52 protein-coding genes are annotated in these 57,671 nt (G+C 60.2%); 23 read left to right on the forward strand and 29 right to left on the reverse strand.

Annotation, left to right across the window (positions count from 1 at the left end):
• Nucleotides 1-401: 401 nt before the first annotated feature.
• Both VMA09_08150 and VMA09_08155 read right to left on the reverse strand, forming a co-directional pair.
• Entirely contained in the window at nucleotides 402-854 is a 453-nt protein-coding gene (locus VMA09_08150) for a hypothetical protein (GenBank protein ID HUA33563.1), read from the reverse strand.
• 82 nt (nucleotides 855-936) lie between these two features.
• Entirely contained in the window at nucleotides 937-1,329 is a 393-nt protein-coding gene (locus VMA09_08155) for a hypothetical protein (GenBank protein HUA33564.1), read from the reverse strand.
• A 332-nt stretch (nucleotides 1,330-1,661) separates the two neighbouring features.
• Between VMA09_08155 and VMA09_08160 the strand changes: the two genes are divergently transcribed.
• Complete coding sequence (locus tag VMA09_08160; protein ID HUA33565.1) at nucleotides 1,662-3,227, forward strand: hypothetical protein; 1,566 nt, start codon at nucleotides 1,662-1,664, stop codon at nucleotides 3,225-3,227.
• Between the two features lie 8 nt (nucleotides 3,228-3,235).
• On the opposite strand, the gene VMA09_08165 is transcribed toward VMA09_08160, so the two are convergent.
• Nucleotides 3,236-3,895 carry a hypothetical protein gene (locus VMA09_08165; GenBank protein HUA33566.1) on the reverse strand — a complete coding sequence of 220 codons (660 nt, stop codon included), beginning with the start codon at nucleotides 3,893-3,895 and terminating at the stop codon, nucleotides 3,236-3,238.
• 239 nt (nucleotides 3,896-4,134) lie between these two features.
• Nucleotides 4,135-5,145 (reverse strand): LLM class flavin-dependent oxidoreductase, encoded by a 1,011-nt coding sequence (locus tag VMA09_08170; GenBank protein ID HUA33567.1) that lies wholly within the window; start codon nucleotides 5,143-5,145, stop codon nucleotides 4,135-4,137.
• A 541-nt stretch (nucleotides 5,146-5,686) separates the two neighbouring features.
• On the opposite strand from VMA09_08170, the gene VMA09_08175 reads away from it, so the two are divergent.
• Nucleotides 5,687-6,904 (forward strand): cytochrome P450, encoded by a 1,218-nt coding sequence (locus VMA09_08175; GenBank protein HUA33568.1) that lies wholly within the window; start codon nucleotides 5,687-5,689, stop codon nucleotides 6,902-6,904.
• A gap of 343 nt (nucleotides 6,905-7,247) precedes the next feature.
• Complete coding sequence (locus VMA09_08180) at nucleotides 7,248-7,673, forward strand: hypothetical protein (GenBank protein ID HUA33569.1); 426 nt, start codon at nucleotides 7,248-7,250, stop codon at nucleotides 7,671-7,673.
• A gap of 50 nt (nucleotides 7,674-7,723) precedes the next feature.
• Here VMA09_08180 and VMA09_08185 read toward each other — a convergent pair whose 3' ends face one another.
• The 10 genes from VMA09_08185 to VMA09_08230 form a co-directional block, all read right to left on the reverse strand.
• Entirely contained in the window at nucleotides 7,724-9,247 is a 1,524-nt protein-coding gene (locus tag VMA09_08185; protein ID HUA33570.1) for an extracellular solute-binding protein, read from the reverse strand.
• A gap of 59 nt (nucleotides 9,248-9,306) precedes the next feature.
• Entirely contained in the window at nucleotides 9,307-10,200 is an 894-nt protein-coding gene (locus VMA09_08190; GenBank protein HUA33571.1) for a TauD/TfdA family dioxygenase, read from the reverse strand.
• Nucleotides 10,201-10,272: 72 nt separating this feature from the next.
• Complete coding sequence (locus VMA09_08195) at nucleotides 10,273-10,749, reverse strand: hypothetical protein (protein ID HUA33572.1); 477 nt, start codon at nucleotides 10,747-10,749, stop codon at nucleotides 10,273-10,275.
• A gap of 268 nt (nucleotides 10,750-11,017) precedes the next feature.
• Nucleotides 11,018-11,362, reverse strand: coding sequence for a zinc ribbon domain-containing protein (locus VMA09_08200; GenBank protein ID HUA33573.1), 345 nt, complete (start codon nucleotides 11,360-11,362; stop codon nucleotides 11,018-11,020).
• A 5-nt stretch (nucleotides 11,363-11,367) separates the two neighbouring features.
• Nucleotides 11,368-12,144 carry an N-acyl homoserine lactonase family protein gene (locus tag VMA09_08205; protein HUA33574.1) on the reverse strand — a complete coding sequence of 259 codons (777 nt, stop codon included), beginning with the start codon at nucleotides 12,142-12,144 and terminating at the stop codon, nucleotides 11,368-11,370.
• A 312-nt stretch (nucleotides 12,145-12,456) separates the two neighbouring features.
• The gene (locus VMA09_08210; GenBank protein HUA33575.1) at nucleotides 12,457-13,227 is read right to left on the reverse strand and encodes a lysophospholipid acyltransferase family protein; all 771 of its coding nucleotides are present in this window, start codon (nucleotides 13,225-13,227) and stop codon (nucleotides 12,457-12,459) included.
• 80 nt (nucleotides 13,228-13,307) lie between these two features.
• On the reverse strand, nucleotides 13,308-14,168 hold the full coding sequence (gene pssA / locus VMA09_08215) for a CDP-diacylglycerol--serine O-phosphatidyltransferase (GenBank protein HUA33576.1): 861 nt from the start codon (nucleotides 14,166-14,168) through the stop codon (nucleotides 13,308-13,310).
• A 10-nt stretch (nucleotides 14,169-14,178) separates the two neighbouring features.
• A complete protein-coding gene (locus VMA09_08220; protein HUA33577.1) occupies nucleotides 14,179-15,051 on the reverse strand; it encodes a fatty acid desaturase in 873 nt (290 codons plus the stop codon).
• Between the two features lie 227 nt (nucleotides 15,052-15,278).
• Nucleotides 15,279-17,066, reverse strand: coding sequence for a radical SAM protein (locus VMA09_08225; GenBank protein ID HUA33578.1), 1,788 nt, complete (start codon nucleotides 17,064-17,066; stop codon nucleotides 15,279-15,281).
• Between the two features lie 395 nt (nucleotides 17,067-17,461).
• Entirely contained in the window at nucleotides 17,462-19,882 is a 2,421-nt protein-coding gene (locus VMA09_08230) for a hypothetical protein (GenBank protein ID HUA33579.1), read from the reverse strand.
• Nucleotides 19,883-20,277: 395 nt separating this feature from the next.
• Between VMA09_08230 and VMA09_08235 the strand changes: the two genes are divergently transcribed.
• Complete coding sequence (locus VMA09_08235) at nucleotides 20,278-20,781, forward strand: hypothetical protein (GenBank protein ID HUA33580.1); 504 nt, start codon at nucleotides 20,278-20,280, stop codon at nucleotides 20,779-20,781.
• Between the two features lie 81 nt (nucleotides 20,782-20,862).
• Here VMA09_08235 and VMA09_08240 read toward each other — a convergent pair whose 3' ends face one another.
• From VMA09_08240 to VMA09_08255, 4 genes are read right to left on the reverse strand one after another with little or no spacing between them, the layout of a single operon-like run.
• The gene (locus VMA09_08240; protein ID HUA33581.1) at nucleotides 20,863-21,729 is read right to left on the reverse strand and encodes an SDR family NAD(P)-dependent oxidoreductase; all 867 of its coding nucleotides are present in this window, start codon (nucleotides 21,727-21,729) and stop codon (nucleotides 20,863-20,865) included.
• A gap of 14 nt (nucleotides 21,730-21,743) precedes the next feature.
• Nucleotides 21,744-22,748, reverse strand: a complete 1,005-nt coding sequence (locus VMA09_08245) for a nitronate monooxygenase (GenBank protein ID HUA33582.1) — start codon at nucleotides 22,746-22,748, stop codon at nucleotides 21,744-21,746.
• A gap of 6 nt (nucleotides 22,749-22,754) precedes the next feature.
• Nucleotides 22,755-23,906 (reverse strand): thiolase family protein, encoded by a 1,152-nt coding sequence (locus VMA09_08250; GenBank protein HUA33583.1) that lies wholly within the window; start codon nucleotides 23,904-23,906, stop codon nucleotides 22,755-22,757.
• The gene (locus VMA09_08255; protein HUA33584.1) at nucleotides 23,903-24,313 is read right to left on the reverse strand and encodes an OB-fold domain-containing protein; all 411 of its coding nucleotides are present in this window, start codon (nucleotides 24,311-24,313) and stop codon (nucleotides 23,903-23,905) included. Before VMA09_08255 ends, VMA09_08250 begins: the two co-directional genes overlap by 4 nt.
• Between VMA09_08255 and VMA09_08260 the strand changes: the two genes are divergently transcribed.
• The 7 genes from VMA09_08260 to VMA09_08290 all read left to right on the forward strand — a co-directional run bounded on the left by VMA09_08260 (nucleotide 24,292) and on the right by VMA09_08290 (nucleotide 33,510).
• Nucleotides 24,292-25,047: a TetR/AcrR family transcriptional regulator gene (locus VMA09_08260; protein ID HUA33585.1), complete on the forward strand. Its 756-nt coding sequence runs from the start codon at nucleotides 24,292-24,294 to the stop codon at nucleotides 25,045-25,047. The two genes, VMA09_08255 and VMA09_08260, sit on opposite strands and share 22 nt — an antisense overlap.
• Nucleotides 25,041-26,261 carry a CoA transferase gene (locus VMA09_08265; protein ID HUA33586.1) on the forward strand — a complete coding sequence of 407 codons (1,221 nt, stop codon included), beginning with the start codon at nucleotides 25,041-25,043 and terminating at the stop codon, nucleotides 26,259-26,261. The genes VMA09_08260 and VMA09_08265 overlap by 7 nt, the downstream gene beginning before the upstream one ends.
• Nucleotides 26,262-27,473, forward strand: coding sequence for a CoA transferase (locus VMA09_08270; GenBank protein ID HUA33587.1), 1,212 nt, complete (start codon nucleotides 26,262-26,264; stop codon nucleotides 27,471-27,473).
• A gap of 17 nt (nucleotides 27,474-27,490) precedes the next feature.
• Entirely contained in the window at nucleotides 27,491-28,282 is a 792-nt protein-coding gene (locus tag VMA09_08275; protein HUA33588.1) for an SDR family oxidoreductase, read from the forward strand.
• An 11-nt stretch (nucleotides 28,283-28,293) separates the two neighbouring features.
• Nucleotides 28,294-29,124, forward strand: a complete 831-nt coding sequence (locus VMA09_08280; protein ID HUA33589.1) for an enoyl-CoA hydratase/isomerase family protein — start codon at nucleotides 28,294-28,296, stop codon at nucleotides 29,122-29,124.
• 23 nt (nucleotides 29,125-29,147) lie between these two features.
• The gene (locus VMA09_08285; protein ID HUA33590.1) at nucleotides 29,148-30,182 is read left to right on the forward strand and encodes an amidohydrolase family protein; all 1,035 of its coding nucleotides are present in this window, start codon (nucleotides 29,148-29,150) and stop codon (nucleotides 30,180-30,182) included.
• A gap of 205 nt (nucleotides 30,183-30,387) precedes the next feature.
• Nucleotides 30,388-33,510 (forward strand): AAA family ATPase, encoded by a 3,123-nt coding sequence (locus VMA09_08290; GenBank protein ID HUA33591.1) that lies wholly within the window; start codon nucleotides 30,388-30,390, stop codon nucleotides 33,508-33,510.
• A gap of 77 nt (nucleotides 33,511-33,587) precedes the next feature.
• On the opposite strand, the gene VMA09_08295 is transcribed toward VMA09_08290, so the two are convergent.
• Nucleotides 33,588-36,149, reverse strand: a complete 2,562-nt coding sequence (locus VMA09_08295) for an amidase family protein (protein HUA33592.1) — start codon at nucleotides 36,147-36,149, stop codon at nucleotides 33,588-33,590.
• 678 nt (nucleotides 36,150-36,827) lie between these two features.
• Between VMA09_08295 and VMA09_08300 the strand changes: the two genes are divergently transcribed.
• Nucleotides 36,828-37,493 carry a hypothetical protein gene (locus VMA09_08300; protein HUA33593.1) on the forward strand — a complete coding sequence of 222 codons (666 nt, stop codon included), beginning with the start codon at nucleotides 36,828-36,830 and terminating at the stop codon, nucleotides 37,491-37,493.
• A gap of 35 nt (nucleotides 37,494-37,528) precedes the next feature.
• Here the strand turns inward: VMA09_08300 and VMA09_08305 are convergent, their stop codons facing one another.
• Entirely contained in the window at nucleotides 37,529-38,611 is a 1,083-nt protein-coding gene (locus VMA09_08305; GenBank protein ID HUA33594.1) for a zinc-binding dehydrogenase, read from the reverse strand.
• A gap of 20 nt (nucleotides 38,612-38,631) precedes the next feature.
• Complete coding sequence (locus tag VMA09_08310) at nucleotides 38,632-39,789, reverse strand: LLM class flavin-dependent oxidoreductase (protein ID HUA33595.1); 1,158 nt, start codon at nucleotides 39,787-39,789, stop codon at nucleotides 38,632-38,634.
• A gap of 226 nt (nucleotides 39,790-40,015) precedes the next feature.
• Between VMA09_08310 and VMA09_08315 the strand changes: the two genes are divergently transcribed.
• The 4 genes from VMA09_08315 to VMA09_08330 are packed head-to-tail and all read left to right on the forward strand — an operon-like array spanning nucleotide 40,016 to nucleotide 43,023.
• Nucleotides 40,016-40,384, forward strand: coding sequence for a hypothetical protein (locus VMA09_08315; GenBank protein HUA33596.1), 369 nt, complete (start codon nucleotides 40,016-40,018; stop codon nucleotides 40,382-40,384).
• Nucleotide 40,385: 1 nt separating this feature from the next.
• Nucleotides 40,386-41,420 (forward strand): phosphotransferase family protein, encoded by a 1,035-nt coding sequence (locus VMA09_08320; GenBank protein ID HUA33597.1) that lies wholly within the window; start codon nucleotides 40,386-40,388, stop codon nucleotides 41,418-41,420.
• Between the two features lie 24 nt (nucleotides 41,421-41,444).
• Nucleotides 41,445-42,560: a hypothetical protein gene (locus VMA09_08325; GenBank protein HUA33598.1), complete on the forward strand. Its 1,116-nt coding sequence runs from the start codon at nucleotides 41,445-41,447 to the stop codon at nucleotides 42,558-42,560.
• A 1-nt stretch (nucleotide 42,561) separates the two neighbouring features.
• Nucleotides 42,562-43,023, forward strand: coding sequence for a hypothetical protein (locus tag VMA09_08330; protein HUA33599.1), 462 nt, complete (start codon nucleotides 42,562-42,564; stop codon nucleotides 43,021-43,023).
• Nucleotides 43,024-43,042: 19 nt separating this feature from the next.
• On the opposite strand, the gene VMA09_08335 is transcribed toward VMA09_08330, so the two are convergent.
• Entirely contained in the window at nucleotides 43,043-43,552 is a 510-nt protein-coding gene (locus VMA09_08335; GenBank protein HUA33600.1) for a hypothetical protein, read from the reverse strand.
• A gap of 69 nt (nucleotides 43,553-43,621) precedes the next feature.
• On the opposite strand from VMA09_08335, the gene VMA09_08340 reads away from it, so the two are divergent.
• The 3 genes from VMA09_08340 to VMA09_08350 all read left to right on the forward strand — a co-directional run bounded on the left by VMA09_08340 (nucleotide 43,622) and on the right by VMA09_08350 (nucleotide 46,447).
• Nucleotides 43,622-44,107, forward strand: a complete 486-nt coding sequence (locus VMA09_08340; protein HUA33601.1) for a hypothetical protein — start codon at nucleotides 43,622-43,624, stop codon at nucleotides 44,105-44,107.
• A 167-nt stretch (nucleotides 44,108-44,274) separates the two neighbouring features.
• Nucleotides 44,275-45,573 (forward strand): cytochrome P450, encoded by a 1,299-nt coding sequence (locus VMA09_08345; GenBank protein ID HUA33602.1) that lies wholly within the window; start codon nucleotides 44,275-44,277, stop codon nucleotides 45,571-45,573.
• 133 nt (nucleotides 45,574-45,706) lie between these two features.
• A complete protein-coding gene (locus VMA09_08350) occupies nucleotides 45,707-46,447 on the forward strand; it encodes an alpha/beta fold hydrolase (GenBank protein ID HUA33603.1) in 741 nt (246 codons plus the stop codon).
• 239 nt (nucleotides 46,448-46,686) lie between these two features.
• Here the strand turns inward: VMA09_08350 and VMA09_08355 are convergent, their stop codons facing one another.
• The 4 genes from VMA09_08355 to VMA09_08370 form a co-directional block, all read right to left on the reverse strand.
• Nucleotides 46,687-47,574, reverse strand: a complete 888-nt coding sequence (locus VMA09_08355; GenBank protein HUA33604.1) for a VOC family protein — start codon at nucleotides 47,572-47,574, stop codon at nucleotides 46,687-46,689.
• Between the two features lie 30 nt (nucleotides 47,575-47,604).
• On the reverse strand, nucleotides 47,605-49,050 hold the full coding sequence (locus VMA09_08360; GenBank protein HUA33605.1) for an amidase: 1,446 nt from the start codon (nucleotides 49,048-49,050) through the stop codon (nucleotides 47,605-47,607).
• Nucleotides 49,051-49,197: 147 nt separating this feature from the next.
• Nucleotides 49,198-50,541, reverse strand: a complete 1,344-nt coding sequence (locus tag VMA09_08365; GenBank protein HUA33606.1) for an LLM class flavin-dependent oxidoreductase — start codon at nucleotides 50,539-50,541, stop codon at nucleotides 49,198-49,200.
• A gap of 18 nt (nucleotides 50,542-50,559) precedes the next feature.
• Nucleotides 50,560-51,354, reverse strand: coding sequence for an alpha/beta hydrolase (locus VMA09_08370; protein ID HUA33607.1), 795 nt, complete (start codon nucleotides 51,352-51,354; stop codon nucleotides 50,560-50,562).
• A gap of 319 nt (nucleotides 51,355-51,673) precedes the next feature.
• On the opposite strand from VMA09_08370, the gene VMA09_08375 reads away from it, so the two are divergent.
• Together VMA09_08375 and VMA09_08380 are read left to right on the forward strand one after the other, a co-directional pair.
• Nucleotides 51,674-52,072: a hypothetical protein gene (locus VMA09_08375; protein HUA33608.1), complete on the forward strand. Its 399-nt coding sequence runs from the start codon at nucleotides 51,674-51,676 to the stop codon at nucleotides 52,070-52,072.
• 192 nt (nucleotides 52,073-52,264) lie between these two features.
• Nucleotides 52,265-53,317, forward strand: a complete 1,053-nt coding sequence (locus tag VMA09_08380; GenBank protein HUA33609.1) for a phosphotransferase family protein — start codon at nucleotides 52,265-52,267, stop codon at nucleotides 53,315-53,317.
• Here the strand turns inward: VMA09_08380 and VMA09_08385 are convergent, their stop codons facing one another.
• Nucleotides 53,318-53,872 carry a carboxymuconolactone decarboxylase family protein gene (locus VMA09_08385; GenBank protein HUA33610.1) on the reverse strand — a complete coding sequence of 185 codons (555 nt, stop codon included), beginning with the start codon at nucleotides 53,870-53,872 and terminating at the stop codon, nucleotides 53,318-53,320. It abuts the gene before it with no gap.
• 129 nt (nucleotides 53,873-54,001) lie between these two features.
• On the opposite strand from VMA09_08385, the gene VMA09_08390 reads away from it, so the two are divergent.
• Complete coding sequence (locus VMA09_08390) at nucleotides 54,002-54,442, forward strand: DoxX family membrane protein (GenBank protein ID HUA33611.1); 441 nt, start codon at nucleotides 54,002-54,004, stop codon at nucleotides 54,440-54,442.
• Nucleotides 54,443-54,446: 4 nt separating this feature from the next.
• Entirely contained in the window at nucleotides 54,447-55,376 is a 930-nt protein-coding gene (locus tag VMA09_08395; GenBank protein HUA33612.1) for an MBL fold metallo-hydrolase, read from the forward strand.
• A gap of 1 nt (nucleotide 55,377) precedes the next feature.
• On the opposite strand, the gene VMA09_08400 is transcribed toward VMA09_08395, so the two are convergent.
• Together VMA09_08400 and VMA09_08405 are read right to left on the reverse strand one after the other, a co-directional pair.
• Nucleotides 55,378-56,970: a L,D-transpeptidase family protein gene (locus tag VMA09_08400; GenBank protein ID HUA33613.1), complete on the reverse strand. Its 1,593-nt coding sequence runs from the start codon at nucleotides 56,968-56,970 to the stop codon at nucleotides 55,378-55,380.
• Nucleotides 56,971-57,225: 255 nt separating this feature from the next.
• A complete protein-coding gene (locus VMA09_08405) occupies nucleotides 57,226-57,351 on the reverse strand; it encodes a hypothetical protein (GenBank protein HUA33614.1) in 126 nt (41 codons plus the stop codon).
• Between the last annotated feature and the right edge of the window lie 320 nt (nucleotides 57,352-57,671).

A 57,671-nucleotide genomic window follows, 5' to 3' on the forward strand; every position in this document is an offset into this window, starting at 1 on the left:
TCACAACGTGAAAAGCGCTTTTGCCATAGAGGAGCGGCTGGCGATCCTGCGCCGCGCGCCGCCTTACGTGAAGATAGTGCAAGTGCTGAAGCAGCACGACGGCAACCGCCGCAAGCGGAAGCCCCGCCAACACTAAGAGCGGGTATCCGGCCATCGCTAGAGTCGGTCCAGCAGCACGGCAATGTGTGGCAGTGGTTTGTGCATGCCTCTTACGCTCCGCAGCGCGGATCAAGAAGTGCGAGCGAAGAACGTGCGCAGGATCTCGTCCGCATGCGTTTCCTGCAAAAAGTGTCGCGCATGGGTCCACCCCAATCGTGACAAGATTGCGATTGCCGCTTCCGAAGAATTGATCGCAAGCAGGTTCGAGCGGGGCTTACCGCGATGCTCGAGTGCGCGGAGATCTAGTTGATTCGGGCCGCGGCTTTGCGCGCCAGGGTGACGGCCGACTGCGCGTGCTTGGGGTCTTCCTGCACCGTTATCATGAAGAAAGTATTCTTCTTGAGGACGCCTACTTGTGAGCACTGCTCGCCGCAGCTGTTGTTTTCGTATGCCTTGTCGCCGACGCCGTTCAGCGTCGAATAGGGTGTTCCGCCGTACTTGCCCCCAAAACCGACAGACTGAGCGTACTCGGCGCGTCCGCCGGCGATCATCAGAGTCGCGCTCGCATTTTGCCCGTTCCAGGTGGTCGACTGGCTGGTGTAAGCGCAAGTCGTCGAGTCCGAGTTCGGTCCTACCAGCGGGCCGCCCATCACAGCCGTAACATCGTCGGCGGTCATCAGGATGCATGGAGCGTCCGCGGCTTGCGCCTGCCCGCTGCTCACCACCGCGATCGTCAATGCGATGATCGATGCCATCAACGTTCTGTGAAACATGATTTCCCCTGTAGACGGTTACGCGGTCAGTCGCGAGGTTTGCCTGCGCTACGATGCGATAGACCTATTTGCTTTTGATCCGATCGGCAGCCTTGCGCGCCAAAGCGGTGGCCCAGGTGCCAAGGTTCGAGTTTGAGCTGAAAGTTTGAAGTCTGATCTCGACGTAAGTGCCGTTTTGGATCACATGAATACGCGCGCCGCCGGGCACCGCGTTCAGGTAAGCGGCATCACCGACGCCGCTCACGCTATGCAGATCCGAGGAATGCACGTGGCGATCGAATTCGGCGCGTCCACCTGTATGCACCGTCGTTATCTCGATGTCGTCCCCTTGCGCTCCCTGTCCGTTGTACTGGCATTCGTTGATCAGCGCCGCACCGGCGATCGGCCGCATCGGGCCGCTCCCGTGCTGCGTCCATGATTCGCCCGATACCGCCGCAAGATCGCTGGGCGTGATCAAGTCGCACGCATTCCATCCGGCAATTTTGCAGGGTGGGTGTCCATAGTAGCCACACGGGCCGTTCGTACCGTTATCGCCAGACGAGATTCCTTGAGCTCGAGCGCCAGCGCCAAATCCGGTGGCTACGACGATGGCAACGGCGAAAATTGCAGCTCTGAGCATGGGTTTCGTCAGTAAATATTCTTTACCGATAAATAGCTAAAGATCGCGCGTAATACGAGGGGTATTTTCGTCTTGAATAGTGCGACTACGAATCCGACATCCATTGTGCTAACAGCTGAGATGAAAGTTTGCTTGGTCGTTCACGCTGCCTCCAAACGGCTGACAGGGCGATGCTTCAATCGATCTCCAGTTACATCCGCACGAGGCCCGGGGCGGCTCGGCGTATCATCTGCTTGGTCGTCGCCTTGCTCGCGCTCTCCACGAGCGCGATCGCACAAGACGAATTCAATTCGAGTTCAGGGTCACAGGGTGGAAGCGGCCAATCCTGTCAGCAGACTTATTCCGACACCGAACGCCAGATTGCGATCGCGCGCGACCTTCTCGATGCCAACTTCAAGAAGCAGGAGATCGGGTGTAATGGCGATCCGGGGTGTCGGCGCAGCGCGGGCGAGGAATATGTCCAGCAGCAACAGGAACTAGCCAAGCAACAAGTTGATGCGGAAACGCAATACAATATCTGCCAGATAGGAGCCTCGGGCGGAAACGCCGGTGCTTCCGAATCCGGTGGCAGCACCCCTGCATCTGGTGGTGGTTCCAACGCGGCGCCAGGCACCCCGCAAAATCCGTATCGCGGATACATCAGCAATCAGCCGCAAGCCCCGAGTCGCGGAAATCAAGGGCCGCCTTCCTTGCTGCAGGCCCTCAACGACGCGGCGGGCTCCGCATATCCGGGCGGTCCGCAGGCGCTCCAGCGGGCCGGAGCTCAGGCTTCGCAAAACGAAAAGGCAATCAACAACGGCCTCAACGATGCTGACCGCAAGACCAAAGCGATCGCCGATGCGATGCGGCAGGATCTGATCAACAAGTGGACCCATCCGATGGATCCCGGGACCGCCTTTGCTCAGGTAGTCGAGGCTTGGGCTGGCAATGCCTTCGGGGCGGGAGCTGGCGCAGCCGCCAAAGTCGGGTCCGAAGGCGGTAGTTTCTGGAAAGCCGCTAAGGCGGCGGCCTCGGCAGCTGCCGAAGAAGGAAAGGTTACTGCGGGCTTCAAACAGGCGGCCAAAGCCGCCACCAGCGTCGCCGGCAGCAACAAGGAGTTTCCTCCGGCGCCGCCCCCGCAACAGCGCGGAATGCTGCCCCAAGTCGACGATACCCTTCAAAAGATTGCAAAGGAGAAGAATTGGAAGATCGTCGTTCGCGACGGCAATCCTGCGGCGACGCGCTTTTACGGCAAAGAGGGCTACTATCCGAAAGGCCCCGGCCTCAAAGCGAAGTCCGCCAAAATTGATCCGAACAAACCTTTAGCGGAACAACCGAACGCCGGGCTCGCCTCCGATGAGCTTACGCCGGAAGAGAAGGCGCGCGGCTACGTACGCGACCCGGCGACCGGTCTGGTGTCGCAGGGCGGCCGCCACTTCTATAGCGACATGGATATTCACGGTGTCTATGACAGCGCCGGAAATGACGTCACCGATCAGTTTTTCGACGAAATCATCAAGCAGCAGTATCGCAATAATCCAATCCAGGATGTCGTTCAGCACGGTACGCATGACACGTGGGCAAAAAGAAACGATCCAACGGCAGCCGGCGCGAATTACGGCCCGCAAGTCGGAGATGGCAAAACGGTGACTGTCTATAGTCCGGGATCGACCGTACAACTTTCTTCAATATCGCAGATGAAGTCCTTCTATACTCAGAACGGTATGAACTGGGCGGCGCTCTATCCGAATCACTGACAATCGCACTATTGGTAGAACATCGCGCGCGTGAGCGTGAGCGCATCCGCGCGATCAGCTCGTGCAATGTTACCGTACAAGGCGCGCGCGGCACCGCACTCCTGGTCGGGAGTTAGTTGCGCCGATCCGGCGAGTGCCTCATTCAATGCCTCGAGGTCCGGCGGTGCCATCTGTTTCATCGTCCGCGCGAGCGCGGGCTCAATTTGCTCCGGCGTTGGTGCAGGTCTGGCGGGCGTTCGATTGATAATTGCGAGCGCGGCCTGATCGAAAATCTGCGCCCATAACCGTTGCTGTTGCGGCTCGAGCGTTTCGATTGCAGGAACGAAACCCCGATCGACTGAGCCTGACCAGAGGCTTGCACAAGTGCGCGTGTTGGCAAGATATATCAACTGCGCGCGAAGCTGGATCAACTCGCCGACCCACTGATCGTTGAGCCGTCGCAGACCGTTACGATTCGCCGCTCCAAGCAATTGCTCGAGCGACATCGAGATTCCGTTCGGATCCGCGACGCCTGTGATGATCGCCGCCTTGAACAGGTCCTCATAGTTCCGCTGCATTTCCTGCTGAAAGGCCGGCGTAGGTGTATTGGTCCGCGTCCCCGCTGTACTCAACGAAGTGACAATCATCACCGCGAGTGCGCTGCCAAACGCCGTCGTTCGAAGAATCATGCCGCAGCGCTGTCGCAAATGCGATTTATCACTAAGAGTTTTGGGCAGTGATGTACGCAACATCATCGCGGTTCGTCACTAACTCTCTACTCGCAGTCTCGCAGAGATTCTAGTCAACCCAACACTTAGACGATTTGTCGTAAACGGCCTTCATCCGATCTAATAGAGTAACAAATTGGATACACAGAAAGTGGGCAATCTGATTTCGGGATAGCTATTCGATTTTCATTGTCTGGAGGTCAGGCAAACGCCGGAATGATCGCACTGCCGCAGGCCGCGATGAACTCACGGCCCGGTATGTTGGGCTGGAGAATTATGTGGCGGAGCCATGGCGATTGCGCGACCAGCTTTGACAGTTGGTCGCGGACCTGCACCGCATTGCCCATCAGGCAGAATCGCCGGGCGATCTCGAGCGGGATCTCGGCCACCATCCGCGCCGCCAGCGCCATGTCTTCAGCATGGTGGAAGTCCGGCGAGACGATCGACAGGATCTCCCGGAGCGGCGCGCACGGCCATTTGAGCTGCAGGCGTTCCCACAGCGCGCGATTCACTTCGTAATAACCAGCCGCCATTACACGCCCGCGCGCCGCGGCCAGATCCGGATCGTCAGTGATGATGGTGTGCAGGTGTACTGCGGTGAATAGGGCCCCAGGATCGCGTCCGGCGTCCAGTGCGGCAGTGCGAAACTGCTGATAAGCCCAGTTTATCAACTCGGGATCGGCGCCGACTCGAATCACCACGCCATCTGCGCTGCGTCCCGCCATTGCCAAACCCCGAGGGCCGCCTGCAGTCACGATTACAGGCACGGGGCGCGGATGATCGAGACGGGTCGGACGGCTCCAGCCCATTTCGACGGATTGACCGGCGAGCAGAACGCGCACGATTCGCACCGCGGTTTCCAGCTCGTCGATGCGCGCCGGGCGTAGTCCGACCTGAAGCACCGAGGTGTCGCCCGCCGCCATGCACATCAGCGTACGGCCCGGAGCATAGAGATCTACCGTTGCGATACTGCTGGCGATGACGCTCGGGTGACGCGTCACGGGATTCACGATCAGGGTGCCGACTGATGCTCGTTCGGTGTTCTGCGCGGCGGTCACCAGATTGATAAAGACGTCACCCATGTGCAGTTGGGAATCTGGAAACCACAAATGATCGAAGCCCGCCGCCTCCGTTTCGCGACACGACTTGGCCAGCCTGACCGGGTCAGGGAAGGCGAACCGATTGGTGCCGAAGCTGAGCCGTGATGTCATTCGTGCTCACACCCTTCCACGCCCGGAACCGAGTAGATCCCCTCGGGCTGGCCGCTCATCGCAAACCTTGGTCCGTCCGTCATGAATCTCAGTTAACTGCAGATGGCTGCGGAGTTCCATCGCTTCGATCAGCACCGCCTCGGATGCCGCGGATGCGATTGGCCCCTTCGCGCAACACTTGCATTCCATCGACCGTGCAATCGGTTATCGCGGCGCGCCAGTCTGCGTCGCGATCTGCATTTAAATCGCGGTACTCTGATGTTCTGGAATACCTGGCAGAATACTACCGTTTCTTCCTGTCATTTAACTTTGATCCAATCGGGAGCGCATGGACAGGCTGATGCTGTACGACTTGCCCACGGAGAATTCATTCCGGATTCTCACATGTGTCACTCAGGCGGTATCGTGCAAAGGGGGATTGTGACACCAATTGCTTGTCGTCCAATAAACGTCGATGTTCGGGCGTGGCTGATAAAAGGGGAGAGCCGGTTCGCCATCCCAAATTCCCCAAGGTCATCTCAGGCGCGTGACCAGGATCGCTATGGAAAGACTCAAGATCGATCTGCTTAGCCTTACGTCGTTCGCTCACGGACAGCCACACGATCAATTCCGGTGGCTGCGCGCTAACGATCCCGTGTACCGGCACGAAGAACCGGATGGCCGAGGATTTTGGGCCGTGATGCGTCATCGCGACGTATACACCATCAGCCGCGACCCGAACACTTACTCCTCGTACGTGGGCGGAATCGCAATCAATGACATGGACCCCGACGGACTGGCCGCATCGCGCAACATGATGCTGTTCATGGACCCGCCCAAGCACACTCGCTACCGCGCACTGGTCAGCTCGCAGTTCATCCCGCGCAGCGCGCGATTGATGAAACCAAGAATTGAGGAACTCGCGCGCAAGATTATCGATCGCGTGATCGATCGTGGCGAATGCGACCTCGTCAGCCAGATCGCGGGCGAGTTGCCGTCGTACGTCATCGCCGAGCTGATGGGCATTCCGCTCGAAGATGGAAGGCTGCTCTACGAATGGACCGAGAAGATGCATTCCTCGTCGGAGGCGGTGCCGGAGATTGAAAAGCGTGCCGCCTCGGCGCAATTGCTTGGCTACGCACTCGGGATCGCTGAGGAAAAACGCAATAAGCCGGGCGATGATCTCGCGACCCGCCTTCTCAGTTCCGAGATCGAAGGCGATCGGCTGACCCCCGCTGAGTACGCGATGTTCTTCCTGCTCCTAATCAACGCGGGCGGCGATACAACCCGCAATCTGCTCGCTGGTGGTATGCTCGCACTGTTTGAAAACCCGGCTGAGCGGCGCAAGCTGCAGGCCGATCTGGATCGTCTGCTGCCACTCGCGGTTGAAGAGATGCTCCGTTATGTCAGTCCGGTTGTCTACATGCGGCGCACGGCCACCTGCGACACGACGCTGGGCGGCAAGACCATTCGCGCGGGGGACAAGGTCGTCATGTACTATGGCTCGGCGAATCGCGACGAGTCGCTGTTCGCTGAACCAGACCGCTTCGACGTGGCGCGCAGCCCCAACGATCACATCGCATTCGGCGGCGGAGGTACGCACTTTTGTCTCGGCGCGCACATCGCGCGGCTCGAAATCCAGGTGATGCTGCGTGAAATACTGACCCGCCTGCCCGATATCGAGCCGGCCGGGCCGGCCGAATGGCTTCCCTCCAACTTCATTTCCGGACCGCGTCGTCTCCCGGTCCGTTTCTCACCCGGTTCCGCCGCCCATGCCTGAAACAACCAGCAGGCATCCGGCGATTCATCATCGACCGCCGAAAAGCTCTAAAGGCGTTCTCGACCTCGCAACCACCGCAGCAGCGCGATTGGTGGACCGCCGGGTCTTGGAGCGACACGATCGCCGGATGGCAAGTGAGTCACGATCCCGAGTCTATCGAAACCAAAGAAGGCCGCCGGAGCGAAAGTCAAACCGCGGCCGGTTGGCGCTTTCGATTTCCTGCAGGGCTATCGCTGACTGCATATTTGGTTCTCGGGAAATATCACTACTGATTGCTCTGTCGTTCTTGTGTATGTCTTCATGTTCGGTCTCTCGAGGCATGCCACCTGGAGAACGAGCACAATTGATTGAGCAGCTACAGCAAGCGAGACAAACCGATCTGACGGATGCGATGGATACCGAGTTGGGTCCGGTTGAAATCGGGGACTACATGACGCAAGCCGGGAAAGCTGAAACGGCAATCGAAGATCTGAGTAAGCAGTCCGATGTACCCAGCTCCGAAATATCAGATGCGCTGTTCGTCCCGCCGAAGCAGCTTTCGTCCGCCCAGCGAGCCGAGTTGATCAAGCAACTGGAGCAAGTGAAAGCGCTCGACGATCAGATGTGGCGCAATCATCAAGGTGGTTGGGACGCTACTTTCGAACAGGACTGTAACGTACAGTCAACGAGTGTCGATCGGGTCGTCAAGAAGCTCGAAACCGATACCCCCGTTTCATGGTCGGAAATTAACGACGCAATGCTTATTCCAGATGAGGCTGGCTATCCGTAGAGCCTGTTCCAGCAACCCACGACTTCCGTCGGCAAATGTTCCCGGGCCGATTACAGAAGACCGGCCTCTTTGTTCTTGGTGTCAATGATACTCGCCACCGCGTCCATGCACTTCTTCGCATCACCGCCATAGTCCTCGCCGGTCAGCAACTTGCCGATCTCGGTCGGCAGCTCGTTGGTCGAATAGCCGATCCACTGCGCGAAGTGCGGCTCGGTCGCAATGACGTTGTTGATAGTCCACTTGACTATTTCGAGATGGCGCGTGGTGCCGGCCATAACCTTGGCCTTGGCCTTCACTCTAGGATCCTCGAAGCATGAGTTGCGGGTGGGCGCGAATCCGCCGGCCAGCGTGCAGCGGGTCATGATCTCCTTGCAAGTTCGCCACTGCATGAAGATCCAGGCTGCCTCGCGGTTCCGGGAGTATTTCGAGAGCGCGATCGACGAGCCCCCCTGGTGTGCCGCATTCGGTTTCTCGTTGAAGCCGCAATCTGCCGTCGGGCGCAACGCCACGGGCGTCAGGGGTTTCGCGGGATCCCACAAGCCGCGCACCTTGGAGTCGTCGGCGTCCAGGCCCGGGAAGAACTCGTCCCAGCTCTGCACCAGCGCCACCTGGCCCGAAACCATCATCTGGAACTGCCCGTCCCAGGTCGAGTCGATCGAGCTGGGCGCGGCGTACTTCAGAAGCTCCTGGTACCATTGCAAGCCAACGACGCCCTGGTGGTCGTTGGCGGAGAACTTCTTGTCCCTGGCGAAGATCGAGCCGCCGTGGCCCCATACCGCCTGGCTCCAATCGCACTCCAGCGAATAGTGGCCGGATTTCGCCTGCAACCCGGTGCCGAAAATGCCGTTTGCCTTCTCAGCTCCGGTGATAGCCTTCACCGCATTCGTGAATTCAGAGTAGGTCGTCGGCACCCAGATGCCGTGCTTGTCCAGCAGGTCCTTGCGGTACATCAGGATGAAGATCGGTATGTCATAGGGAATGCCGATCCAGTTGCCGTTCACCTGCGCTACACCCTCGACCAGGGGACGGCAGAAGTCGCCGAAATCGAAATCCGGCATCGCCAGCTCGGGATTGTCCTTGTAGTACTGCATCGGATCGACGGTGTCCTGCGCGAAGGCCGCGATCCATGACTGGTCGAGATAATAAAGATCGTTGCTGCCGAGTCGACCTTGCACGTCCTGCATCAACTTGGCCAGCACCTGCTCGAGCGGCAGGATCTCGAGCTCCACCTCGATTCCGGTGGCCTGGGTGAACTCCTCTTTGAGCTGGGTGAGCACGAGGGTGGGCGGCGTGGCCTCGGAGGTAAAGCGGATCTTCGTGCCGCGGTATTTGCTGCCGGCTTCTTTAAGCCATTTGGCCTGGTCGTCCGGCAGTCCCTCGGCATAGGCCGGCTCGGCAAAGCCGAAGCTGCGCGGTCCGCGGCGGCTGCCCAGCGAGGCGAGCCCGAAGAGCGAGAAGCCTATCCCGGCGAGGCCCATGCGGCGTAGGAACTCGCGCTTGGAAATCCGTTGGCTGCTGTACGCGTTGGCCGAGTCGATAATGAACGTACGCTGGTCGTGGTCCTTGAAGCTCATGGCTTTCCTTGCCTTGAAAAATCGCCCTCTGCGGCGCTCGCCGCTTTCAAACTCTCGGCCTACCGTTCGGTTTTACGCATCTGGCTTCGACGACCCGAGATGCTGACCGGCACGTCGCCGGCCACCGAAACGCGATGGAGCAAGCGTTGCTCTGGGCCAGAATCATTCACCTTGGCATGCTGAGTGGCCCGGTTGTCCCAAACCGCCACGTCACCTTTGGCCCAACGCCATCGCACAGTATTTTCGACCCGCGTGACATATTCCTGGAAGAGCTGGAAAAGTTGTCGAGAGTCGGACACTGGTAAGCCGACGAACTCTCTCACAAATCCACCCAGCACCAGACATCGCTCGCCGGACTCCGGATGGATCCGCACCACGGGGTGCTCAGTTTCATAAACACTGGAAGTAAAGAGCTCGAAGTTTCGGCGCACGTCCTCACGCTTGTCAGTTCTGGTGAGCGCCGAGAACTCGTGAACGTTCGTGTGAACGGCCCACAGGTTGTCGGCAAATTCCTGCAGCTTGGGTGGTAATGACGAGTAGGCAACTGCGGTGTTCGCCCATATGGTATCGCCGCCATAGCTGGGAACAACTAGAGCGCGAAGAATTGAGGCCTGAGGGTATGCATCGAGAAAGGTCAGGTCGGTATGCCACGCCGTCGTGCGGTCGCCATAGGAGTGGTCGATACTGAGCACCGCGCGGCTTCCCTCAAGAGGCGGCAGTGTTGGATGTGGTTCTGGATCGCCCATCAGGCTTGCGAACGCTTCATGACCGACCTCATCCAGATGCTCTTGCCCACGAAAAAAGATCACCTTGTATTTAAGGAGCGCTTCGCGCACGAGACGAACCACCGAAGGCGTGAGGTCGCCAGATAGGCGAAGGCCGCCGATCTCTGCGCCGATATTTCCAGCTATCGGAAGTATCTTCAGAGCACTTTCGACTCCCGTGTCGGTCATCTCTTAGTCCTCAATGCGTTTGGCTCCCGTCAACATGATACGGAGTCCACTCCTGAAGCCACGCGATCCTAGTCAGTAAGGCAGAGGTTGCTGCGTTCGAGTTTCGGTGCCTGAGCTGACTACATTTGGGTCGGTTTCAACAAAGCTGATTTCCTGACCGCCCGGTTGCGTGAAATCATCGAAATGAAAAATGTTGCCGTTCTGATCGGTATCGACTTCGGTCGCGCTGCAGTCGGCGTTGACGCTATAGCGGCCCTGAAACGTGCTCTGGTGCTCCACCGGCTCACCCTCGGTTGCGGTGGTCCAGGTACCGTGTGCGGTTCCGTTCCCATTGAAGACGACCAGACCGGCTACAGCGAAGCGCGTGAGCGTGCTGCCACTCACGGTGTACCCCGTGTAGCCATACACGTAAGTGCCATGCATCGTTGCGGCGGTGCAGGTTCCCTGCGGCTCGGTCGCTCGGGCCGAGGATGAAAGCAGGATCAAGGTGACGAGCCCAAGCGTCGAAAGCAGGGTACATTTCAGGTCACGCGTGCGTGGTCGATTCATCGTGCTCTTCCTTCCAGGGATCGAGTCTTTGCCAGATTGGCAGCTTGCGTCGCCGCGGCAAACTCTCTCGGTAAGATGCCGGTGAAAACCCGCTTTGCGTTCGAGGTGCTTGTGGTCGCCGCTCAAATCGGCTCACCCCGATCGACCTCGTAACTGGTGTTTCGAGTGCTGCTCGAGTTCGACTTGGAAGATCCGCGCGTTTGATATCCGGCGCGTTTTTCCCAGGATGCAAAGCTGCAGCGACGCCGCCGTATTCACGAGGAAAAAGCTAAGGCTTTCTGCGATTTTCTGAGGGCAGTGATTTCTTCTGCTCCGCGACCGCCGCATGATAATCGTCGAATTGCGCACCAAGGCCCGTTTTGTATGCGGTCATGCGGGTTGCTGAGTAATCGTCCATGCCGCATAAGCGGGCAGAGCTCGGCGCTTGCGGTACGTGGGGCTTCTTCACTTTCACCTGTGGAATCGCCCCCGCGCCGCCGATCGAAAACGTCGACGGTACCCGCATCGCAGGTGAGTCGCATCGCGGGCACCGTCTTCCGCGATCGGCTTCGCGCCACGAGATCACTTCCTGGAATTCGTAACCGCAATCACATCGCCATTCGTATATCGGCATCGTCGCTACTCGATAATATGGGGCATCGCCGACCAGTCCTCCGGATCGTGGGTGATCCATAGAGTGGCGTCGTACATCTCGCGTATTGCTTTGAGGCGGCGAATCGAATGCGTTGATTGATTCGGGTCGGTGTCCAGCGGCATCGTCGCTTCCCGGTCAATTGCTTCGCGCAGATGCACGGTGTCGCCGGTCAGGAGAATGTCGCGGTTGGAGAGCCTGACCATCAGCGAGCATTCGCCGGGCGTATGACCTGGAGTGAGCAGAAACTGCAGGCTGCCATCGCCAAACAGATCGAAATCGCATCCGAGTTCCAGCCAGTCGTAGCCACGCGTCGGCAGGTAGTCCTCGAGCACGAATACCCAGCGTCGATCGGGATCGGGCCAGTAGGCGTAGCGCAGTTCGTTGGTTCCGACGATAAACTTCGCCTTGGGAAAGTAGCTGAGTCCGCCGACATGGTCGAAGTGGCTATGCGATACGACTACATACTTGATGTCTGATGGCTGATAGCCGACCTGCCTGATCTGCCGATCGAGGGTCTCGGTCTTGCTCCATTCCAGCGGCAAATTGCGCGCGTGCTCGCCCAGGTATCCGATTGGATCATCGATCATGCGCGGGTTGCATCCGGTATCGAACAACACCAGACCCTTCGGGTGTTCCATCAGAAACGAGGGGCAGGGCAGCTTGACCATCGTGGCGTCGCCGCCCTGAACGAGCAGCGAGCGTGGTGCAGAAAGCTGCGCACCGGGCAGTGCGTACATCTTGCGGATTTTACCATTAGTCATTGTAAACTGAGCTCCTGATTGGCGACTGCCTATGTCGTAGCTCGACTAGTGTTTAGCGCTGCCGGAAATGATCGCGGTCCTGCTTGCCACCCTGTCCTAGTGCGGTTCCCACGAGAAGTCCAGCGGCGATGCGCTTGCTTTCGCCAGCTCGCCGAAGGACGCGAAGTACCAGCGGAACTTCGCAGGTCGCGCCACACCAGCGTTTCCAGTCGGCCGCGGAACCATCGATGCTCGTGACCTCAACCTGCGAAGCAGGCCGCCTTTGCGAACTCGAGATGTTCAGCAGCGACGCAAGTTGTTGCTGACGAGCAGCTAGAGCCCGGCGCTCACCGATTGATATAACTTGCTGACTTCCTCGTGAAGACGACTGGTCAGCTCAGCGCGATCGTCTTTTCGCATGCCAGCAGTCGGAATCGGCGTTCCGATCGCGATTCGCAAGATTCTGCCGGGCGAAACTACGGCTGCCGACGGCGGAAGAATCAGACCCGAGCCGCCGATCGCCATCGGCACTGCCGGCTTCTGACTTAGAATCGCGAGCCACGCGGTGCCATCTTCAAATTCATGCACCCTGCCGTCGGTGAATCGATGGCCTTCCGGGAAGATACCGAGATTCAATCCGCTGCGTAGAACGTGTATCGCGTGCCGGATGGTGCGGCCGCCGGCCTCGCGATCAATTACCACATTGTCTGAATGCTGGAGCGCATAGCCGAAGGCCGGAAATTTCAGCAGCTCCTTCTTCGCGACGAAACGAGTATTGATCGGCATGAATGCGAGCATGGTGAAGACGTCGAAGAAGCTCTGATGGTTCGAAACTAATAAGCAGGGAGTCAAATTCGTGAGGTTCTCGAAACCTGATAACTCGACCCTGACGCCGCAAAACTTCACGATTCCTCGAGCCCAAAACCTCGCGAGCTGTGCGAGTGCCTTGTAGCGCCTGCTTGTAGCCAGAGCGAATGCGGGCAGCGCGAGCAGAAGCGTGAGCAGAACGGACATGGCAGTAGCCGCGACTCCCCATAAGTAGTGCAGGGACAACCGTCGCCGTGCGTCAATGGTGAATGCCGGGAGCTCGACTTTCTCAGCCATCGAGACTTATCCTCTGCGCCGTTTCGAAATCACAAGTTGATACCGTCGATCGGATGCAATCTCACTTGATGCGGCCCGCGTCATCGCGCCGGGGGAACTGTCGCCGTCGTGTGCCAGTTTTCAGCAGCGGACGGCGACGGTGGGTTGCGCTGCGATGGAGCCGGGATGTGCGCGATTTGATTCTCGCTCTGCCCTTTGTCGTGGGTGGCGTCGCGCAGCACGAGCAGGGGCCCCCAAGCAAGGTAAACGAGGGGCGGTACCACCGCGGCAATGCCGGGAACGATAAAGGCTACGACCGTGACTACTACACCGGTGATCGGCAACCAGACGTAGCTTCGCAGATTGGCGACCTTAAAAGCGGGATAGGGCACTCGCGAAATCATCAGGCCCGAAAGCAGCAGTATAACTACGGCAACACAAGCGCAGAGAACTGGAGCATCAAGTTCGGGATAACATTGGTAGCAATACGCCAGACCCGCGATCACTGACGCCGCCCCAGGCACCGGCATCCCAACGAAGCGGTGGTGGTTAACCAAGCCGCCTTTGGATTCCAGATTATAGCGGGCCAGGCGCAGTGCCGCGGCGAGTGCGAAGAGCCCGATAATCAACGCGCCGATGAGCCCGGCGGGTCTGAGCGCCCACGCATAGGCGAGGCCTGCGGGCGCGACGCCGAATGCGACGAGATCGGACAGGCTGTCGAGCTCTTTGCCAAAAGCGCTCATCGTGCGTGACAGCCGTGCCACTAAACCATCGAGCACGTCGCAAAGAAGGGCCAGGTAAATGAAGATGGCGGCGCGCTGGAAATGGCCGTCGAGGGATGACGCCAGCGAAAGACAACCCAGGAGGAGCCCCGATGAAGTGATGGCGCTGGGCAGCCACATCATTCTCGATGGCATGGCTTCCGAGACGCGGCACTCACCTTCAAGTGGCGGTTCGAGCATCGAGCCCTTTCTATAGTGCCCTCGAATGGCGGAAATCGCGGACCTCGCTCGCCAAGCCAATCTTCTCGAGGCTTCTGATAAGGAAATATCCGGCATCGGGCTGACGCCAGTTCCATCCGAGCCTTGCGATGCCAGGGCGCGAATGATGGTTGCGATGCCAATTTTCGCCGATAAACAGTTGCATCAATCCGAGCCATCTCACGTTGCGGCTCGAATCCTCACCGATCGCGACGCCCGGTTCCATATGACAGATGCTGTTAACGAAGCATTGCGCGTGAAGCGCAACAATCATTCGTATGGAACCCATCCAGAAGAATGCTTGCAGACTGAATAGCAAGCCCCAGGAATAGGCCACCAACAGGATCGGGGCGAGAAGGTAGGTCCAGAAGTGGTAATAACGGTTGTCGAGGTCCGGACAATAGCGCTCGACCGATGGAACCGGCGCCTGCCAGAGCCAGCATAGGTGCGCCCACCAGAATCCGTGGCGCGGACTGGATACGTCTTCGTCGGTGTCGGCGGCCGCGTGATGAAGCCGGTGGTTTGATACCCAGCTCACCGGCGAGCCCGAACCATTGAACATCGCCAGGAAGATCAACAGCCCTTCCACGACCGGACTCAGCCTCACCGAACGATGCGCGATAGCCCGGTGGAAGCACACGGTCGTCCCGATTCCGCCAATCCATCCGACCGCAAACATTGCGACGACCATTCGCCATCCAGGCCACGGGAAGAGAATCAATCCAATCGCCGCAGTAATATGGATGAGCACGATCCACGCAAAGGTTGGCGCATGCTGGCGCGTGGTCCGCCACCACGGCCATTGCCAGGGCCCTGGTTCCTTCTCGAGCGCAGAGGAGTCGAGGTCAAAAGATGGTGATATCACCGGGCGTCCTCACGGCGTCTGACCATCAAAGGTCTCGACTGTCAGCACGGGTCTGCTGAGGTTTACTTGTGCTATAAAGAGTAAAGATACACGCATTCTAATTATTTAGAGCTTGTTTTAGTCTTCGCTTCCGCTTATTTCAAGCTCTACATTCCGTGGGCCGCGGCTCGCTCCCGGATGTTCACGCTTTCGAGGTTGCGTCGAACGACGCAGGCGGCGCGATTAGCTCAAGGCGCGCCCGATGCCGCGCCGGCTGCGCGGCTTGCGCGACGATGACGGGCGCGGGCCTGCTCAAGCGCTGCGCGGCTTGAATCGTTCAGTTCATACAGCTCGAGCGACTCCGAGGTTTCGTCGCTGACCGGAGTTATCGCGAGGTCGGTATATTGCATTCTGTTGGGATCGGATTCGCATCGCCAACGTAAGCGCTCGAGCCAGAGCCCATACCATCCGGCGCGGCCGTAGGTCTTGATGATCTGCGCCAGGCGCTTGGGATAGAACACGAGCGGATTTTCGATCGCCATCCCGGGCCGCCGCTGACTGCGAATTTTGCGCCGAAACGCGCCCCCTTGCAGCGGATGCACGCCCTCATGCCGGTAGCATCCGTAGTAGTAGAAGATGTACTTGGACATCCGGCTCGGCCGCATCCTGCCGACGATACTGCGCTTGAGCAGCGTCTCGACGTGCTCGGCAGTGTAATAGAGATGCCACGCGCGGTCGTAGATCTCTGCCATCTCCTTCGCGCTCATGCTGGCGTGATCGCTGGTCACGTGCTCGAGGTCGTAGCGATTCATGTCGGGATCGAGCCGCGCGCCCTTGAGATACATTTCCTTGTGATCGTGAGAGCCCGGCAGCGGCGTCAGGATGAAGAACTCCAGGATATCGATCGGCAGCTCGCGCTTGATGATCTCGATATCGCGCTCGATGCTTCGCGAAGTATCCGACGGAAAGCCCAGGATATAGCCGGCGAAGGTCATGACCTTGGCCGCGCGCCACGCCTGGAGCATCTTGCGGTACTCAGTTATGCGGTTCTGACCCTTGGAAGCGGCGCGCAGATTTTCAGGGTTTATGTTTTCCAGCCCGATGAAGATAATCCTGACCCCGGCGGCCGCCGCCTTGGCGATGAAATTCGGAATCTTGTGGCAGAGAGTGTCCACCTGCATTGCGATGTTGATGCGGATTTTGTCCTGGTGCCGCAGGACGATGAGCCGGTCGAGGATCGCCTCCCAATTCTTGTTGCGGGCGAAGTTGTCGTCGGTGATGAAGAAGCTGTGGACCCCCTGCGCGGCATGCTGGCGCATCAGCGCTTCGATGTCGTCGGCCGTGCGATAGCGTGATTTGCGTCCCTGCACGTTGATGATCGTGCAGAAGCTGCAACTGAACGGGCATCCGCGGCCCGCATCGAAGCTCCCGAGATTGCCGAGATTGCGCTTGATGTGATGCTTGGTCAGAAAGGGCAGCGTGGCGCCGTTCATCCCGGGCAGCTCGGCCAGATAGTTGTAAATTGGCCTGAGCTCGCGCTTAAAGGCTGCGCGCAGCAACTCATCGACGCGGCCCTCGGCTTCGCCAACGAATAACGTGACGCCGAGGTCGATTGCCTCCTGAAGGTCAGGCGGCATCTCAGGAAGCATCGCGATGCATCCGCTGACGTGAAAGCCGCCCGTCGCGACCTGGATTCCGGCGGCGCGAAGTTGCCGCATGATGTCCATCGCCCGCGGAAACTGATTGCTCTGCACTCCGACCAACAGAACGATTCCGCGATTGCCGTTACGCTCAAGGTTGCCAATGATGCGTTTGAGCGGCAGTTTCAGGTTCGTTTCATCGCGGACGTTGATCTCGATATCAACCTCGTCGCCGAGCACGCGCCGCTCGCGGGCATCGAGCATGATCCCGTAAAGCGCGGAAAGCGAGTTCGAAGGCATCGAGCCGCGCCACCACTGCACGACGTATCCGTCGTCGTCATAGTGAGAGGGCTTGATGAGTTCGACGATAAATTTCTGCCCAGCGGAATTGTTCACACCCGTGAGCCCCTATCTGACCCGGCGCCCGCTGAATAGGCCTGCACCCTTGGTCGTGTCCATTTGCCTGGCGCCCATCTCATTCATAATTCGTTCTCAAGTCTTTTCGAATGTTGGCATAAGGGCATTTATCGCCAATCATGGATTATTAGGCTTTAAGATGTTCTGTCCTCATACTAGGGCCAGAACCAAGCCAATGGCAAACAAATCGCTGATATTGGCGAGGAGCGTGAGGAATGCGAAATCGCTAACGAAGCGGGCGTAAAAGCCTGCTGACTTCGGAACGAAAATTTCGAAAACCGCTTGAAGAGGCTGGGTTCTTCGGTAGTTTACTGCGTCGCGATAATCGAGTGTTCCGTTCCTTCAGTATTGGCGGCCGTTCGGAGCCAGTGCCTCTATGGCTGATAGATCGTTGTCCAGACTCCGCCGTCGGCCGTATCGGAGACCGGCGTCTGCGTTTGAACCGGGGTGAAGCTGAACGCCGAGCCCGGGCTCGAGGCCGCGCTCCCGTCCAGGATCGTTCCAAGCTGACAAAAGCCCGTTCCGCTCACGCTGACAGTTCCTACTAGTGTGCCAAACGAATAGACATCGACCTCATCACGCAGATGCTGTAAAGCGGCGTTCGCTCCCGCAAAAAGTGTCAGGTAGCCGTACGGCCGCAGTTCCGCGCCGCTCCATCCGGACTCGCAGCTCACCTGACTGCATCCCGGTTTGGCGACAGTTCCTTCCGAGGGAGTGATATTGACGCTCAGGTCGGTTGAAGTCGCGTTGAACAAGGTAATCGCCGTAATACTACAATTCTCGTGTTTAACAATATTGACGTTAAGCGAATCCCAACCATCGATTGCGTTGAATACCTCAAACGGATTGGCACCATTGCCGAAAATATCAGTCTTCATCACCGTGAGCGACGGATTATCCTGGAAGGTGCCCGCGTTGTTGTTACTCGTATTACTGCCGAAGGTCGAGTAGTTATAGCTATTGTAGTTATTCGTGTTGAGACCGGTGGGAGCCCCACTATTGGCAAATGAGATTTGCAGATTATACGCCAGCGGAGCCAGGGCCTGCATCGCCGTCAAGGAATAGCCCTTCAAGGCTGCGTTGCCGATATTTGTTGTTTCACCTGGTGGCAGGCCGAGACCGTTGTAGCCGTCGATCTGACTGAGCGGGCCGACGATCGAGAGCCGGCCCCAATCTTCGAGGACCGCAGTCTCACCATTCGCTTCATTCTCAGTCAGGATGTCGAAGACAGTATTGAGGTCGCCGGCCAGGTTGCCAACAGTGGTGTCGAGACGCTGCGTGAACTGTTGAGCTGTTTCGCCTCCTTGCGCGAGCGTCGTTGTAACCGCAGTTGCAATCAGGTTGGCGAATGCGCCCGAGCCCGGGATGCTGATGGCGTTGAGGGCGGTGTAGAGAATTCCCTCGATGAAATCGATTGGCGTGGCATGAAGGCTCTGCTCTTTTGAGACATTCACGTCCTGCGCCAGATGAGTGGTGGCGTTGATATCCTGGGCTTGAATATAGTCAATGATACTAGTGTAGTTTGAGTACATCAGCTGAACATTTGATGCGTTTTGACATTCCTGGTGTATCTGCATGTAAGTTGCAGTCCAATCCGCGTCGGAGATGCTGGTCGTGACGCCGTCGCATGTGCCATTGCCGGGATTGTGCGGAATCTCCCCGGGAATCGAAGAAGTATTAGACTCGCAAGTCGTGAGGGTGCTCGAGGAGTTGGTATTGATGTATAAGCATCGGATGCCCGAGTAGGTTGTCCCTTCGTAGTTGCAGGTTTGGGTCGAAACCTGACACGGAGTGGTTCCATTACCACAGAGAATCGCGTTGCTGAGATAGGTGTAAGCAGCACATTGCCCGGAATCGGCCGCCGCAGGAAAAGGTGGATTCGAATTCGGTTGATCGATTACCTGTTCAAGATAGTAGTTGGGATAGGTATACCACTGGTTGTTAGGGGCTGGAGACTGCGCGCCGACAGAAACCGATACCGGCGAAAAGCTGAAGAGTTGCGCGCCGCTGCTGAGATTGGTTAGCTGCGCTGCATTGCCGGCAGAGGTTCCATAGTTCCACTGCTCGAACGAGCTGATGTCGCCGGTCGGCGAGGTCTGCTCATTCCAGAAGATCGACGTTGCCCACCCCGTGATGGACCCAAGTTCCAGGGGCGCCACGGAAGCGCCGTAGCCAACCAGCGAGTTGAACGCCCCGATATTGACCTGGCTCACCGCAAAGCTCTCGGCGCTGCGCAAATAGAAATTATTCGCGGTCGGCGCCGCAACCGCCTTCCACAGCTGACTGCCGTTGGAGTTCGGATTGAGCGGCGCCAGGCCAACCGCGGTACCACCGTTAGGATTGGTGGCTCCGTTGGGTGCCGCGCCATTCACCGTGAGTACCAGCGGTGTCGAGGAGGGCGTCGGAGCGCCAGGCCCGGTCGGCAGCGGAGAGCCGTCAGATTGCAGGCCGTTGACTATGTAGAAATATTGGTCGAAGAGCGGGGTGGTCTGAGCCGCCGGAGCGAGCCCGGTCGCAAAATCCATTTCGGGATTGACCGGCGTCTTCCACACCGTATTGGGAGACAAGGGCGGCGCGGCCTGCGTGAACGCCGATCCCGGTCTGAGATTGGAGGGCGGACCCGAAGGTGCGGGCGCGCCGGATGATCCGCCGCAGCCAGCCGCCGCCAGCATTGGCAGGTACACGAGTGCGGCCAAAAGCGCGACGCGGTAACCGCGCGAGCGCGGCTCTCGGGCGACGCCCGAACGGGTAGGAATGCGGCGAGTGGCGAGCCGATCCGAACGTTTCAGTGCCATCTCACGAAGCCATCCTTGGGTTCTTTGCGATCGTTACCAGGTCGATCCTCAGTCACTCGGCTACGAAGACTCGGGTAAATCTAGTCCAGTTAGAACAATTGCGTCAAGCAGTAGGATGCATTACAAATGTAATCAATACATAAGCAGTGCAATCTAATGTCCGCATGAAGAAGCGCATCGACCGGCGAACGTCGACGGGCAGGTGGATCATCGATCGGCTTGCGCGGCGGTCTGAATTCGTGGCGCCGCTTCATCGCAGGGCCGTGATCGAGAGGCTCGACCCCGGCGGCCGGCTGCGAGAAATGGCGCCAACGATCTCGCCCTCATTATGCGGCGTTCGGCGAACTTGCGTTCGGATTTTGACTTCCGAGGTTAAGGAGGAGTACACGAACTAAATGGAATCGAGCGAGCAGGTCAGAACTCCGAACCGATTGATGGCCGGGTTTTCGTCCGACGCCCTCCCGCGTCTTCAGTCAAATCGTCTTGACTGGCAGCAATTGAAGGGTAGTCCGAAGTTCGATTACCCTATCGACTATTCGGTGGCCGTCACCGACGTCGACCGCGCTGCGGGCGTAATCGAGTTTATTGCGAAATGGGCGCCAAACTCATATTGCCATTTTCATCGGCATCTGGGCCGAACTATTTCCCGCGTGCTCCAGGGTGAGCATCACATAGTCGACACTAGCGAGTTGCAGATTCTCCACAAGACGCGTAAGCCCGGCTTTCAGGGGCCAACGCCCGCGGGCGACCTGCATATGGAATATGGTGGGCAGGATGGTACGACCGTGATCTTCCTGTGCGAGGCCATCGACGGAAACGTATTCGACATCGTCGCCAAGGACGGTACTGTACTCGCTACGACTACGCTCGATGATTTCGCATCCGGGCGCCTGAGCTGAGAAGCATCCGACCCGTGGCCGCCGCTAATATCAGCCCGCAAAAATGCACGTCGGTTGCTTAGGCGGACTGCCATTTTTCGCCTATCGCTCGGGGCTTTTGCTCATAAACGCTTCGAAGGCTTCTTTGTAGCGAGGATCCCATCGCGATAAGGCCGCGCGATTCTCCACGATATCGCCCGCCGCCCAGAGGATTCTGCGCTCGTCCTGCTCGCGGGTGGTTTCGTTGTCCTGACACAGTATGTAGAAGTCACCGCGCGTGACGCCGTCGAATAGTCGTTCCGCCACTTGATCGGGAGTCCACGCGGCGGGTGGCTTGGCCGGCATCCGTCGCGACATCGTGCCAGTGAACGTGAAGCCCGGAATGAGCAGATGCGCGGTAATATGGCAGTTGGGAATATTCCGCAGCGTATGCGCGAGCCCTTCGGTCAAAACTTTCACCCCAGCCTTGGTGACATTGTAAACCGTATTTCCCGGCGGGGTCGTGATTCCCTGCTTCGAGCCGGTGTTTACTATCGCACCGGACTTTTTCCGATCCACCATCGCGCGCCCGATGCGCTGGACACCGTTCAGCACGCCGACGAGGTTCACATTGATAAGTTGATGCCAGTTTTCGAGCGGGCCGAATACGTCGCCACCATCAAAGGCCGCGGCGTTGTTCATCAGGAAAGCGACGTCGCCGAAGCGATCGAAGGCAGCCGCGCAAAGTCTCTCGATATCGGCGGTCGATGAAACGTCGGTCTTGAGCGCGAGCACATCCGATGCGCCGCCCGGTGCCAGGCTGCCGAGTTCCTGTGCGGCTTTTTCAAGAGAGCCTTCGTCAAGGTCGGCGATACATACGCGCATACCAAGCGCTGCGAGACGTTTCGCGGTGGCAAGGCCGATACCGCTCGCGCCCCCGGTGATTATTGCGCCGCGCCCGCGTTCAAAGACGTTGCCGGAATCGGCCATGATTTGACTCCTGGTTAATGTCGCAGCGATCCGAATCTGCCCTGAAGAATCGCGGCGGTGCGATTGCGCGCCGCATCGTACTCGTGCGCGGTTTGCTCGACCAGCTCTGCCGCGCTCAGGATTTGCGTCACGCCCGACACGGAATGTCCCGCGCTCCAGATGTCCTTGTATCGGCGCGGCCCGTTCATCTCGCCTTTGCTGCTGAAGTTGCGCGCGGCTTCTTCGACTGACACTCGCGGCGGCAGCGTGCGGGGATCCAGCCCTGCCCTGATCATCGAAGGCGTCAGCATGTTGGTATCAAGTCCAGTGAATGCCTGCGTGAGCATCACGTCATCCATCGTCGAATCAACCAGCATCCGCTTGTACGCGTCGGTCGCCATGCTCTCGGTGGTCGCGATGAACTTGGTGCCCATGTATGCGAGATCGCATCCGAGGACCTCCGCTGCCCACAGCGCCGCGCCGTCGGAGATTCCGCCGGCCAGCAGGATCGGTCCGTCGAACATCCGCCGCGTCGCGCGCACGAATGCCAGCGGGTTGAGCCAGCCGGTTTGTCCGCCAGCGCCCGCAGTGAGCAGAATCAGTCCATCGACGCCGGCCGCGATCGCGCGTTCTGCGTGATGAACCGTCGCGACGTCGGCAAACACGATACAGCCCACGTCGTGCAGCGGCGCAATCGCCTCGACCGGCGAGCCGACGCTGGTGATCACTAACTCGACGCGATGCTTCACCAGCGCCTCGAGCTCGGCGCGCATCTCGGCGCGCTTGATAATCAGGTTGGGGCAGAAGGGCGCCGGCGGCCGCCCGGATTTATCGGCGGCGTTGGCGAGCGCGGCTTCGATCTGAGTTAACCAGTTGTTGACGTTGTCAATCGAGCGTGCGTTTGCAAGTGGAAAGGATCCGATCACTCCAGCCTTGCACGCTGCGATAGCGAGGTCCGGACCTGACACCGAAAGCATCGGCGCGGCGATCAGCGGCAGCCTGAGGCGGCTCGCGATTTTCTCTGGAATACGACCTGGCATCATGTTTCAGGAATCCTTCTGCAAGACGTGAACGACGCACACCGCGCCGACTCCAACCATGTGGGCGAGACCGGTGCGAGCGTTCGGCTGCTGCCGCACTCCCGCCTCGCCGCGCAACTGGCGCGCGATCTCGGCGACCTGCCCGGTGCCAGTCGGCCCAATCGGATGGCCCATCGCGAGCAGCCCGCCCGAGGCGCTGATCGCGCATTTGCCGCCGATATCTACGGCGCCGCTCGTGATCATGCGCGCGCCCTCGCCCTCGCCGCAGAGCCCCATCGCTTCGACGTAGAGCAGCTCCTCGATCGTAAACGCGTCGTGCAACTCGACGACATCGAGTTCCTGCGGCGAGATTTGCGCCTCGTCGTAGGCTTGCGCGACGGTCTCGCGCGTCAACTCGGCGTCGAAGTTCTTGGCGCCGCGATATACGCGCTCGCTGCGCGACACCGATGCAGTCACCCGGATCGCGCGCGAGCGATCGATACCGAGCTTATCGATCGCATCGTCTGAAACGACGATCACCGCCGCCGCGCCTTCGCCCACCGGGCAGCACTGCAGGCGCGTGAGCGATCCGGAAATCGGCGGGCCGGCCAGAACCTCGTCGAGCGTGACGGCCTTCTGCCGCTGCGCGTATGGATTGTTGGCGCCGTTGCGATTGTTCTTAACGGCGACCATCGCGACTTCCTCTGCGGTGGCGCCGTAGCGATTCATGTATTCGTTGGCGAGCAGCGCGAAATGCGTGAAGGGAACGACGCGGCGGCCAACCAGGTCGTGAATATTGGTCTTGCCCGGCGCGCCCGCGATCGGCCCCGGCTTGTCGACGCCTACCGCGAGCGAGACATCAGTCAGTCCGCTCGCCACATCGAGGCAGGCCTGGCGCACCGCGGTCGATCCCGAGGCCGACGCGTTCTCGACCTGCGCTATCGCGATTCCGGTCGCGCCCAGATGACGCAGCATCGGACGGCTCGCCGCCATCCCGATAAACGCGGTGCCAGTGTACCCCGACTCGACGTTGCGCCATTCGATCTTCGCGTCGGCAATTGCCTCGCGAATCGCCGTGAGTCCAAGCGTGACGTAGGGCGTGTCGCTCATGCGCTGATAGCGATGGAGACCGATTCCGGCGACGTACACCGGGCGCATCTGGCGTAGCGTTTTCTTCATCGCGCGGTCTCCTCTCTGCGAAAGCGCAGTTCACGCGCACGCGCGCCTTCTGAATTCGTTTCGACGATCACCGCGCGCATCCGCTCGCCGATCTTGAGGCCTTCGTCGGTGCGCTGCGTCAGTATTGCGCGGACCGCGGGGCCGTCGTCGAGCACGATGACGCCAACTGTGAACGGCGCTTCCATATCTTTTCCCTGATGCAGATGCACGGTGGCAAACGACGCGAGCGCTCCCGCGCCGCGCAGCGCTTTCGGCTCGAGCTGATCGCCTGGCGCCCCGCAGTATTCGCATCCATAGGACTGCGGCGGAAAGAAGACATAGCCACAGGCGCGGCAGCGGCGGCCGTTCAGCTCAGGCTCGGCCGCAGCGGAAAAGAGTTCAGTCGGTGGCGACGCGTTCTCAGACATCGGCGGTTCTCCCGTTTAAGTTCGCCCAACCATACAAACTTTCTTGTCAGCCAGTCAATAAATATGCTAGCTCTGCTTTTCGTATGATGAATTCCTCACCGATCGCGCGCCGTCCCAGCCGGCGGACACAGCAGGAACGCCGCCAACTGTCGCATCAACGGATGCTCGAGGCCGCCGTCGCATTGATAGCACGCCAGGGCAGCAGCCGTACTACGCTCAGCGAGATCGGCGAACGTTCCGGCTATACGCACGGGCTCGTCAGCCATCGATTCGGTTCCAAGGGCGCCCTGGTGCGCGCCCTGATTGAAAAGCTGCAGCATGATTTCGGCAAGTCCGTTGAGCCGGCTCTCAAGGGAAACGACGGACTGAAGGCCTTGAAGCTCATGTGCGAGAGCTACTTGAGGGCCGCGGCCGAAAAGGAATGGCTCGCTATGTACGCGCTGATCGGCGAAGCACTTGGACCAGTTCCGGAAATCAGGCCCGACTTGGCGCAGGCCGACGAAAACTTCCGTCGCAGTATCAGGCGGCACATCGACGAAGGAATCAGAAACGGTGAGATTCGTGCGGGTGTCGACTCGCAGTCACAGTCCACATTGATCGTGGCGACGTTACGAGGCCTCGTGATCCAGCGCTTGATCGATCCGAACTCATTCAAGCTCGATGCCGTCATCAAGGACGCAACCAGAAACCTGGAACGCGCGCTGAGGCCGGCCAAAGGGGTGTCGCGATGCTGAACGACATTCGCGTGCTGGAAATTTCGGCTCCTGAGACGATGATGGCGGGTCGCATCCTGGCAGATTTCGGCGCCGACGTGGTCGTGGTCGAGCCGCCCGGTGGAGCGCCGGGGCGCAGGATGGAGCCGTTTCTCGACGCGGTTCCGGGAATCGAGCGCAGCCTTGCCTGGCACGCGCTCAATCGCAACAAGCGCGCGATCACACTCGACCTGGATAGCGCGGATGGCCGCGAGCTGCTGACATTGCTCGCGGGCAACTTCGACGCGATCCTCGAAACCGCAGCGCCGGTCGGCGCGCCACTTGACAACATCGATCTTCCCGGAACGATGGTGCGCTGCACGATCAACGCATTCGCGCGTACCGGTCCGAAGAGCGATTACCTCGCGACCGATCTCCTGGTGATGGCCTCGAGTGGAGCGCCGTCGATGACGGGAGATTCGGATCGTCCTCCGCTTTTCTACTCGGTGCCGCAATCGATCATGGAAGCCGGGTCCGAAGCGGCTATCGCCGTCCTCGCTGGAATTGTCGCGCGCGATCGTGGCGCTCAAGGACAGCGCGCCGAACTCTCGGCGCGAATCGCCGCGATGATGAGTTCGATGAGCATGCCAACAATCATCGGTTCGGGAAATCACGAGCCGAGACGCGCCGAGACGACGATTGCGGGGGTGCGCGTGCCGGCGATTTTCGAATGCGCCGACGGGTACATGCTCGTCACTGTGCCCGCGTTCGGTCCGGCATTCGGTCCGATGACGCAGCGGCTTGCGAAGTGGGCCGCGGACGAAGGCCACATGTCGCGCGAGATCGCCGACGTAAACTGGATCACATTTCCGCAGGACCTCGCCAGGAAAACTTCGACGCCAGATCATCTTCGGGCGCTGGTCGAAGGCGTTAGCTCGCTCTGCCGCGGCAAGACCAAGTCCGAGCTGGGCGCGGCGGCGCGAAAACTCGGCTTGCTCGCCGCGCCGGTGATGGACATGCGCGACGTCGCCGAGTCGCCGCAATATCGCGAGCGCGGGCTGTGGAATTCCGTGCAAATCACGCCTGACGGCCGCGAGATCGACGTACCCGCGCGCTTTGCGCAGTTCTCGAATTTCTCGATCGAAACCAAACGTCCCGCGCCCTCGCTCTCGCAGCATACGGCCCAGATTCTTTGCGATTGCGCCGATGTCTCGCCGCTCGAGTTGCAGGCGCTGTTTGTTCACGGAGTCATTTAGATGGCCGGTCCACTTGAGGGAATTCGCGTGCTCGACATGAGCTGGGTGATGGTCGGCCCGGTGAGCGGCCGTTATCTCGCGGACTTGGGCGCTGATGTAGTGAAGATTGAAAGTCGAAAGCGGATTGATCCGCTACGCACGCTCGGCCCGTTCAAGGATGGCAAGCCCGGCCTGGAGCGCTCCGTTTCGTATCACAACCTCAACGCGGGCAAGCGCGGGCTGGCGATCAATATCAAAGAGCCGCGCGGCCGCGACGTGATCCTGCGCCTGGTCGACTGGGCCGACGTGGTGCTCGAAAGCTTTACGCCCGGCGTGCTCGAATCGCTCCGTCTCGACTATGCGAATCTGAAAGCGCGCAAGCCCGGCATCATCATGGCGTCGACGAGCATCCTCGGGCAGACGGGCCCTTATGCGCAAGGCACCAGCGGCGTCGGCACCATGGGAGCCGCGATGTCCGGAGCATCGGGTCTGCTCGGATGGCCGGATCGTGCGCCGAGCGGCACCTACGGTCCGTGGACCGACGGCGTGGCGCCGCGATTCATAGTGCCGAGCGTGCTCGCCGCGCTGCATCGAAAATCGCGCACGGGCGAAGGATGCTATATCGATGTGGCGCAGGCCGAGGCGGGAATCCAGTTCATGATGCCGGCGTATTACGAGTATGCCGCGAACGCAACGATTCCCACGCGGCGCGGATTCGCCGGGTCGCCGCTTCGATGTCCACAGGGAGTTTATCCGTGTGCGGGCGAGGATCGCTGGATCGTGATCGATGCATCCGCCGACACACATTGGCGTAAATTGCGCGAGACTCTCGGCGGTATGTTGGCCGATGTTAAATACGACACGCTGATCGGCAGGCTGCGCAATCGCGAAGCGATCGACGCCGCGATATCGCAATGGACGCAGATGCGCGACGCGCAGGAAACCGAAACGATGTTGCAGCGAGCTGGCGTTCCGGCGCATATCGTGTCGCGCGCCGGCGATATCGCACACGATTCGCATCTGCGGCACGTGAATCACTTGAAACGAATCGAGGATCCTGAATTCGGTGAGGCGGAAATCGAAGGTCCGCGATCATCATTTGAAGGCTCCCCGCTTCCGGAGACGCGGCGCGGGCCGCGAATCGGCGAGCATAGCACCGAGATTCTGCGCGAGTTGTGCAGGATGAACGATCGCGAGATTGCCGAGCTCAAGCAAGCCGGCGTACTGGACTAAAGGACGGAGGAATTTCAGTGAGCAAAAACATTCTTGATTTGAGCGGACGCGTCGGTCTCGTAACCGGTGCAGGTCAGGGCGTCGGGCGCGCGGTCGCGCTCAGGTTCGCGGAGAACAACGCGGCGGGAGTGGTCGTCAACGATTTCAACCTGGCGCGCGCCGAGGCGGTCGCCGCGGAAGTCGAGAAACTGGGAGTTAGCGCACTGGCGGTTCAGTGCGACGTGACCAGCTACGAATCGGTCAGCGAGATGTTTGCGAAAGCGCGCGCCAAGTTCGGCAAGGTCGATATCCTCGTGAACAACGCCGGTAACGCGGGCCCCGATCCGAGCAAGGTCGCGCGCAAGCCCTTCTGGGAGCAGGAGCCGAAAGACTGGGAGCCGTTCCTCGCGACCAATCTGATCGGCGTTTTCAACTGCGTGCGCCTAGCGGCGCCGCCAATGATCGCAAACAAGTATGGCAAGCTGGTTACCGTCATCTCCGACGCCGGCCGCGTCGGCGAGCCGAACCTGGAAATCTACTCCGGCGCGAAAGCGGGAGCGGCGGGCTTCATGCGCGCGGTCGCCAAGGATCTCGGCCGCGCCAACATCACGGCGAATTGCGTTGCCCTTGGGACAACCCGCACACCCGCGGTAGAACGCGGCCTCGGCGATCCCGAACACGTGAAACGGATGCTGAAGTTCTATCAGATCAAACGCGTCGGCGAGCCCGAGGACGCCGCCAACCTGGTACTGTTCCTCAGCTCCGACGCGTCGGGCTGGATCACGGGCCAGACGTATCCAGTCAACGGCGGTTACTCATTCTCGATGTAAAAGGAGCGCCCGTGAAATACGAGACCATAATTCTGGAACGCAAAGACGGCATCGGATACCTCACTCTCAATCGCCCCGAGCGCGCCAACACGATCAGTTTCCAGCTCATGATAGACGTGGTGAACGCGATGGAGGAGGTCGAGCAGGACAAGGAATATCGCGTCGTGATCGTCACCGGCGCGGGCGGCAAGCATTTCTGCGGCGGAGCCGATCTGCGCGACTTTGCCGAGCGCGCGCGCGAGCGGGCCAAATCGAATCCGGAGCAGAGCGGCGAGCGGCAGGGCGGTGGTGACTTCGTGTCACCGCGTCGCGACCTGTTCAGCGCGCTCGAAGAATCGCGCGTGCCGGTGATCGCCGCGATCAACGGCGCCGCAATGGGCGGCGGATGCGAGATCGCGCTCGCCTGCGATATCCGCGTGCTCGCCGACAGCGCTCAAGTCGGACTGCCGGAGATTCGCTTCGGCGCGCTGCCCGCCGGCGGCGGTACGCAGCGGCTGCCGCGCCTGGTCGGCGCCGGAATCGCCAAGGAGATGATCTTCAGCGGCCTGCCCTACACCGCCGAGGACGCGCTGCGCATCGGACTGGTCAACAAGGTCGTGCCCGCGGCGGAGTTGATCCCCGAATGCGAGAAAATCGCGCGCGTATATATCGAGCGCGCGGCGTATGCGCTCAAAACCGCCAAGGCGCTGATCAATCGCGGCGTCGAACTTTCCCTGAAAGATGGCCTCGCGCTGGAACGTAAAATGATCGCCGAGATGGCGACGCCCGAGGAGCGCAAGGCGGCGCAGGATGCCGCCGCCGCGTCGCAGAAGACCTACGCCAGGATCTTCGGCCGCTCCTAGCCGATCGATGGGAGATTGGATATATGCCGTCAGGAGCTGATTTCTCTGGACGGGTTGACCAGGCGTGGCTCGAGCAATACCGCGAACAGATCCTCGAGCCTGAGCTTCCCATCGTCGATCCGCATCACCATTTGTGGAGCCGCGCCGGCAGCGTCTATCTCTTTTCCGAGCTTCTGGCGGATATCACAAGCGGTCACAATGTCCGCGCGACCGTCTTCGAAGAGTGCGGCTCCATGTACAGGGCCGATGGGCCCGAGGAGTTTCGCTCGCTGGGCGAAACCGAGTTCGTTACCGGAATAGCCGCGATGAGCGCGAGCGGCGGCTTCGGCCCGGCGCGCGCCTGCGCGGCGATCGTCGGCAGCGTCAACCTGATGCTGGGATCGCGCGTCGAGCCGATTCTGCAAGCACATCTTGCAACCAGTGGCGGGCGCTTCAAGGGCATCCGCTTTTCGACGGCCTGGGATGCCGATGAACGCGTGCACAAAGTCGTGCCGCGCCCGAGGATGCTCGCAGAGAAGCAGTTCCGCGACGGGTATCAGTGTCTGGCGCGCCTCGGCCTTACATTCGATGCGTGGGTCTACCATCCGCAGTTGAGCGAGGTGGCAGCGCTGGCCGCGGATTTCCCGCAAACGCCGATCGTCCTGAATCATTTCGGCGCGCCGATCCTTGGCGGCCCGAATCGCGGGCGCGAGGCGGAAGTCTTTGCTGACTGGCGCGATGGGATGACTGCATTGGCTTCGCAGCAAAATGTCTATGTGAAGCTGGGCGCGCTGCCGGTGCGGCGCGCGGAGAAGTCTGGCGCGGAGAAGGCGTCGCCGCTGTCGTCGGAGGAGATCGCCGCGGCGTGGCGGCCGTTCTTTGAAGTTTGTGTCGAGCAATTCGGTGCGCGGCGATGCATGTTCGAAAGCAATTTCCCGGTGCAAAAGCGCTGGTGCAGCTACGCCGTCCTGTGGAATGCCTTTAAACGCCTCGCGAGCGGCGCATCGGCCGACGAGAAGTCCGCGCTGTTCGGTGGCGCCGCCGCGCGAGCTTATAAACTTCCCGCTAAGCTCTTCTAAGCGGCCTCCGATCGCAATCGTTCTGGATCGTTGGCGCTAGCTGCCAGTCACGATCGTTCCGCACATTTTTCTTCTGATGCCTTGATCGGGGCGGCGTCGACGTTCATCGATTGGAAATTAGATTCAGAAAGATGTAGCACATCTCTGCAGAGATAACCGCCGCGTAGCCTGCGTTTGAGCAGGACGCCGACATGTTGCGTGTGCGATGGAAGACCCCGTCTTACCGGAATCAGGCGCTCCGACCGCGAACTTCATTGGGCGCGCGCGCGAGCTGGCGGAGCTGCGCGCCGGGCTTGACGACGCGATCGAAGGGCGGGGGCGAGTTTTCCTACTTGCTGGCGAGCCAGGAATCGGCAAGACGCGGCTCGCTGAGGAGCTCGCGCGACACGCGGTCAAGCGCGGGATACAGGTGCTGTGGGGGCGATGCTGGGAGGGCGGCGGCGCGCCCGCCTACTGGCCGCTAATCCAGATCGTTCGCGGATGCTTCGAAGGGCGCGACGCCGGCCAGGTCGAAGTTCTGCTCGGAGCAGGCACGAGAGAAATCTCTCAGCTCGTTCCCGAATTCAGGTCCACGCGGCAGTCAACTGATGAGCCGCGTACAGCATCCGATCCGCAAGCGGCGCGTTTTCGGCTCTTTGGCTCGGTGGCAACGCTGCTGAAGAATGTCGCGCGAATCGCTCCCCTACTGGTCATAATCGAGGACCTCCACGACGCCGACCAGCCCTCGCTCGAGTTGCTGCGCTTCATAGCGCGCGAGACCAAGGGCGCGCGCATCGTGATAGTCGGCTCGTTTCGCGAGGCGGAAGTCCGGCAATCGCCTGAATTGGGCAAGCTGGTTGGCGATCTCATTCGCGAGGCCCTGACGATTCCACTCTCGGGTCTCAGCCAGAACGAGATCGGGCAATTCATAGAACGCAGCTCGGGACACAGAGCCAATGAACCGCTGGTCGCAGAACTATACAAGGCGACCAACGGCAATCCGCTCTATGTCGATGGAATCGTCAGGCTGCTTATCGCCGAAGGCATGGGCGATCGCGCGGCCAGCGGGTTCGAGATTCCGCTTGGAGTGCGAGAGGCAATTCGGCGGCGCCTCGCGATGCTGCCGGAAAAGGCGAACGCGGCACTTTCTATCGCGTCGATTATAGGTAACGATTTCGACCCGCGGCTTCTCGAGCGCGTTTCGGGAAGTTCGGCACCACAACTGGCCGAGCAACTCGAGGAAGCGGCGCGAATCGGAATCGTCACAAGCGGCGCGCGGCCGAACCCGCCGTGGCGCTTTACCCATGCACTGGTTCGCGAGGTGCTGTACAGGGATTTGTCGCCAAATCGACGGATCGAGATACATGCCAGGATTGCCGTCGCGCTGGAGAAAACTTACCACGACGATCTGAAACCTCACTTGGCGGCGCTCGCGTATCATTTCACCGCGGCCAACGAAGTAGCGAAAGCGATCGATTACTCGATCAGCGCCGGCACCGCCGCGGCCGAAGTGTTTGCGTATCATGCCGCCCGATCGCATTGGGAAACAGCGCTGGAACTCATGAAGGCGCAATCGGCAAGCGGCGAGCAGCGCGCTGCGCTCGCGAGAGAACTGTCCTCGCTATGTTTTTCGATCGATTACGAAAGCGCGATTCGCTACGCGCACGAAGCGCTGGTCCTCTACGAGAGCCTCGGCGACCAAGCGGGAGCGGGGGAATGCCACAGTTCGCTCGGCATGAACTATGCCGTGCCTTACGAACGGACCACGGATATCGCCTTGGCGCGCGAGCATTTTCGCAAGGCCGAGGCCATTCTCTCCAAGCGGCCCGAGGGGCTGGCGCTGGCACGTGTCTATACAGGAATCACACAGATAGCATTTGTAAACCGGCGGACGGCGGAAGGCGTGTCGGCAGGGAAGCGCGCTATGCAGCTGGCGGAGCGGTTTCATGACGAAGCACGATGGGCTGGCACCGGGATCCAGTACGCATTGCATCTAGTCGCGACCGGCCAGTTGGCCGAATGCCGCGCCGTTCAGGAGCGGGCGTGGCAGATCATCGATCGGTTGAACATCGCGAGCCTGGGATTCATATCGAGCTGGAGCGGCGGCACGTGCGCCGTGTTCTTCCTGGACCCGCGCGATGCTCAGCGCTGGTACGAACGTGAGCTTGGCAAACCGCGCGTCGCGCTGTATCGGCCCTTCTTGCAGGCACTCCTCGGCGACGCGCTGGCGCGGGCTGGCGATCTCGAGGGCGCACGCCGTCTGCCTCGCGCAACGCCACTCGTCGAAGCTCGCGCCGACTTTCTCTTCTGCGAGGGCCGATGGGACGAGGCCGAGGCGCTCATCAAGCAGCAGGCGCCGAATCTGCGCCGCGCGGGCGACCTTGCGTCGCTGGCAATTTGCTTGAACATCCTTGCCAACATCTGCCGGGTCAGCGGCAGGGCGGACGAAGCACTTGGCGTATTCGAAGACTTCTTTGCCACGGGGAATGGCGAGGCCCAGATCGGATACGAGATCCTGGTCCGACCGGTATGTGCAGCCCTTCACGCTCTGGCGGGCCGCATGGGAGACGCCGAGCGCGAGCTGGCGCGCTGCCGCGAGATTATGGCGCACGGAGAAGACTGGCGCGGGCTAGCCGGCGGCGTGGCTCGCGGAGAGGCGGTCCTCGCCGCTGCCCAGGGCCGAATCAAACAGGCGACCGATCACTTCGAGAAGGCGGTCGAGATCTTTCGCCGATACCAGGTGCCGTTCGAGGAAGCCGACACGCTCTGCTACTGGGGCCAGGCGCTGATCGCGGCTGGCGATGAGACTCGTGCAAATGAGAAGTTCGACTCCGCGATCGCGATATACCGGCGATGCGCCAGCGGTGAGAAATGGATCGAGCGTGTCGAGGCCATGAGTGCCACCGCAGCGTCGGCAATCCGTATCTCGCCCGCTAAGCTCGATGCGAAATCCGGAGCGCCGCCGACTGAAGCGGAGTTTCGCAGCGAAGGTGACTATTGGACGATGTCGTGGGGCGGCAAGACCTCGCGCCTCAAGGAGCGCAAGGGGTTCGCTTTCATTGCGTGGCTGCTGCGGCATCCGGGCCAGGAGTTTCCCGCCGCGGAACTGGTCGCCGTTGTCGAGGCGGTGTCACTGAGAATGCCTGCCGAGACTGAAATGCGCAACGGCGAGGCGAGCGTCGCGCTGAGGCTGGAACGTGCGCGCCTCGCGGTAACCAAAAACGTGAAGAGCGCGATCGACAAGATTCGCGAGGAAACACCCGAGATGGGTCGGCACCTCGCGCAAAGTATCCGCACCGGTAAATTCTGCGCCTACCTGCCGAAAGCGCCTACGACCTGGCGTTTCTAAATCCGCTGCTTGAAAAAATTGCGGGGCTTGCCGAATCGGCGGCAAGCCCCGCGGTTAGAGGTTGATCGGCGCCTGGTTTAGAACGGCGAGTATGGCAGGGGCGGAGCGGTGGTGGCTTCGACGTGACCGTTGCCGGCTGCGCCCGCGATCTGCTCGAAGGCGTACGCAAACCCCACCAGCTCAGCGTCGGACCACGCGCGTCCCATCAACTGGATGTTGATCGGCTGTCCGTCGTTGTTATAGCCGACTGGGAAAATCATGGTCGGTACGCCGTTGGAGGCCGAAGGCGTGTCGGAGCGGCCGAAACTCGCGAGGCTGCCGCCGCCGTCGTTGAGGCTGGTGTCGCTGAGCAGGCCCGGATAGACGACCGCGTCGACGCCCTTGCCGTCAGCCCCCGCCGTATCCATCCAGGTTTTCGTCGTCGCCTGGCGGCCGCGCAGATAATCGCGCCAAGCCTGGATCTGGGCGGCGGTGAGCTGCGCCGACGGTGTCGCCGAGCAGGTGCTCGCCGCGGCACGCACATATGGCACCTTCTTCTGCGAGCAGTTCACATCGACCGGCGTGTTGATCGCGAAGCCCTCCGTCGCGAGCTCGGGATGCGTCAGGATATACATCCACCATCCTTCCGACACTCTGTCGGTAGTGGGCGAGGCCGGCGAAGGCGGCGCATCGGCGCCGCCCGCGGTCACGCCCATATTCACGATCGTTGCCCCAGCCTGGGTGAAGTACTGGAGCGCCGCCATCTCGGCGCTGGTCGTGTTCGTGGTGCCGAACGGATCTACCCACGTCGAAGGGATGTAGCCGATACGCTTCCCTTTGAGCGCGTTGGGATCGAGCACCGTGCGCCAGTCGGTGGGAACTGTGCGGCCGGGCGCCGAGGTTTCAGGATCGGCGGGATCGGTCGCGACGACGACATTCAGGATGTCCGCAAGATCGGGTACCGAACGCGCCATCACGCCGCCGAAATCGGTCAGCCAGGTTAGTGGCATGATGCCCGTGCCACTCTCGAGCCCGTTGGTGCCGCGCAGCGCGAACAGGCTCGCCGCGCTCGAGGGACCGTAGAGCGAATCACCCGTTTGCGAACCCATCGCGCCGGCGGCGAGGTTTGCTGCGAGCGCGCTGGCCGGACCGCCGCTCGACGCGATCGAGGTCTTCGACAGGTTGAACACGTTCCACACCTGTCCCCACGCGTCGTTCGAGTAGTTACCGCTTGTAGCGTATTCCTCCAAGGCGCCCTTGCCGATTATGACGGCGCCGGCCTGACGCAGCAGGTTGATCTGAAACGCATCATGCAACGGATGGAAATTTGCGAACGTCATGCTGCCGTTGGTGGTCGCCATGTCGAACGTGTCGTAGAGATTCTTGACGACGATAGGAATACCGAGCAGCGGGCTCTTGTTGCCCTTCTTGCGAGCGGCGTCGGCGGCACGCGCCTGCGCCAGCGCGTTCGACGCGACGATCTCATACGAATGGAAGCCGAACTGGCCCTGGTCGTAGGCCGCGATGCGATCGAGGTAGGCCTGCGTAATCTCCGCCGAAGTCGTCACGCCCTTCTGCATGTCGGTACGCAACTGCTGAATGGTTTTGCCGACCACGTTGTAGGTCGCCTTGGTGGTCGCGATCGTGTCGGGTGGCGATGGCGCCTGCGTTACGAGCAGCGTCTTGGCGTTCTTCAAGGTCGGTGTGCAAAGCGAGTAATCGAAGCCGTTGGCGGACAGTGCCGCCGGGCTGAAATTATCGATCGAGCAGATCTCTCCTATCGTCAGATCGCCAATCACCGGAGCGCTCGCGAGATCCGCGGCGGTTGCTTCAACCGAGGCTTGAGTGCTCGCGGAGGTTGATAGATTCACGCGGCCACCCAGCACGATGAAGTGCAGGAGCGAGCGCGTTTTCAGGGCCGGAATCGTTATCGTGTAGACGTACGCCTGGAAATTGCTGAAATGTCCCGTGTAAGTAATCGGGTTGGTGAAGCTGTTGTAAATCCAGTCGCCGACGAAGGTCATCGCGCCCTTGAACGGCGAGGGCGATCCGAGAACCGTCACCTGCGGGCCGCCGACCAGCGACGAGCCGGTCGCCGGTGTCGCAACGTCAACCCACGCGTCGGCCGGCGTGACGAGTGTGTCGCCGCTCGAAGTATTCACCACCGCGCTGAACCTGGAGCCTGATGCGCCCATTCCGGATTGCCCGCCGAACGCAACCTTGATCGTAATCGGCAAGAGCGTGGTGTTGGTGAAACTGTCGAGCCATCGGCCCCAGTTCGCATCGGTGTTGATCCAGACCGAGCGCGACATCTTGATGCCGCCCAGGGTGATCGATTTGGTCGTCGTGAAACGGCTGGTGCCGTCGAATTGGAGACCGAAGCCGCGCATCATTTCGCCGTTGTAACGGCTCTTGGTGTAACCGGGTTGCAAAGGTGCAAGCGCCGGAATCAGCGGCTTGGGAATGGGCACCAGAACCTTGATTCCGCCGAAACCGTTGATCGCTGTGCTGAACGCTCCGGACTGTCCAGCAGGTGCGACTTGCGTGGCGCGGATACTGCCTGTGTCTACGACGGGCAGGGCGGCATCCTGAATCCCCCAGTAGGTACCGCTGGCGTCCACGACATAGTTGAATGCGCGCGCGGGCGTCGCTCGTATCATGACGAATAGTGAAAGTATCAATAGCCAGAAGTTAGTAGCGAGAAACGAACCTCGCCGCGGTTTGATCAGGATCTCCTTTCTGTTTTCGCTTTGACTGAGGTTGAGGTTTGAAACGATGGGCACACTGGCACGCCCCAGACCGAACATAGACTCCTCCCGAAAATGTTAACGAGCAGACAAACGACCACAAGTCCGCCGGAACCGTCCGGGCGTGAACAAGCCCGCACGACGCCAGCGAGAGCCGCGAGCGGTTCGAGCAAATCACAGGCCAGTGGGTTTGAGGTGCGGTGGACGACGAGATTATCTGGAATTATATGGACGCGCGCCGCACTCGGTTAACTCATTGCGGGAGTGGCGCTGCCTCGGCGTTCACCATGTGATGACAAGATCGCGCGCATGGACAACAAACGAGCACCAAGTTTCACTGCCTGTGAAATTGGCAATGTACTACTCACTCGCCAATGATAATGAGGACGCGTCGTACATTAGGGCGATAGAAAATCAGTCTCGAGACAACTGCGGCTTATGCAGATCGGACCGGCGGTACAAGGTTTTTAACCGCAGCCCTTTTCTGGTTTTTGCGCTGGCCCTGTGCAAGTTTGAGTTCCGCGTGAACACGAATCGGTTTGATAATCCTGCACAGCGAATTGCAACCCCACACCAAAGGGAGAAGAGACTATGGGGAGTGGAACCAAGACCTTTATCGTGACGCTGGCTGGAATCGGTGTTCTTTTCCTGTTGGCGGCCTATCAGGCCGATGCGAACAGCACCTCCGCACATGATTTCGGCGCGATGGTGGGACACGCCCTGTTTCGATGCATCGTTGCCGGAATCGTTACGGGCCTGGTAGCGAGCTGGCTCGACTGGTCGTGGGGCGGAATCATTGTCTTGTTCGTGATCGTTCTTGTCGTGATCAGTAATGCGCTCAATCATGCGATCGATGCACGGACCGCGTCCGCCGCTTCGGTTGACGGCGAATGGGTGGGGCGGGGCGAACGGACAGTGTGCGGGAATTCACAGGGCACCGTCGATGTTTCAATCACGGTCAGCACGCAAGCCAAACAGGCGGGCTGTCCGGATTGTCTGCCAACGACGTACGCGTCGCTGAATGTTAACGGCGAATCGTCAAATCAACTGGTCAATGTCGCGGAAAACGGCGCGATGAATAGCGGCCTCAACAACATCGGCAGCGGCCAGTCGAGCTCCTGGTTTGTCGCCTTGACGAGATCGGGCGGGCCGTTCCACGGATACCAGCTGAGTGGCGTGCTCGAGCGAATGAACTTCGACTGCCGCAATCTCGGCACGACCGGCGACAAGGTCAGCGTCCAGCTGCATCGGCCGTAGCGCGGCCGCGGAAAGTTCGAACGCCTCGTATCGAGCTATTGGCCCGGGATCAGCGCGGCTCGCGTCACTTCGCGACGTTCGCTTTTGTCGAGCGCTTCGGCGGCGCGCGACAGTGGGAACTTGGCGTCGCACAGCTCCATGTACGGATAGCGATCGATGTGCTGCGAAAGGAAATCGAGCGACTTGTTCAGGTAGTGGGGCGGATAAGTGGCGATGCCGTGAATCTCGATCGACTTGAACGTCACCATCGATGGTGCGATCGGCGCCGTCATTCCGCCCGAGATGTTGCCAAGCTCGAGCACGCGGCCGCCGTTGCGCACGAGGCTGATAGAATCGATAAACGCCTCAGGAATGCCGGCCACTTCGAGCACCACGTCGGGGCCTTTACCGCCCGTCAGCTCGCGCACCCTGACCTGGCGCGACTTGAAATCCGGATACTGGCGCAGATCGATCACCTGGTCGGCGCCGAATCGCTTCGCCTGAGATAACCGCAAGTCAACGCCGTCGATCGCGATCACGCTTGCGCCGCGCGCCTTCGCGATCGCCATCGCATGCAGTCCGAGTCCGCCCGCGCCCAGCACCAGCAGCTTTTCGCCGTATGCAACACGGCCGCGATCGAGCGCCCAATAGACCTGCGACATCGCGCAGTTGGCCGACGCGGCAATCAAATCCGGAACGTTGTGGGGGATTCGATAGAAATGCTGATCGGGCTTGATGAAATAGTGCGTCGCGAAAGTCGCGGTGAAATGCGGCGGAACCTTGGGATGGCCCGCGCCCATCACGCGATTCAGGCATCCCGCCTGGTTGCCTTCGACGCAGTTCTCGCAGCGGTTGCATACCGTGTAGTACACCGGCGCGATTCGATCGCCTTCCTTGACCGCGACTCCCGCCCAATCCTTCGTCACGCCCGGCCCGAGGCTGTCGATCACGCCCGCCATCTCGTGCCCCGGCATGATGCCGCGCCGGCCGAACTCGCCCTTCCACATATGCACTTCGGAGCCGCAGATGTTGGTCTGCGTAACTCGCGCAATGAGCCCACCAGGTACGGGCGCGGGAACGTCGTACTCGAAGAACTCGATCTTGTGGCCCTCGGGAATGAAAGCAATTGAACCCTTCATCGCTCAGTCCTCTTCGCAATTCAGGCGGGCGTCTCAGTTGCAGTAACCGATGACGCTTGCGTCTTCTGAAAATGTGGAATGACGTATTTTCCGAAAAGATCGATCGAGTGCATCGTCTTCTCGTGCGGAATCGACCAGAACTGCATCATCGCGAGGAACTGGTCGAGCCGTGCTTCCTTCTGGATACGCTCGAGCTGGCGAATCGCGCTGTCGGGGCTGCCGCAGATGCACATCCCGTGTTCGATCAATGAATCGATGGTCACCTTGCTCGGGTCGAGGCCCTCGTACTGCTTCGGCAACTCGGGCATCTCACCGCGCGCGGAATCCTTCGGATCGACGCCGGTCTTTTTCGCCTCGAGCACCGGTGAATTCACCCGCAGTGTCGTGCCGACGTACGACATGAACGCGCGTTCGGCCTCGTCGCGCGCCAGCTTGTCGGTGTCGGCGATATGTGTCATCGAAAACGCGCCGGCGCGGCTGTTCACGAACGCGCCGTAGGGCTTCGCCGACTTCAGCGCGTTGCGATACGTCGCGACGCGGCGCCCAAGATGCTCCGGCGTCACGAGCAGGGTGAACGAAAGCAGCCCCAGGCCGAGCTTGCCCGCGAGCTCGTGAGTATCGTCGCTGGTGCACGCGACCCACATCGGTGGATGCGGCTTCTGTATCGGCATCGGCACGACAGTGCGTTCGGGGATATCGAAGTATTTGCCCTTGTAAGAGAACGTGCCGTTCTTGCTCTTCCAGATCGTCGTGATGATGTCGAGCGCTTCTTCCCATCGCGCGCGGGTTTCCTTGTACGGGATGCCGAAGCCGCCCAGCTCGACCTGCGTGATCGATCTGCCGGTGCCGACTTCGACGCGGCCGTTGCTCAGGATGTCGAGGGTCGCGATGCGCTCCGCGATCCGCACCGGATGGTTGTAGGGAAACGGCAGCAGCACGACGGCGTGACCGATTTTGATCTTGCTGGTGCGCTGTGAAATCGCACCGTACAGGACCTCGGGCGCTGAGGCGTGCGCGAACCCAACCTGAAAGTGATGCTCTACTGTCCAGAAGTGAGTGAAGCCGACTTCCTCGGCGCGTTCGACCTGGCGCATCACATCGTGAAAGGCCTGGTACTCGCGCTCGCGATGCTTGAGCGGACTGTCGACCTGGATCTCATAGAAAATCCCGAATTCCATGATTCTCCTCCATGGCCGCCGCTGCGATGCGCTCAGCTCGAAGCGCCGATGCAGCGCCGCGTTGATCTGATTCGGACTTTACGATTGTTGCGGGGAATTTGTATAGCGCGCGAATCGCTTGAGAAGACCCGAGTTCGATTGCCCGCGACGGCGAAGCTGCGGTAGGTGTGAGCGAACGCGCGTTGGTGTTTCAATGATTCCAGCAAGGCAGCTTTTGAATGAAGTCGTGAACTCGCTCCGAAACGTGATCGGGCCTGCGATCGCAGAGCCGTATCCCAAGGCGCAGGCGTTCATGGCCGCGGTGATCCTCGAATTCGTCGCGCGGCAGGTCGATGAACGAAGTGATATCGCCGCAGGCAAAGCCCAGGCGATCGCATCGCTGTTCACGGAGCTCGGGCAGCTCGCGGTCACAAAACGAGTCGCGAAGGATATCGCGCCGAACGAGGAAGGACTATCGCAATTGATCGAACGACTATACGCGCAGCGTCAGGAACTTGGTGAGGAAGCATTCGGCGCCGCAAACAGCGCCGTTAGACACGCGCTGCGCCAGCTTCTCAACGAGGATTTGAAAGTCGCAGCCAAGGGCGAGGGCTGAGATGGCGGACGATCGTTCCACGCAGGAAAAAATTCGCGACTACCTGATGGGCAGGATGCCCGCGGCACGGAACCTTGCGCTTTCCGACTTCGTTCACACCGCAGGCGGATGGTCGCACGAGATCTACATCTTCTATGCGAACTGGGATGAGGACGGGCGCACGGAGCGCCGCGGTTTTTGCCTGCGCAAGGATCCCGGTGCAGGTCTCCTGCGTGAGCTGTCGAGCCTTGAAGAGCAGTTCCGCGTGATCAAGGCGCTCGAGAACACGCCGGCGCCGACGCCGAAAGCGTATTGGTACGAACCCGATCCGGCGCTGCTGGGCGGTCCGTTTTTCGTCATGGAAAAAGTCGAGGGCGAGGTTCCCAACCCATGGTCGCGCGCGGGCAAGCAGTTTTACGCCGAGGCCAACAAGCGCGGAAAGCTGCCGCTCAGTTTTATCGAAGCGCTCGCAGCGTTGCACAATCTCGACTGGCGCGCGGCGGGCCTCGATTTCATCGGCGTTCCCGAGGCGGGCAAGGATTTCGCGCTGCGCGAGATCGCGAAGTGGGAAAGACTGATTCGCGAATCGATTCGCAAGCCCGAACCGGTTCTCACTGAGATTCTGATGTGGCTTCGCGCCAACGCTCCGGCGGTGCAGCGCCTGGCGTTCGTTCACGGGGCGTATCGGACCGGCAATCTGATCGTGAAAGATGACGCAATCGCCGCGGTCATCGACTGGGAGCTGCAGGTGATCGGCGACCCGATGTACGACGTCGCGTACGTGCTATCCGACCTGAACCGCGAAGGATCGCCGCTCCTGTCATGCGTCGTGGAGCGCGATTTCTTTCTCGATACGTACCAGAAACTCACAGGCCTCGAGATCGATCTCGAAGTCTGCCGCTACTATGAAATTCTCTACATGATGCGCAGCACGGCGTTCTGGCTGAGCGCATCGGGATTGTTTGCCGAGGGCCGCAACAAGGATTTGCGTCTCGCGCGGACTACCTATTCAGTTCCGGTTGTACTCGACATGGCTGCGCGAGCGCTCGGATTCTGAGCAAGACGAAACAGGAGGTTTGAGATGCTCAGTTCGTGGGATGAAATGATGTGCCATCAGTTGCCCGCGACGATGGACCATGTGCATACCGACAATCCCGAGTGGACCGAGCGCATCTATATCAGTATCTACAACGTCCGCGACAAGGATACGATTCTGGGTATCGGCATCGGACAGTATCCCAACAAGAATGTGCAGGACGGTTTCGTAACGGTCTGGCATCAGGGCAAGCAGTACAACTTTCGCGCCTCACGCACGTTGCGTCCGCGATTCGACGAAGTAAAGATCGGGCCGCTCTCAGTTGAGGTGCTCGAAGGGATGCGCCGCGTGCGAATCTGTCTGGGCGACAACCCGTCCAGCATCAGGCTTGACGCGGAGTGGATTGCGACGATGAATCCGCACGAGGAAGAGCACGATTTTCGCCAGAGCGGCGGCAAAGTGGTGCAGGATATTTCTCGTTTCGACCAGGTCGGCCGCGTGCGCGGCATGCTCGAAGTCGGCGGCAAGAAACTGGAGCTGACTGAAGATGCATGGTGGACGCATCGCGATCGCTCGTGGGGCACGCGCCGGCCTCTACGCACCGATGCGTCGGACTCCAAGCGCACGACCTTCGCGCCGTTTCTGTTCAGTTGGTCGGCGGCGCAGTTTCGCGATTACGCACTTCATTGGCGCTTCGTCGAACGCGGTCCCGGCAAGTATAGCTACTTGAGCGGCGAGAAAGTTGCGCCGTTCGGCGCGAACGCGGATCCAGGCTGGCTCGTCGAGCGCACCGAACAGGAATTTCGATGGGACGCGTCAGGTCCGGTGCAGACGCTGAAGGGCGGCGATATTGAACTATTCTTCAAGAACGGAGAACGCCGCGAAGTATCGTTTGTTACTCATTCGCCGCGATGGCATTTGAAGGGCGGAGGCTACGGCGGCTATCGCGGATGGTATCACGGCGACCACAAGGGCGAATACTATTTCGAGCACGATATCTGGGATCTCAGCGATCCGAAGACGCTCGCCGAAGCCAGCACGCTTAGCGATCACTTGATCGAATGGCGCAGCGGAAATGATATCGGCTTCGGAATAATGGAATACGGCGTCGGCCCCGGTTACTACAAATACAAAGACCTTCAGCACCTGCCGACTTTCTAATTTGCAGATCAGAGAAACTCAGGTTCTTTATGCACTTCTGTTCACGGTGCTTACCGTGCTGGGAGTGGCCGCGGTCGGGGCTCGCTATTTTCCGGGTCTCAGGGTTCGTGCCTTCGACGTCATCGAGAGTCTGGCGTCGGCTGCGGTGTTCGTCGTGTTCTACTACTACGGCGATATCGCATACGACAAGGTGGCGGCGGAACTAGGCGAGCACGTCGCTCAAATAGCGATCGCTGTGGTGGCGGTCGCGACGGGGGCGTTTATGCACTGGTTCAAACGAAGGAATCTGATGTTGTACGCGTTGATAGAGGTCGCGTTCGGAGTCGCGTCGGCGTTCAGTATATCTCAAAGCATGAACACCTCGTCGATACTACTCACTCAAGTCGCCGCCCTGGTAGGCTGCGCCTTCATCGTTTCGCGGGGGCTGGACAATCTGGCGCTGACGCAGAGGCCGGCTCAGTAAAGGATCAAATGGTCCTCAGCTAATTGCTGGTGCGAAGCCGTTCAATATTGCGCACGTAACTGACGTTCTCCCGATCCGCGATTCCGATACGAGTGATCGCTGCCAGCACGGCCTCTGGATCTTCGGACTCCACGGCGACCGTTTCTCGCCCGATAGCATCGATATTCACCTTGGCGAACTCGGTTTGACAGCGGTCGAACTTGAAATGACTGCGGAGTTTGGAAGTCCTGACGGTCGCGATGCCCCGTTTCACGGCTTCATCGAGGAAGTCTTCGAATTCGTAGGTCGCTTTTGTCAGACGCGGTGGGATGAGCTTCAGAGAATCGAACATTTGAACCATGGCCGAAGCCCCCAGCGGAAATCCGGCTTTTAGAATTGGCGACCATTGCTCGAGTCGACGCTCAACTTTGAGCAGCACTTTGATATCCAGCAGTTCGTCTCGTATTTTGGCGATGCAATCAGTCGCGTTAGAAATGAGGTAGATTTCATTACTCTCGACCGCTTCGGATGGACTCGCGAGCCGTTCCATCTCGTGCCTCACCGAAGCCAGATCGCGGTCCCATATGCGGAATTCATATCGATTCATAGGAGAACTCGCATGCGTGTTCTGAGCGCCACTGCTTTGCTCGCCATTGCGCTTGCTGGCATTTCCCCAGTGTCTGCCGATGACACGCCGAACGCTACTATCGTGGGCTTTGCCTTTGTCGATTCATCGGTAACGAGCCAGGGTTCGCGCGCGCAGCTCTCGTCCGCCACGAAGATCTATCCGCCTGGATCGAGGGTAACCGGTACGGAAGGATGCCCGACAAACCGTTATCACACCGACGGCATGCCCATACTGGTCTTCGACTATCAGGGCCGTCCGACTTCAGGCAGCGTCACGATCGTCGAACATCCTGCGCGCGGCGGAGAATTTTCGCGCGCACCGTACTATCTCGATATCGATCCTGGGCGCAGGCTTCAGAACCTCGGCCCTATCTTCGATAACGGCAGCTACGACGTGCGGCTCGACTACCACTACGCCGAAGGTGCGACGAAGGAGACATCGGCAACGCTGATTCTCGACCGGACCTGCCACTTCTGAACTGTCTCCGAGCGCGACATCGCGCTTACTCGATGACGCGGATCGCTGCACTCCGGATGCGATGAATCGGCAAAACTCCACGAGCATCAGGCACCGAGTCGCGGCATGTTTCATGCTCCTTCCTGACTGGGACATTGTCTTGAGCATAAGGACCAGGAGACACATTCGTGCAGTACACTGAACCTGTTGACGCGACTGGTAATCAGCCGTTGCCCGCTCACGAGTTTGCACTCGACACCATCGACATCATCAGCCCCGACCATTACCAGAAGAACGGTTACCCTCACGCCGAGTGGGCCTATCTGCGCAAGCACGCACCCGTTTTCCATGTCGAGCGCCGCGGTATCGATCCCTTCTGGGCGATCACGAAAGCCGCCGACATTATTGAGATCAGCAAGCAGCCGCGCCTGTGGCTGAATGGGCCGCGCCTCGCCGTTTTCAAACTCGAAGAGGGCGAAAAGCCACTCGCCCCCGAGGCCTACCCGCTGAAGCATCTGCTGAACATGGACCCGCCGCAGCACGGCAACTATCGCGCGCTGCTCAGCCGCAATTTCACGCCGCGTGCCGTGCGCGCGCTCGAACCCGAAATGGAGCGAATCACCCGCGAAGTCCTCGACGAGCTGATGGATCGCGAGCAGTGCGATTTCGTTACCGACATCTCGTCGAGAGTGCCGGTTGCTGTGATCGCCGAGCTGCTCGGCGTGCCGCGCAGCGATTGGCCGACGCTGTTTCGCTGGACCAACGAGGTTATCGGCAGCGGCGATCCGGAGTTCCAGCACGGCTCGAATTCCAACGAGACTTTTATCCAGGCTCGGATGGAGATGTTCCAGTATTTTTCCGCGATGGTGGCGGAGCGGCAGAAGAATCCGACCGGCGACGTCACGAGCACTCTCGCCAACGCCAGCATAAATGGCCAGCCGCTGCCCGTGCTCGAGCTGATGTCGTATCTGCTGGTGCTAGTCGTTGCTGGTAATGAAACGACGCGCAACGCGACGACGGGCGGCCTGCTCGCGCTGATCCAGCACCCCCAGGAATTCCACAAGCTGAAGTCAAATCCCGGGCTGATCAAATCAGCGGTCGAGGAAATCGCGCGATGGACTTCGCCGGTAATCCAGTTCTCGCGCACTGCCGTAGAGGATACTGAGGTTCGCGGTCGGAAAATTCGCGCGGGAGAATCCGTGTGCCTCTTCTATCCATCGGCGAATCGCGATGAGGAACTGTTCGACGAACCGTTCAAGTTCGACGTCGCGCGCGATCCGAATCCGCATCTGGCTTTCGGGATCGGCGAACATTTCTGCCTCGGCTCCAACCTCGCGCGCCTCGAGCTCGAAGTGATCTTCCGCCAATTGGCGCAACGCCTGGAGTACGCGGAGCTCGAAGGACCACTATCGCGCCTGCGCTCGAGCTTCGTCGGCGGCATCAAGCATATGCCGATAAGGTTCAAGCTAAAGCCCGCCGCGAACTGAATAATCAGTCGCTGACAGAAACCCGTTTTCCGGTTCCCTCTCCTGGACTTGGACAAAGGAGAGGGAACAGGAAATTCGAAAATCAGAATAAAAAACTCCGAGGTGCGTTTCGATTCGTATTATCATTGAGTCGATGCGGATCGGATTTGCAATCAGATTCAGAACCCGGACGTGGATTTCATGCGTCGGCGTTGCGCTGACGCTTCTCGCGGGATGCGCGGCGACCAAGCTGCCGCGCTACAACCAGGATCTTGGCGGTGAACATGTGTCGTTCACTACTTCCGACGGCGTGCTGCTGCGAGGGCATCTTTATGGACGCGGCCCGGTCGGCGTGATTCTGGCGCATATGTATCCTGCCGATCAGTCGGACTGGACCGATTTCGCGCGCGTGCTCGCGTCGCACGGCTACGAGGCTCTCACCTTCGATTTTCGCGGCTTCACCGAATCGGAAGGGGAATCGGGGACTGAGCATGCCGATCGCGATCTGATGGCGGCCTACCAGTTCATGCAGCCGCGCGTGTCGCGGATTTTCATCGCAGGCGCGAGCCTGGGCTCGGAAGCTGCGATCCTCGTCGCTGCGCACGAGCCGGTCGCCGGCATCATCTGTATCTCGACGCCGACGAGCTTCGGCGGCCTCGACGTGACGCAAGCAATCACGCAGGTGCGCGCGCCGATCCTGTTTGTCACATCAAAGGAAGATGCGCTCGTCGCGGGCCAATCGGAGATACTCTATCGCCTCGCGCAGGCGCCGAAACAGTTCGAGACTTATCCCGGCAACGCGCACGGGACGTCGATCCTGCACGGCCCGTACGGCCCCGACCTCCAGAGCCTGATGCTCAGATTTATTGCGCAACACTCGGTGGAGGGGCAGTGAAGTGCGTCATTCTGTCGTGAGTCTTCGCCTGTTGTTAAGCCCTGAGCAACGAGATCTTTTGGTCCCTCTCCTTATCCTAGGAGAGGGTAAGGGAGAGGTGCAACGCTGGAATCCGCACGCCCGCAATAACTTCAGGCAATAACAGGCAACCCTCACCCGGCGCGCGCCACGCGCGCCGCCCTCTCCCTGGTCAGGGAGAGGTATTTCGGAAAAGCGAATTGAAAATTGTGCGTCACTCGTCAGCGCGGATCGTTGGGCAGGGCGGCGCGGGTGAAGCCGATCACCATGCCGAAGGCCTGATCGCGGCCGAGCACGACTGAGTCGGCGCCGTCGGGTTCCGGCTTCATGCCCTTCGATTTCAGGAAGTCGGTCGCCATCGATAGGTCGCGCGTTTTGAATGTCAGCGCGTGCACGCCTTCGCCGTTTTGCTCGAGGTCGAGCGCTTCGCGCGTGTTCGACGCTAGCGGCATCGCGAGTTCGATGACTGAGTCGGTTCCAATCGCGATGAATGCGCTCTTTTTGCGGCCGGGCGTTTCCTCCTCAACAAAGAGTTTCGCGCCCAGGGTCTCGGTGTAGAAGCGCTTGGCCTTGTCGAGATCGCTCACGACGAACGTGATGTGCGAAGCGCCCTGGATTCCGAGCGGATGGCGCTCGCGCCAGAAGTCGGCCGACCAGGCAGGCTGCAGGCGCGGATCGTTGGTGAATGGCATTACCACGGCGAACTCGAGCTGGCCCTGGGTTTCCCTCGGATGCGTCCAGATCGCGAAGCGCTCGTTGGGCGGCGTCACCGGGCGGCCGCCCACGTCCCACATCCGAAGCTTCTGCTCGGCCAGCTTGGTCGAGAGCGCCGGGATGTCCTCGGCGTAGAATGCGATCGAATGAAAGTGCTCGCCGAAACGCTCGTGGAAACGCTTGACCGACTCGTTTCTGAGATTCTCGACGCGCGCCGGCGTCATCGGCTCCATCAGCACTTCGCCAATAACCAGCAGCGAGGCGACGCGTCCCGCGACTTTCTCGAATCCGCGATAGTAACGCGTGCATGAGAAGACATCGTCGTACCACCGGTCGACGGCGTCGAGATCCTTCACCACATGAGTGACATGAAACAGTTTGCCAATTTTAAACATCGCAGATCTCCGGCGCGCGAGTTGCTCGCGCTAGTTGGACGAATGCGCCTTGGGCTTCCGATTATTCCACGGCCGCGCCTGCTCGAGCTGCGACGCAACGCGAATCAGGGTTGCCTCGTCGGCGAAGCGGCCGGCCAGCTGCACGCCCACCGGCACTCCACCTTCGCTCCAATGCATCGGCAGCGACACCGCAGGCTGGCCGGTCGAGTTGAAGAGCGGCGTGAACGGACAATAGCTGAAGACCTGGCGCGTCCAGCCGAAGGCGTCGAGGCCTTTTTTGTTCTGGTTAATTTCGCCGAGCGGCGCGGGAATCCGCGCCAGCGTCGGTGTTAACAGCAAGTCATATTTCTGGAAGAAGCGGCCGGTCATGCGCGAGAGCGTGTTGTTGTAGTCCATCGAGACGATCAGCTCGACGGCGCTGCGGCGCTTGCCGTCCTCGTAGCAGGCCCACGTCACCGCTTCGACGTTGTCGGGCGACGGCTTGCGGTTCATTGCATGGGCGACGCCGTCCATCGACGCCGCGTTGAAGGTGGTCCAGATCACGTGAATTTTTTCGAGGAACTCGTCCCAATCGTACTTGGGCCCGTCCTCCTCGACGATATGGCCGAGGCTCTGCAGCGTCTTCGCGGTCTCCTGCACGGCTTTGGCGCACTCGGGATCGACTTTCTCGCCCGACGCCGGCGACGCCGTGAACGCGATACGCAGCTTGCCGGGCGACGCGCCTACTTCTTCCTGATACGAGCGCGCGGGTGGAATCAGATGACCCGACGCGCCGACATCGGGACCCGCGACGCAATCGAGAATCGCAGCCGCATCGCGAACGGTGCGCGTAACGGCGAGCTCGCACGCAAGTCCGCACAGAGGGTCGGCATAGTCAGGACCGGTGGGGACGCGATCGCGCGTCGGCTTCAGACCGACGAGGCCGTTGCACGAGGCGGGAATGCGAATCGAGCCGCCGCCGTCGTTGGCATGCGCGAGCGGAACGATTCCCGCCGCCACGGAAGCTGCGGAGCCGCCGCTCGAGCCGCCGGCGCTGCGGCCGAGATCCCACGGATTGTGAACGGGACCGAAGAGCGTGGTCTCGGTCGTCGGGTTGTAGCCGAATTCCGGCGTCTGCGTGGTGCCGACGAGCACGAGACCGGCGCGGCGAAAGCGCGCCATCAGCTCCGAATCCTCCTGCGGCGTGTAGCCCTGCGAGAGCTTCGAGCCCATGTCGCAGCGCACGCCCTTGGCGTGAAGGATGATCTCCTTGATGAGAAAGGGAACACCGGTGAAGGGTCCCTGCGGTATATCGGCTGCGATCGTCGCGGCGCTTTGCTCGCGCAGAATCTGCAGCACCGAGTTGGTTTGAGGATTGACCTTTTCGATCGCGGCGAAGGCGGCGTCGGCCAGCTCGCGCGGCGAAACTTCCTTCTGCCGCACGAGATGCGCCAGCCCGAGGCCGTCGTAGGAGGTGTAATCTTTGAGAGAAATCATTGGCGAAACCTCACATCGAGCAAATTTCCCCCAATCACGCCGCGTACCATACTTCGCGATCCTCCGCCAAGCGCGGTTAAAAAGGAGAGGCCGGTTCCATCTGACGGGAACCGGCCCTCTCTACTGACGTTGCGTCGGTAGTTGCGATTATCCAGGCATCGAGCTGAGGCCTTCTACCTGCGCGACTCGCTCGGGTTGGCGCCCTGCCGCTAAAGGGACCGAGCCGGGCTTGCGCTCGAACGGATCCTTGAGGCCGAGCTCTTTGCCGATTTCGCGCACGGCAGGAATCACGTGCTTGCCGAGCATCTCGAGGCACTTCACGCGATCCTTGTAGCCGACCGGGCCGTCGAGCCAGAACGAGAAGATGCCCGGGCGCAGGACTTCGAGGACCTTGCGCAGCCGCGGGATGACGTAGTCTGGAGTGCCCGCGATCATCTGCAGGTCCTTCTTGCTGTCTTCGTAGCGCGCATAGACGCCGCGGCGGATTTCTTCGAGCTCAGCGTCGGTCTCGTTGCCGCCGCCCTCGTGGATCGGCTTGCCGGGCAGGTTCGCCGCCGCGGGCAGCCGCGCCATCCGGCGCGTCGCTTCTTTCGAGTTGTATCCCGGGGGGAACATCCATTCGGGCCGCGCGAAATGCGCGAACGCGCCGCCATAGAGGAAGCGCTTGCCGAGCTCTTCGGCGCGCGCCTGGTTATCGCTAACGAAGACCGGCTGCAGATAGCCGAAGTTCTCGGGTCCGGCCTGATAGCCCTCGCGCGCCGCGGTGTCGGTGTAGAGATTCCACAACTCGACGGTCGGCTCGAGGCGCGTCGCGAGCGCGACGTAGGGAAAGCGCTTCTTTGCGCACCAGATGACGGTGTCGGGGCTGACGAGGCCAGGAATCCAGATGGGAGGATGCGGTTTCTGCATCGGCACCACCCACGGATTCACGAAGCGGAAATGGAAATGCTTGCCCTCGTAGCGGAACGGGCCGGGCGTCGTCCAGGCCTTGAGGATGAAATCGACGCCTTCCTCGAAGTATTCGCGGTTGTACGCGGGATTCGCATTGTTGGCGAGCTGCTCGCTGCCCGCTCCGCGGACCCATCCCGGAACCAGGCGGCCGCCCGAGATCAGATCGATCATCGCGAGCTCTTCGGCAAGCCGCAGCGCGTTCGCGACCGTCGGTACGGGATTTCCGAGCAGCACGATCTTCGCGCGCTTGGTTGCCTTGGCGAGCACCGCCGCTTCGACATCCATGACGGAGCCGAGACAGAAGGGCGTGCCGTGATGCTCGTTCAGCATCAGGCCATCGAAGCCCAACTCCTCGGAGTAGATTTTTTCGTCAAGGTACTGATTCAGCAGCATCGAGCCCTGCACGGGGTCGAAGTTCTGATTAGGCAATCCGAAGAAACTGCGGTTGCGGAGGATCTGATCTTCGAGCGTCTTGCTCTTTCCGGGCTCCTCTTCGGGGTCGTAGTGATACTGCCGTTCTGTAAACCACATTATGTGCATAGCCGGCGCCTCCGCTTGTTATGCGAGGAAGTTCTGCACTTCCTTGATGAACTGTTCCGATTTTTCTACTTCGGGCCGATGGCCGCATCCCTCGAACGCGACGAGCCGCGAGCCCTTGATCGACTTATTGTAAACGCCGGCCGCCGAGGCAGGCACGGTGCGATCGTCCTTGCCCCATACGATCAGCGTCGGCGCTTTGACCGTGCCGTCGAGCAGATGCGGCAGGCTCGGATTGTACATGTAGGGCTGCCACGCGAGGCGCGCCGACTCCGCGCGCGCGTCTTCGAAGGCCTCGTATTGCTCCGGCGACAGCCCGCCGTCGTAGAGCGCGGCGAACTCTGCGGTCTTGGAAGCATCACGCACCGACTCGCGCAGGTAGATGATCGCGGGCACGGTGAACATGTCCATGATGTCGCCGTCGGGCGGACGTATTCCGGCCGGCGCGACTAGTACCATCTTCGAGAAGATTGCCGGGTCATTGGCGGCCATCTCGGCCGCGATCCATCCGCCGAAGGAGAATCCGATCACATCGATCGGCGCGAGATTCTGCTCGCGCACGAAACGCGCGATAAACGAGGCGAGATCGCGCACGTTCATGATCCAGTCGGCGCGCGGCGATTTTCCGAATCCGGGATATAGGGGGGTGATCAGCGTATGCCTGGCGGCCAGCGCCTCATTCCAGTTCATCCAGCCCGGATAGCCGAGCTCTTCATGCAGGACCAGCAGCGGCTTGCCCGAGCCGCCCTTGATGACGGTTAGTTCATCCGCGCCTACGCTGTGTGGTTCTTCGTGGACCGAATCTTTCGCAGCCATCGCAACCTCGCGCACTCAACTTCGCGAACATGCCGATAGAACACTTCGATGGCCGTATAATCGATCCATCGAGGCTAACCTGCAAGCACGCGAGGCGGCGCGAGGGTGCGCGATGATTTGAATTAGCTGCGAAAGATGTAACAGGCGGACGGGAATTCCGTCCGCCTGATGCCGGAGAGGTTAGTATGTCGTAGTAGTTGAACGCTGAACCGTGCCGCTCGGCGACTGGGTGGTGGTGGTCGAAGAGGAGGTGGTGGTGGATGGCGCCGTCTCGACGACTGGCGGCGTGGCCGTCGTGCTGGATTCTTCCTTCTTATAAGTGAAGCATCCCGAACTGCCGATCACCGACGCGATAACAAAAGACGTGATAAGAATGCTGGCGTTTTTCATGATGGCGCTTTTCCTTGTTTCGAGTTTTGAAGGTCAGTACGTCGTGGTGGTCGAACGTTCGACCGTGCCGCTCGGCGTCTGCGTCGTGGTGGTCGTCGAAGAGCTGGTGGTGGACGGCGTCGTCTCTACGACCGTGGGAGGTGTGGTCTCTACGACGGTAGGCGGCGTGGTCTCAACGACCGGCGGTGTCGCAGTGGTGCTGGAATCTTCCCGCTTGTATTCGAAGCAGCCCGACGTGCCGATGACCGACGCGATAACGAAAGACGTGATCAGAATGCTGGTTTTGTTCATGATGACGCGTTTTCCTCGCTTCGAGTTTCGCCCGTGAGCGGGCGCTCTGTGCGGTAAATCGCACGTATCGTGCCGATGCGGTCGGCGTGCATTTTGGTCACGACATGTAGGGATTTCCGTGAGTGGGTATGGAATCGCGCAATTCTTACCGGAAGCAGGGTCGGCGCGGCCCTTGCTTTCTGCGCCAATTAATCTAGCTTTTCACGGATCGCATCATTGGAGTTCGGAGATGCCTATCGAAGGAGTAACGACGCCAGTCCGTGAGAACCATCGCTTTGACGAGAAGCGCCTCGAGCGTTACCTCGCGGAGCAAATGCCTCCGCTGCAAGGTCCACTGGTTATCTCGCAGTTTATAAGCGGGCAGTCGAATCCCACGTTCCTGCTCGAGGCTGGTGACGCGCGCCTCGTGATGCGCAAGAAGCCGAGTGGCACGCTGATGCAATCGGCGCATCAGGTCGAGCGCGAGTATCGAATCATCCGCGCGCTCGCTCCGACTGATGTGCCTGTCCCGCGTGCCCATCTGCTTTGCGAAGACACCGGAGTGATCGGCACGCCGTTCTTCATCATGGAATATGTCCCGGGCCGGATCATGACCGACCCGCTGCTGCCAGGGCTTACGCGCGACGAGCGCGCCGCGGTCTTCGATTCGATGAACGATACGATGGCGCGGCTGCACAAGGTCGATTATCTCGCGGTCGGGCTCGAAGGCTTCGGCCGCCCGGAGGGATATATCGCGCGGCAAGTTGCGCGCTGGACCAGGCAATACCGCGCCGCCGAGATGGATCCGATTCCCGAGATGGATCGGCTCATCGAATGGATGGAGCAGCACATCCCGAAGGAAGACGAGACCAGCATTGCGCATGGCGATTTCCGCCTCGGCAACCTGATCCTGCATCCGACCGAGCCGCGGGTCATCGCCGTGCTTGACTGGGAGTTATCGACGATCGGCCATCCGCTCGCGGACCTCGCCTGGAACTGCCTCGGCTACCATTACCCGCCCGGCATGGACGACGGCGCGGGTTACGCCGACAAGGATCTCAAAGCGCTCGGTATTCCGGCCGAAGAGGATTACCTGGCCGCGTATTGCCGGCGCACCGGGCGCGCCAACGTCAAGGACTTTCAGTTCTTCATCGCGTTCGCGTTCTTTCGCTCAGCGTCGATCGCGCAGGGCATCGCGTGGCGCGCCAAGCAGGGCAACGCGAGCGGCCCCGATGCTGAGGAACGGGGCCGCCGCGCCGCGATCAGTGCGCAAATCGGATGGTCGATCGCGCAGCAACTCTGATTACTTCTTCGCGCCGGGCAGGTAATCGTCGAGCGGCACGCCGCAACTGTTGAGCGCCCACGAGACGAGATTGTACTGACCGATAGTGAACACGACGTCCATCATCTGTTGAGTGTTGTAGCGCTCGCTCAGCGTCTTCCAGGTCTCATCGGAAACGACCGAATTCTCGAACAGATCGTCGGCCGCCTGCAGCAGCGCCGTGTCGTGCTTGTTCCATCCAGCCTTGGGCCCTTTGCCGATGCGCTCGATCTCTTCGTCGGTAATCCCGCCCTGCTTGGCGATGCGCACGTGCTGTTCCCATTCGTAGGCCGCCTGGTTGAGCCATCCGATACGCAGGATGATCATCTCGCGGTCGCGCACGTTGAGCGTCTGGTTGTCCGACAGGATGTAGGTCGCGAAGCGCGACCATGCGCGGGCGAGTTTCGGATGATTCATCAGCACGCGAAAGATATTGATGACCTTGCCGTTAACCTGGGTCCGCTCGGCCATCTCGCGATCTTCGGTGCTGAGCTTGGCGAGGTCGACGAATTGTACGCGCTGCGTTCTGGAAATCATTTTGATGCCTCCGAGCCGGTTGGGAGATTTGCGACTACATCTACTTCAGCGCGTGAATTTTCTCCACGATCGCGGATTGACGCGTGCGTGGCCTGCGCCTAAGTACCATCCATGAGTTCACCATCGACGATGGCATCGGCGGGCGCTTTTTCCCAGGCGCAAAGCGCGGGCGATCTCGTGATCACGAGCCCGGCGATCGGAATCGCGGCGCGAATCCTCTTCTCGCTCATCTTCGTGTTATCAGGCATCACCCATTTCACGACCATGAGTGACTACGTGAACCTGATGGATCCGGCGATTCCGTTCCGCGCCTTCTGGGTGATGATCTCGGGCGTCGTCGAGCTGGTCGGTGCTTTGATGATCCTTTTCAATTACAAGCCGCGCCTTGGCGCGTGGCTGATAGTGCTCTTCCTGGTGCCCGTGACGTTCGTCGTGCACGGGCTGAATATCCTCACGCTCAAGGACCCGCTGATGCGTACGATCAACGTCTCGATGCTGCTGAAGGGGTTCGCGATGATCGGCGGCGCGCTTTTCATCACGCAGTCCGGCGTTAAAGCCTCGCGCGATTAAGGTGATGCGACGCTTCCTGAAGATTGCCGCAATCGCGATCGGCAGTGCAATCGTAGTCGTCGCGATCGCGCTTGCGTTTCTGCTGCAGGGGCCGCCGATACCGGATCACTCGGATTATCAAATCGATCTCGCGACGCTGCGAAAGCTCGCCGACCAGGATTCCGGCGCCAAGCCCGTGAAAGTCAATGCCGCCGTGATCGCGCAGGGAAATCCACCCGCGGCGATGTTCCTCGGCGGTATCCGCTTCGACCGGTATCACATGGTATTTCCCTCGTACCAGGTGCTTTATCCGGACGGCACGATGGTGATCGTCGACGCGCCGCCGGGACGCGATTTCTTCGAAAAGTCATTTCCCGGGCGGTTCGACGAGGAGCAGTACAAGGCCGATCAGGATGCGCTCATGCATGCGCGGGCGATCGTGATCACCCATGAGCACGCCGATCATATGAAGGGCATCGCGGAATCACCGGCTCTGCCCGCCTTCGCCGACCATCTGATGCTATCGCGCGAGCAGCGCGATGATGACAAGTGGATGAAGGCGAGTAATTTTCCCGAGGACGTCCGCAGCAAGCTGCATCCGATCGATTACGATCACTACTATGCGCTCGCGCCGGGCGTGGTTCTGATCAAGGCCCCGGGGCATACTCCAGGTAGTCAGATTGTTTACGTCCGCCTCGCCGACAACTCCGAGTATCTACTGATTGGCGACGTCGCGTGGTCCATGGAACAGGTCAGCACACCCAGGTGCCGGCCGCGCCTCGCGGAGCTGGGCATGGGCGAAAACGCTCAGCAGGTGACCTCGGAGTTGCGCACGCTGCACGACCTCGCCGCGGCAAATCCTGACCTGCACATCGTCGTGTCGCACGACGCGAAGCGACTGGCTGACTACGAAAGCAAAGGCCAAATCGGAAGCACCTTCGGCTCGGCGCATTGACCTAACCCTTGGGCGGATAACCGGTCGCCAACAATTCCTTCAGCCGTTTGTCGTAGCCATAGATGTCGTCGAAGAATTTCACTTCGCCATCGGGCTCGACCACGGCGGTGCTGTAGAGAATGAGCACCGGAATCGGCTTGGTCAGATTGACGCGCACAGTCTCATCGCCGGCGAGCGTCTCTTTGATGCGATTCGGGTCCCATCCCGGCTGATCGCGCAGCACCCAGTCGGCCAGCGCCTCGGGATTCTCGACCCGGATACATCCGTGGCTGAAATCGCGCCGGGCGTGCGAGAACAAACTTTGGGCCGGAGTCCCGTGCAGGTAGACGTCGTAGTCGTTGGGAAAAATGAACTTTATCGGTCCGAGCGCATTCTTGTCGCCGGGCTTCTGGCGCACGCGATAGCGGCCCGAGCGCAGTCCCTGCAACACATCGTCGCTGATCGAGTCGTCGGTCACGACATTGTCGCTATCGTCTACCACTTCGAAATCGTTGTCGGCAACGTAGTCGCGATTGCGTGAGATCTTGCCGACGATCTCGCCGTGCAGAATCGAAGGCGGTACATCCCAGTAGGGATGGAAAATCACCCACTTCATATAGTCAGCAAACACCGGCGTCTGTTTGCCGTAGGCTTTGCCGACGATGACGCGCATCTTCAGAAACGGCGCTGGCTGTTTGCGCATCGTGCGCAGCATGAACTCCGGAATATTGATGAGAATCGGAGGATCAGGAAAGCTCGTCGGAATCCAGCGATAGCGCTCAAGGGTGAGTTGCAACTGCTCAACGCGATAACTCAGCGGACGGTTAAGCTCGGTGACGGTTCCCTTGCCGAGGATGCCGTCGGGCTCCAGCCCCAGGCGATCCTGGAAGTGCTTCACCCCGTCAACGATCGGACCTTTGTATTGCGTCTGGGTCGCCGGGATATCGGTGTCAGCGGGCAGATCACCTAACTGCTTGAGGCGCGCCGCGAGATCGGCGATCGCCGGATACTGATTCCCCGGATGTATCGACTTGTCGGGGACAGCAAGCGGCTTGGTGTCGCCCGCCGCGGCCATCTTGAGATAAGTCGCGAGCGCGCCCTCGGCGCGCTTGTAGCCAGCGTACGGCGGTTCAACGCTCTGGATTGCGGCGTCCATATTTGCCGAAGGCAGAATCAGGGTCCGGATCGCGGCGGGGAGATCGAAATGGGCGGCGTTGGAATCGAGGCCGATCTTGAGAATGCGCGGATCGACACGGCCGTCGTGGAGATCGGAAACGAGGCGCATCGCGCTCACGGTCATCGCCAGGTCGAAATCATCTAGCTCGTCGGGCGAAGGCGGCGGCGACGACGACTGAACCTTGGCCATGCGCGCGTCCCATCGCGCCGCATCGTAGTCCTCGGGATTGAGACCTTCATCCGATGCGTTCTTGAACTCGGCGATCATTGCCGCCGCCTGCGGAATCGGCTTGCCGCTCACGGTCCATGCGGGTTGGTAATTGCCGGCATCGTAGAAGGAGAGCACTTGCGGCTTGATGTTGCTGAAATCGGGCCAGCGCAGATCGCTGAGCGTGCCGGCATTGGCCATCGCGCGAAGTTGGATCTGCTGCGGCGTCATCGGCGGCGCGGGTGAAGAAGCGGCTGAAGGCGACGCGGCACTCGCGTTGCGGAGCTGACAAATTGCCACGCTCAGGGTCACAACAAATGCACAAGCCGAAAATCTGGCAAATCGTCTCATCGGATGACTCCCCACGAATCCACAATCGGCGGCGACAATCGAAAGCGCACGCGCGTCTCCTCGGTGGCGCAGGCTAGCTTGAACAAAGGCAAACTCGACGATCGGAGCTGAATCCTGAAACTTGAAAGTGGGACGCTAAATCTGCTCGCCCTGCTTGAAAACCTTCCAGGCGCATTCGTAGCAGAAGGGCAGTACCTCGAGATCATCGGCCTCGTTGCGTAAGACCAGCAGCACCCCGCCCATCCGCTCGGTGTCCTGCATAGCGCATCGACCACATCGTTGGCCGGCGAGCCAGCGCCTGACGACCCGGGCCTCGCTCGGTCGCGCGTTCCCGCGGCTGTTTGTAGATGCTCTGCCCATCTTTAGTACGCCAGAATGCTGATCGGCGGCAGAAAAGCGTCTCACTAAGAAAGCTGAAAGGCAAACCGTAATAGGCGAGTTACGATTTGTCAGGGTAATGCCGGCGATCGGATAATTTTGACCCTTTAAGAACAGGTAGAGCAGGGTATTATGACATTCATTCGCCCAATTGCCGTTTTAAGCCAACAACTACGGGCTTTAACGGCAGTTCAGTTTCATTT

It is taken from the genome of Candidatus Binataceae bacterium (assembly GCA_035508495.1).
Classification (GTDB): domain Bacteria; phylum Desulfobacterota; class Binatia; order Binatales; family Binataceae; genus JASHPB01.

Coding starts and splice junctions, on each gene's coding strand:
- VMA09_08390 (HUA33611.1), top strand. CDS start 54,002: ATGGCATCGGCGGGCGCTTTTTCCCAGGCGCAAAGCGCGGGCGATCTC.
- VMA09_08320 (HUA33597.1), top strand. CDS start 40,386: ATGGCGGACGATCGTTCCACGCAGGAAAAAATTCGCGACTACCTGATG.
- VMA09_08160 (HUA33565.1), top strand. CDS start 1,662: ATGCTTCAATCGATCTCCAGTTACATCCGCACGAGGCCCGGGGCGGCT.
- VMA09_08370 (HUA33607.1), bottom strand. CDS start 51,354: ATGGCTGCGAAAGATTCGGTCCACGAAGAACCACACAGCGTAGGCGCG.
- VMA09_08205 (HUA33574.1), bottom strand. CDS start 12,144: ATGACTAATGGTAAAATCCGCAAGATGTACGCACTGCCCGGTGCGCAG.
- VMA09_08395 (HUA33612.1), top strand. CDS start 54,447: ATGCGACGCTTCCTGAAGATTGCCGCAATCGCGATCGGCAGTGCAATC.
- VMA09_08295 (HUA33592.1), bottom strand. CDS start 36,149: ATGATACGAGCGACGCCCGCGCGCGCATTCAACTATGTCGTGGACGCC.
- VMA09_08265 (HUA33586.1), top strand. CDS start 25,041: ATGCTGAACGACATTCGCGTGCTGGAAATTTCGGCTCCTGAGACGATG.
- pssA (HUA33576.1), bottom strand. CDS start 14,168: ATGCTCGAACCGCCACTTGAAGGTGAGTGCCGCGTCTCGGAAGCCATG.
- VMA09_08270 (HUA33587.1), top strand. CDS start 26,262: ATGGCCGGTCCACTTGAGGGAATTCGCGTGCTCGACATGAGCTGGGTG.
- VMA09_08365 (HUA33606.1), bottom strand. CDS start 50,541: ATGCACATAATGTGGTTTACAGAACGGCAGTATCACTACGACCCCGAA.
- VMA09_08350 (HUA33603.1), top strand. CDS start 45,707: ATGCGGATCGGATTTGCAATCAGATTCAGAACCCGGACGTGGATTTCA.
- VMA09_08240 (HUA33581.1), bottom strand. CDS start 21,729: ATGGCCGATTCCGGCAACGTCTTTGAACGCGGGCGCGGCGCAATAATC.
- VMA09_08400 (HUA33613.1), bottom strand. CDS start 56,970: ATGACGCCGCAGCAGATCCAACTTCGCGCGATGGCCAATGCCGGCACG.
- VMA09_08255 (HUA33584.1), bottom strand. CDS start 24,313: ATGTCTGAGAACGCGTCGCCACCGACTGAACTCTTTTCCGCTGCGGCC.
- VMA09_08175 (HUA33568.1), top strand. CDS start 5,687: ATGGAAAGACTCAAGATCGATCTGCTTAGCCTTACGTCGTTCGCTCAC.
- VMA09_08195 (HUA33572.1), bottom strand. CDS start 10,749: ATGAATCGACCACGCACGCGTGACCTGAAATGTACCCTGCTTTCGACG.
- VMA09_08360 (HUA33605.1), bottom strand. CDS start 49,050: ATGATTTCTCTCAAAGATTACACCTCCTACGACGGCCTCGGGCTGGCG.
- VMA09_08310 (HUA33595.1), bottom strand. CDS start 39,789: ATGGAATTCGGGATTTTCTATGAGATCCAGGTCGACAGTCCGCTCAAG.
- VMA09_08285 (HUA33590.1), top strand. CDS start 29,148: ATGCCGTCAGGAGCTGATTTCTCTGGACGGGTTGACCAGGCGTGGCTC.
- VMA09_08380 (HUA33609.1), top strand. CDS start 52,265: ATGCCTATCGAAGGAGTAACGACGCCAGTCCGTGAGAACCATCGCTTT.
- VMA09_08355 (HUA33604.1), bottom strand. CDS start 47,574: ATGTTTAAAATTGGCAAACTGTTTCATGTCACTCATGTGGTGAAGGAT.
- VMA09_08290 (HUA33591.1), top strand. CDS start 30,388: ATGGAAGACCCCGTCTTACCGGAATCAGGCGCTCCGACCGCGAACTTC.
- VMA09_08335 (HUA33600.1), bottom strand. CDS start 43,552: ATGGAACGGCTCGCGAGTCCATCCGAAGCGGTCGAGAGTAATGAAATC.
- VMA09_08340 (HUA33601.1), top strand. CDS start 43,622: ATGCGTGTTCTGAGCGCCACTGCTTTGCTCGCCATTGCGCTTGCTGGC.
- VMA09_08405 (HUA33614.1), bottom strand. CDS start 57,351: ATGCAGGACACCGAGCGGATGGGCGGGGTGCTGCTGGTCTTACGCAAC.
- VMA09_08170 (HUA33567.1), bottom strand. CDS start 5,145: ATGACATCACGGCTCAGCTTCGGCACCAATCGGTTCGCCTTCCCTGAC.
- VMA09_08325 (HUA33598.1), top strand. CDS start 41,445: ATGCTCAGTTCGTGGGATGAAATGATGTGCCATCAGTTGCCCGCGACG.
- VMA09_08230 (HUA33579.1), bottom strand. CDS start 19,882: ATGGCACTGAAACGTTCGGATCGGCTCGCCACTCGCCGCATTCCTACC.
- VMA09_08185 (HUA33570.1), bottom strand. CDS start 9,247: ATGAGCTTCAAGGACCACGACCAGCGTACGTTCATTATCGACTCGGCC.
- VMA09_08200 (HUA33573.1), bottom strand. CDS start 11,362: ATGCCGATATACGAATGGCGATGTGATTGCGGTTACGAATTCCAGGAA.
- VMA09_08210 (HUA33575.1), bottom strand. CDS start 13,227: ATGGCTGAGAAAGTCGAGCTCCCGGCATTCACCATTGACGCACGGCGA.
- VMA09_08190 (HUA33571.1), bottom strand. CDS start 10,200: ATGACCGACACGGGAGTCGAAAGTGCTCTGAAGATACTTCCGATAGCT.
- VMA09_08165 (HUA33566.1), bottom strand. CDS start 3,895: ATGATTCTTCGAACGACGGCGTTTGGCAGCGCACTCGCGGTGATGATT.
- VMA09_08385 (HUA33610.1), bottom strand. CDS start 53,872: ATGATTTCCAGAACGCAGCGCGTACAATTCGTCGACCTCGCCAAGCTC.
- VMA09_08235 (HUA33580.1), top strand. CDS start 20,278: ATGGAATCGAGCGAGCAGGTCAGAACTCCGAACCGATTGATGGCCGGG.
- VMA09_08300 (HUA33593.1), top strand. CDS start 36,828: ATGGGGAGTGGAACCAAGACCTTTATCGTGACGCTGGCTGGAATCGGT.
- VMA09_08305 (HUA33594.1), bottom strand. CDS start 38,611: ATGAAGGGTTCAATTGCTTTCATTCCCGAGGGCCACAAGATCGAGTTC.
- VMA09_08245 (HUA33582.1), bottom strand. CDS start 22,748: ATGCCAGGTCGTATTCCAGAGAAAATCGCGAGCCGCCTCAGGCTGCCG.
- VMA09_08150 (HUA33563.1), bottom strand. CDS start 854: ATGGCATCGATCATCGCATTGACGATCGCGGTGGTGAGCAGCGGGCAG.
- VMA09_08250 (HUA33583.1), bottom strand. CDS start 23,906: ATGAAGAAAACGCTACGCCAGATGCGCCCGGTGTACGTCGCCGGAATC.